Here is a 53,124-nt window from a genome sequence, read left to right on the forward strand (position 1 = left end):
GAATATTAATAAAGAGATCTGGAGAAAATGATAAAGTCATCTTTATTAATATAAAAACTCTTAATAATAGAAAAAGAATCTCAAAAAATTAATATGTACTATCTTTCCTCTGGAAACAGAGGAAAGATACCTTTTAATCTCTTCAGATAGGATATAGAAAATGTTTATCGCAAAAAATATATTTGTATATTTACTATCAATGTTAGCTTTATGCTTACTAATTATTTTCTTTAATTATGTAGGAATGAACGAGACGCTTAATCTCTTAATTTCTTCAGCACTTTTCGGAATGTTTATTACGTGGTACTACAAAGGTAGTGGACTGTGTATAGCCCTTTTTAGTTTTTTTTACTGGGCAATGTTTGTGATTAGTCAAAGTTTAGAAGTGATATGGATGCTTTCGGTTTCAATGATTGTATATTTAGTCATGACTAAAATTGTACCTAAACTCAAGCACATCCATATCGGTATAGCTTCAAATAGCTAGAATGGATTTACTCCCCGATTAACCATTCCAACTTTCTTAACCGTATTAATTTTAGTTTGCTCTGCAATTAATAGTTCATTTAAGAAAAATTTGAGATTTTGTTGATTCAGCAAAATCGGGTTAAAGGTATTCTCTCCCATGCCAAGAAAGAAAGCCTCAATATTTGTATTGCGTTGCACATATTTCATTGACCAACGTTGAAAAGAGTTTTCTTCAATAGAATATGTGCACAACCATTTAATATTGTAATGCCTTTGATCTTTCTGAATCTTCTCAAATAGCTTTTCAACAATCTCTTTTTCGCCTTCTAAACATTGAAAAAATGCATTATCGGCATAATACAGCACCCCACATATCTCGTTTAAATCGTTAAAGTCACGAGCTTCAGTCAGGATATCACGCAAATCTTGTAGCAAATCTTCATTATTTTCATTTCGTTGGCTGGCATAACACAGTCGAACGTTCATAAGACTTCCGTGAAATCTAAAATTTCATAATTAATGGAATTTTCAACTTAACACACCTTTATTAGAAATACTTTATATTTCATTATTATAAAAAAATCGCAACCTTACTGATTTCAATAAAAAAACCCGAAACTAGTTCGGGCCTTTGCATTTTAAATCGTATTATTTAACACGTTCAATTTGTAAAACTTCTATGTCAGTTGGTTTCATACGATGAGTATCAACCTCACCGACAATGCGAACTTTATCGCCTGCTTTTAATTCCCAACCCTTTGCTAAATCATCATCTACCTCAATGATGATTGAACCAGTTTTATCTTTAAACTCATAATGGTCGCCAGCAATATGTTTAACAATCGTACCTGTTAGAGTGACACCAGTTTCATCAGCCAAAGTTTTTGCTTTTGAAACAGTGACTACATTTTTTGCAGCTTGATTCAGTATCGCCGGATCAGTTCTTGCAAATGCTGCACTACTAGTTAATAAAACAAGTCCAGTGAGTGTGGTAAATAATATTTTTTTCATGAATGTTCTCCTCGTTATTTTATCTATAGCTATCTAAACAATTTATGAAAACTATGAGTTTTAGCTTTTGTGATTTTTTGTGTCATCGTGTCAGATGTACAATATTCTTGTTGGGGAGTATTTTTACATTGACTCATTTTTTAATCGTTATAATGAAAAAAAACCACATCGGGTGATGTGGCAAAAAGGTATAACTCAATGAATACTGAAACAAATGTATACCAGAGGATATGAGTTTAGAATATAAATCAATTATTAAAATAAACTTAAGAAAGTAATATTAATTAAAGATTTTCTAAAAATTTTGATAAACCTTCAGGTGCTCTTCCTTCTAGTCGACTACTGGTGGTTACTCGAACTAAATTGCTCCATGTAATATTGCAGCACTGCCTTATCAGTTTTTGAATGAGCGAAACATCTTCATGGCAAGGAACAGGTTCAAAACCGCCTACTTGCATATAAGCAGCAGCACTAAAGCTTAAATTTGCCCCATGAATATGATGATGATCCATACAGTCTTGATAATGAGACAAATACTTTTTTTGTTTCATAACCGATAAACGACTCAGGTCATCTAAAGTCACAATACCGCAAATTGCATCGGTAGGTTGATGCAAAATTTGGCAACGTAACCAGTCTGGGCTAACCACACTATCGGCATCGGTACAGGCCAGCCAAGTTGCGCCGTTTTGAATAAGTTGGCGGATACCTAAGTCCCGTGCCTTTCCGACACATGCATAATTACATTCAATCCAGCTTACTCCGTAGCGCTGTACAATTGAGCGCGACTGATCCGTACAACTATCAAGTATGACCATGACCTCGACTTGTTCATCCGGTACTTTTTCAATCGCCTCCTGAATTGATTGCAAACAGGCCGGCAAATGTTGCTCTTCATTATGCGCTGGAACTACAACACCTATTTTCATCGTAATTGTTCTCGCTGAGCTATTGATGAAGGATTAACCGTCCAAACATCGACCATAAAGTCTGGATCGTTCAGACTTAAATAGTGATGAAATGGAAAAGATTGTTGAAAGCTTTGGTGGACTTGCTCGGCATTCAATTCAAAATCCTGAATATCATGTCGCCAATGGCAACACAAAATTTCCCCTTCCGGGTTTAAGGCCTGCTTTAACTGTTCAATAAACTCCCCTAACTCATCGAATGTGAGGTAGTACGCCACCTCGCTAATTACAATCAGGTCAAATTTTTGTTCATACAATTCTTCAGGTATTTTTCTATTTTCAACAGTTACATGTTCAAATGCTTCTAACCGTTGGGATGCGAGCTGAACGGCTTGCTTCGACACATCAATACATAACAGATGAGCCGCACGCTGAGCCAGATAAACACTTAAATGTCCATTTGAACAGCCAATTTCTAAAACTTTTTCGTAGTGTGGTCGTGTTAATAATGCAAGGCAGATTTGTCTTTTACGGGCTTCGTACCAGTGATAATCATAGCCCCATGGATCATTATTACTACGATACAACTCCTCAAAATACATACGAGAATGAGTCACTCAGATATACCTCATAAGGCATTAAAAGACGGCTAATTGCACTTGAAGACAAAACGGCGGAATTGCCAGTGCTTTCATCGGCTTCAAGTTGTGTTTTAAATTGCATAACCGCACGATGTTTTTTAATTAATTGGTTTTCCGTTAAGGCATAAGCTTTTGCTTTGGACCAATCAATACGTGGGTCTAAAGGCTCTGCCCAATGCCATGCCCAAATCAATACATGTAGACAGAGTAATTGATGATCTTTTGCAAAGGCCTGTACCGTTTTTCCGACAGCTTCATGGTCAGGATGTCCATCAAGTGCATAGCTACAAATTAAAATATCTTCAGGCTGAACGATTCTGCTGAGCGCTTGATTCAACTGATGAGTCTGCAAATGAATCTGACCATCCATAAGATTTAAAGCAATTCGTTCAGAAAAATCTGATACGCCTAGACTGTCCAAAGCAGCTAAAGTTTCTTGTGGCCGTAAATCGTTTAATTGGTCTGGGCTGTATTTTGTTGAGTGCGGATGGCTTTGTGTTCCATTACTGACAGCCACAATAACAAGGTGACAATTTTCTTTGACTAGCTGCTGCATTAAACCGCCACAACCCAGCACTTCGTCATCGGGATGCGGCGCAACGATCACCACTCTTTTAGATTGAAATAACTGTAAATTCAGCCCGTCTAAAGGATGATTTTTAAATGCCTCTAGCCACCTGAACTTCGATGTCCCTTCACCTGAAATCACACGGTCTTCGACCAAGGGATGCGTTAAAGTTCCCATAAGCTTTTCTCCGGCAAACAGAGCTCTGCAATAGACTCATAGTCAAAAGCTGCATGGCTCTGTCGAATAAAGACAGGCAAATCAGCAATGAGCTGAGAAAATATAGCTTCTTCACAATAAGGCCGTGCACCTAAAGCTTTGCCAACGAGTTGAATAACACTCTGGCAGCATTGTTCTGTTTGGGCACGTAATATACGGATTTCACGCTCATGGCTGAGCATAGGCTCATCATCAATAAGCATGGCAACATATTGAAGAAATTGTTTAGTCACACAGAGCTGTTGAGCCAACTCCCCTAAATACATTTTTTTAAATGCGTTTGGATTAAGTTTGCAGCTTTCATGTAGAAAGCCAACTAAGCGTACCACCGCACCATACCAACAGGCCGCGACACCGGCTGCACCATGCCAAAATCCGGGACGTTCCAAATACCGATTTGGCTGACCTATAACCGTAACGGGAGTATTGTCAAAATGTACTTGGGCTGTTTGGGTTCCTTGCATGCCGACTGCTTGCCAGTGACTTAGGTCAACATGAACCGAAGGATGAGCCAATTCAACAATACAAAGCTGTGCTTGGCCTTGTTTGTCCTTATAGCTCATTAAGGCTTTTTGAATAAACTCAGCACCTGAGCACCAAGTTTTTATACCACTACAATGATTGTTCTCTACTTGTATGGGTGCTGGTCCACCCTCTGCTGCCCATACGGCCCAAGTCTGATCATCTATTTCGTGTTGATAGCCAAGCTCATTTAAAATACTTAAGGCATCACAATGTGATTCAAATAATTTAGCTAGACTTAAATCATACCCTGCCACTTGAGCAAACATTTGCCACCGCTGATAGGTTTGACCTGAAGCTGGATAGGGTAAATTTTTAGCTAATCTTACCAATTCGCGAAGCAAATCTTGGCGTAGCTGACTTTTGTTTTCAGCCTGAGCATGCTCGAATTCACTCAACATACTCAAGACAGTCATATTTATAGATATTTTAATATTCATTACAAATAATTATTCAAAAGTATTCACTTAAACATATCGAAATAATTCTGTTTAATTAAAGATATAAAATGTAATGAAAAGATATTTTCTATAACTTTATTAAATGAATATTTCTTTTTATTTCATTGTTATTTAAATATATCGCTTAAGTGAAATTATAAAATATTCATGTAAGGTTTATTAAAAAACTAAGATTTCTGCTGTTTTATCCAGTAATTTAGTTTCTACCGTTTTTCTATTTCCAAAGAAGAGGTCAAAAATGAGTACTTTAAATATTAATGATATTAAAAAACATGCAGACGTTATTGCTTCTTGTGGTACTAAAGTAGGGACTGTCGATCATCTAGAAGGTGAAAATCAGTTGAAACTCACTCGTGATGAAAACGATCAACATCACCTTATTCCTACTTCTTGGATTGGGGAGGTAAAAGATGATCAAGTCATTTTAAATAAAAACTCAAAAGAAGTTCAAGAAAACTGGCAAGCCATTTAAACTTCTTTGCACAGTGAGTTTCTAACTGTGCAGCTTATTTAAAAATATAAACAACAATTAAAATAAAACAATTAGAATTAAAAAAGTAAAAAGCTCCTTTTCATTAAGGAGCTTTTTATTTATAGCATTAAATTTTTTATTTAATATTTTTATAAGTTACTATGATTTATCGCAACCGAACGGGTTGCTTTACGCTTTCGGGTCACAAATAATCCGCAACCCACCACAGCTAAAGTCACACCTAATGATAAAGTGGTTTCATAACTATAGGCTGGCGAGAAGAACATATAAGCCAATACACTTAAAATAATGATAATCACAAACCAAGTGAGCCATGGAAATAGCCACATTTTAAATGGAATTTCCGCTCCAGCTGCCTCGAGCTTATGTCTTAGACGCAATTGTGAAAATGCAATAACCAAGTACACCAGCAAAGCAATGGAACCTGTACTTGAGAGCAATAAGCTAAATACTTTTCCAGGGAATACGTAGTTAATGACACAGCACACTAAACCGATAAAAGTTGAAGAAAACACCGCAATAGCAGGTACACCCGCATAATTCACTTTCGTCACTGCCTGTGGTGCTTCATTGCGTGTTCCTAAGCGAAATAACATACGAGAAGACGTATAAATTGCGGCATTCATACAGCTCGCCACGGCGATAAACACAACGGTATCAATAATAAGTTTAGTGCCCGGTACGTTTAAGCTCATTAAAACGTATTGGAATGTCCCGTACTTTTGTAAGTCCGGTGAACGCCAATCGACAAGTGAAACAGCAATAAACATTGAGACCACAAAGAAAAGAATAATACGGTACAACACCAAATTGGTGGCACGTCTAATTTTCTGTTTAGGGTTAGATGACTCTGCTGCGGCAATCGAGACAATTTCCACCCCAAAGAATGAAAATGCCGTAATTAAAATGGCAGATAAAATGCCTCCCATACCGTGCGGCATAAAACCAGCGTTGTTGTATAAATTGGCAACGCCACTGACATTTTTAGCTAAAGGCCAAACACCTGAAATTGCCAAAATACCAATAATGATAAACCCAATAATGGCAACCACTTTGACTAAGGAAAACCAGAACTCAAACTCACCAAAACTTTTGGTACTAAAAAAGTTGGCTAAGCTTAAGAACACAATAAAGCAAAACGCATAGATAGAAACTGAAACGCTCGGAAACCACGAATGTAAAATTTCAGCACCTGCGATGGCTTCTACCGGAATCGCAAGCACCCAAAACCACCAATATAACCAACCAATAGTGAAGCCTGCCCACGGGCCAATGGCTTTACGGGCATAGGTAGAAAATGAACCGGTGTCCGGCTCTAAAACGGCCATTTCACCTAACATGCGCATCACCAGAAATACCATAATGCTGGTAATCAGGTATGCAAGAATGACCGCGGGGCCTGCTTTGGCAATTGCAGAAGATGAACCGACAAATAAACCTGCGCCAATAACACCGCCAATACTAATCATTGTGATATGGCGATTTGAGAGTCCTTCGCCTAATTTTTTTGTTCTATCATTATTCATATTTCATTCCTTAAAAATATATCCATAAAAACAATCTATTACATGCTTAAAATCCTACAGTCATGAAAAAAGGGAAAACTGCTGTTTTCCCTGATAATAAAAATTAATTTAAAGTCGGCATTGAGAACTGTTTTGCTTCACGGACTTGAGCCGATGGCCAGCGCTGTGTAATGGTCTTACGGCGTGTGTAGAAACGGACACCATCTGGACCATACGCATGTAAATCACCAAATAACGAACGTTTCCAGCCACCAAAGCTGTGGTAAGCCACAGGTACTGGTAAAGGCACGTTAATACCGACCATACCGACTTGAATGTGACTGCTAAAATAGCGAGCAGCTTCCCCATCACGGGTATAGATACAAGTACCATTGCCATATTCGTGGTCATTAATGAGTTGCATCGCTTCTTGCATGCTATTCACACGCATAACTTGCAACACAGGACCAAAAATTTCTTGCTGGTAACTGGTCATGTTTGGTGTGACTTGATCAATTAAAGTTGGCCCAACAAAGAAACCTTTTTCATAACCTGCCGGTTTTGCATCACGGCCATCTACCACAATTTTTGCGCCTTGCTGCTCTGCGCTTTGAATATAAGCCTGCACTTTGTCTTTATGCGCTTGGGTAATAAGTGGTCCAAAGTCGTTGCTTGCATCTGCATAGTGGCCGAACTTCAATTTTTTCATTTCTTGAGTCAGCTTATCAATTACGACATCGGCAACTTCATCGCCAATAGCAACCGCAACCGAAAGTGCCATACAACGTTCGCCCGAAGAGCCAAAAGCTGCGCCTAACAATGAAGTCACCACGTTATCAATATCGGCATCCGGCATAATAATCGCGTGGTTTTTTGCACCGCCTAATGCTTGGCAACGTTTACCTGTTGAAGTTGCGGTACGGTAAATATATTCAGCAATTGGTGTTGAACCTACAAAGCTGACTGCCTGAATACGCGGATGGTGCAATAAGGCATCTACCGCTTCTTTGTCACCATTCACCACATTAAATACGCCGTCAGGTAAACCCGCTTGTTTTAATAGTTCTGCAAGGTATAAAACCACAGAAGGTGCTTTTTCAGACGGCTTTAAAATAAAGCAATTACCGCAGACTAGTGCCATTGGGAACATCCATAAAGCAACCATGGCCGGGAAGTTAAACGGTGTAATGCCAGCCACAACACCTAACGGTTGGAACTCGCTCCATGAGTCGATATCTGGACCGACATTTTTTGAAAATTCCCCTTTTAAAAGCTCTGGTGCGCCACAAGCATATTCAACATTTTCAATACCACGTTGCAATTCACCTTGAGCATCATGAGAAATTTTACCGTGCTCTTGTCCAATCAAAGCGCAAATCTTTTCGGCATTTTGCTCTAATAATTGTTTGAACTTGAACATAACACGTGCACGTTTAATAACTGGTGTATCACGCCATGCAGGAAATGCTTGCTCGGCGACCTGAACTGCTTCATTTACCGTTTGTGCATCTGCAATTTCGACTTCTTTACTAATTTCACCCGTCGCAGGATTGTAAACTGGCTGTTTTCTTGCCGTTTTAGATACAATTCTTCCTTGAATGAAATGCCCTAGCACTTTTTTGGCTTGTTCACTATGCGTACTATTTTCAGTTGAAACTTCGTCATAGCTAAAATCTTCTAGGCCATTTGTCATTATTGTTACTCCTTACTACAATTAGTTTTCAGATCAAACTGTATTTTTCATTTAGTTTTTTTAAGAGCATCTATTACCGTTATAGATGCCCATGAAAAGTCTCTAAGCCTTATTTCACTTGATAAAGCGCGTCGCCCACGGCATTCATTAAGCGATCAATATCTGCCTCAGTGCTGTTAAACATTGGACCGAACTGAAGCGTGTCGCCTCCAAAGCGAACATAGAATCCTTCTTTCCAAAGTTTCATACCAAGCTCAAAACCTCGAATGGTGACATCACCATCACGCGGAGCTAACTGCAACGCACCAATCAAGCCACAGTTGCGAATATCTAAAATGTGCGGTGCGCCTTTTAAACCATGCAGCATTTTTTCAAAACTTGGAGCCAACGCCGCCGATTGAGCTAACAAGTTTTTCTTTTCTAAAACTTCAAGCGCAGCTAAAGCGGCAGCGCAAGCAACTGGATGTGCCGAATAGGTATAGCCGTGAGTAAATTCAATGGCGTGTTCTGGTAAGTCTTGCTGCATAAATGCAGAGTAAATTTCATGGCTTGCCACCACACCACCTAAAGGAATGGCACCATTGGTGACTTGCTTCGCAAAGTTCAAAATATCTGGTGTTACCCCAAAATATTCGGCCCCCGTCCACGTACCTAGGCGACCAAAACCTGTAATCACCTCATCAAAAATTAACAAGATGTCATTCTGGTCACAGATCTCTCTTAAACGTTGTAAATAGCCTGTTGGCGGCACAATACAACCTGCTGAACCAGAAATAGGCTCTACAATGACGGCTGCAATATTTGAAGCATCGTGTAGCTCAATTAACTTAAGCATTTCATTGGCAAGTTCTACCCCGCCTGTTTCTGCACAGCCTTTGGTAAAAGTTAAATTTGGCTGCAAGGTATGCGGTAAATGGTCTACATCCATAAGCTGACCAAACATTTTACGGTTGCCGCCAATACCACCTAAGCTTGTCCCCGCAACGTTTACCCCATGATAGCCACGAGCACGACCAATCAATTTGGTTTTACTTGGTTTACCTTTAATACGCCAATACGCACGTGCCATTTTGATAGACGTATCTGCCGACTCTGAACCTGAGTTGGTAAAGAAAACGTGTTGTAGTTTTTCAGGCATATGCTGAACAATTTTATCTGCAAGCTTAAAAGACAATGGATGACCAAACTGAAAAGCTGGCGAGTAGTCGAGCTGACCTAATTGAGCACTCACCGCTTGTTGAATTTCGGGTAAGGTATGGCCTGCACCACACGTCCATAGGCCTGAAAGTGAGTCATAAATTTCACGGCCCGAATCATCAATTAGGTACGATCCTTTGGCACCCACAATCATGCGTGGGTCTTTAGCAAAGTTTCGGTTTGCAGAGAAAGGCATCCAATGTGCCTGATAATTTATGTGCATATTATTATTAGTTTGAACCGCATCCAAAGTATGCTCAGAGTCGCTAAATTTATCCGTATCAAACATAACCATTCCTGTTTATTTTCAAATTATGGTTTGAGTGTACATAGCGAGATAAGTTTGATAAATTCAAATTATCTTGAGTTTAGATTTAAAAAAACAAAACTAAATGAAACCTAAAAAATTAAATCAAGTCACTGATTTTGATATAAAACTTCTCAAAATATTTAAAACAGTTTGCGACTGTCATAGCTTTACATCTGCCGAAAGTATTTTAGGTATTAGCCGCTCTGCAATTAGTTTGCATATGAGTGATTTAGAAAATCGTTTGGGCATTCGACTATGTCAGCGAGGCCGTGCTGGGTTCGCCCTGACCGATGAAGGACGGGAAATTTTAGAATATATTGAAGTACTCACAGCAGCGATTGAAGACTTCCGCTCTAAAGTCAACCAAATGCATAACCGCCTTAAGGGTGAGTTTAATATCGGCATTATTAACAACCTTGTGACTATGCCTAGAGGCTATATCACCAACACCTTGACTCAACTTGCCGAAGAGCATGCCGAAGTTATTATTAATATTAGTATGAGTACTTTGTCAGATATTGAATGCCGCGTGCTCGATAACCGTTTGCATGCAGGCGTTATTCCCCTTGTGACACCTTTGTCTGGTTTAGACTATTTCGACTTATATAGTGAAAGTTCGTTTTTATACTGCGGCAAAAACCATCCTTTATTTAACCAATGCAGTAGCATCAATTTAAATGAATTAAAAAAATGGCAAGCTATTCTTCCTAATTATGCGATTACCTCGGAAGCAGCAAAGTTACATCAGCTTTTAGACTGTAAAGCGACGGCAAGTGACCGCGAAGGTATTGCCTTTCTGATTTTAACTGGCAAATTTTTAGGTTTTTTACCTGACCACTATGCAAAAAAATGGGTTGAAGACGGTGTGATGCAACCTGTTTTAAAAGAGAAGATGCATTACAGTACCCCTATATGCTTAATTACTCATAAGGGTAAAAACCACAATAATATTTTAAAAACCTTTATGGATATGCTTGAGAAACGCATAAGCAATGATTAAAAATAGTTATATATAGATAGAAAGATATAGATAATTTTACAAATAATGAATCTTTTTATTTAAAAAAACTTTACAATAGATATTAATAAAACAATTTTTATAGTAGTTTTTTTAGATAAAAATGACTATCCAGTATATTTAAATCAATTTAATATTTAACAAATATAATTTAACAGTCTGTTTTTAATAAATAAAAAATATATAATCGCACCGCAAAGTAAACATAAATACTTAAGGTTTATTCATGAAAAAAATTTCAACTTTAGCAGTTTCTATTTCATTTATTATGTTAACGGGGTGCGGTGGAGGCAGTTCAAGCTCTAATAATACTGAAAATGTATCATCGCAAGCTCAAGGGCAATCTACTCAAAATGTAAATAGTCTAAAGTGTGATAGAGGTATTCTCTTAAATTCTACGCTTTCAACCAATACAATTTTTGATGAGCCGTTATACTCTCTTACATACAATTATAAACAAGTCTCAACAGCTAATAGCTACACTACAGTAAAACAATTGTATGCAGATGAATTTCAAAGAAATGGGCAGATGATATATTCATCTCCTAAAGCAATTTATAATGTAACTGCTGACGAAATTGAAAGTAGTTCGGCTGAAGATGTTGTACAAACTTACGACCTTAACTCTTTTGGTCTTTTCACTAAAAAGACTTATCAGAAGCAAAATAATGGTTGGCCTGAGGGCTATATTGTTGCATCACAAGGCTCACAAATTACGACTGCTCAATTTAATGATACTTGTAGTTTAAATTCAGATAATGTTAGTTTCGATTATGAGAAAATTGATGTTTCCGGTAAAAAAATAACTGATATTTTCCCACCTGATACAGCGAATGCAACAACTAAAGATACAGACTATATCAATAATCAATTTTCTCGTATTCTTAAAGATAATCAAACAGCCTTTGCAAACTTAGTAAATAGTAACGCAACTTTCCCAAGCGGTTCTTTTGTTTATGTACCGAAGTCTGTTGTTTATAACAATACCGAATTTTATTTATTTGATAGCTCACTCACTGATTTCAAAACCCTAGCTGAATGGCAACAAAAATATTATCAAAACTTTAATTATAAATTTGATACTGTTGCTGGTTATAAGGTGACTTATTTTGTAGATAGTGCAGGTAACCCAATTTATGACAATGGTAAGGATCCAGCCATTGAAATGAATGGCAAAATCTATGATGGTGAATGGCAAGTTAAAGGTAATGTTATCTCTGAAACCTATGGTGTACCACCAACTACATGGAACACCAACTACCAATCAAAAAGTGACTTTGCTTTATTCAATAAAACAAGTTATGACTTTCTTGCTACCCAAATCCAAACTTACTATAAGTAAAATTTAAAACCTGTATATCCCAAAGTACCTTACCCATGTACTTTGGGATATTTATCTAAACCAGTCCAACCTTTAATAAAAAATAATCTAACGTCTTATCTGTTTCACCAATACTGCTTTGATCCACAAGTGGGATAATTGCACCCTCAATCACATATAAAAAGAGTCTGGCCTCATTAAATGATGCATCGGCTTTTAATGTTCTAAGTACGCTATAGATTTCATTGGTCAGCCATGTTCTGTACCTTACCGCGGTTTGATAGGCGTTTGGATAGCTATTTTTAATTTCAAAAACGGCCTTAAATAATAAGTAATATGGCCCTTCTATATCACTATGTAAAAAATAAAGTTTCTTGAGTTTATCTATTGCGGCTGTGTCATGGTCATACTCCACCAGTGCAGTCACTTGGTCTTGAAGTCGTTCTTTTTGCACGATTAGACAGATATCAATGAAGCGCTGTTTAGAGTGAAAATAGTTATAAAACGTCATTTTTGTGACTTCGGTTTCCCTCACAATCTTGTCGACGCCAACTGTGTGAAACCCACCGTGCTGGAACAGATGAATCCCTTTTTTTACAACTTCAAAAGCACGTGTTGGGAGCGTTAAATTTGGCATAGTTTTACCGTTATAAAATAATTTTTTGTTGTATATAAATGAGATATAAAAATCTGTGCCCTTTCTGGGAGAAAAAAAGACACAGCAAAACCCATAAAGGCTGTGCTTGGCACATCTCGAGTTTTATAGTTGCTAAGTTTTTGGTCGTGATGATTTAAAGCTTGATAAACCTAATGGCGATCAAACTCGTTAACAAACTAAGTTGTGTTGTTATAGCTTTTGGCAAAGGTTGCCAAGAAATAATGGATGTGCAAAGCCAACTCCTTTTTATTGGGAGTTCTGCCAGACATATTAAATTATGGTGGCAGAACGGAAGAGGGTTGACAGACTGGTCAAACGAGCCAGCACACCCGTAGGTGTCCCCCTCCCGTTCCACCGCAGAGGGGGCGAGAGTGGCTAAACACTAAAAGTATAAAACCTTTAATGCTCGTTTGATTCAGCCTGTCAAAGCCGGCTGGCAATGTGGCCAGCAGGCAAAGGATAGTGCTCAACCCTATTGCAGTCAAGCACACAAAATGACATTTGTTTTAAAATAGATCATTAAAAAGTAAGGATAAATAATTAAAATTTATTGTTAATTTGGGGTTGAAAATTAAAGTAAATATTTGAGCTTATACACTTTTACGTTTATAAGAAAAATAAGAACATCCGGCACACGACGCCATAATGATTGTTATCCCAATGATCTGAAAATGATTTAATCGTTCATCTAAAATCAGCCATCCGGCTAAAGCACTTACCGCGGGTGATGCGCTCACTAATATTCCAAAAACTCGCGGATGCAATTTTTTCATAGCAACCATATCTAATATAAATGGAATAGCACTCGCGAGCATCGACATGAGTAAACAGGTAAGAAGAATCTTATAACTATCAAAAATATGGATAAAGTGAGTTGCACCTAAAGGCGTTGCAAACAAAGCCGCGAGAAACATTCCTGTTGCAACCGAGCTGCCACCACCTTGTGCAACTTTAGAGCCATAAATAATATACAGTCCCCAACCCACGGCAGCCACAAGCGCATACGTCATACCAATAAAGCTAAAGTTATGGTTTGAATTACCCATAGGTAAAAAAAGCAAACCAATAAGAGATAATGCTCCCCAAAAATAATCTAATTTATTTTTAGACATTAAAATAGCAACCGTAAGTGGTCCCAACACCTCAATAGAAATAGCGATCCCAACAGACATATAAGAAAATGCTTTATAAATTAAAGTATTCATTAAAGTGAGGATGGCCCCATAAATAATGAGATTTTTCCAATTGGTCTGTTTGTTCCAGTCTCTCCAAGGTTTAAACACAACCCATAAAAAACATGCTGACAAAGCAAGTCGAGTTAAGGTCACTCCTTCTGCACTAAGAATTGGGAAAAGGACTTTTCCTATTGATGCGCCTATTTGCACAGAAACTAAAGATAAAAATGCGGCTGCAAATGCTATGCCTTGTCTGGAGTTTGTCTCAATCATCATATTTACCGCTCTGGGAATGATTGAAATTTTAGTTCTATATAACCAATATATTTCTTCTATTTCCCTCAATAAAACGATTAAATAACTCTATATTTGAAGCTTAATGAGAGATTTACTCATGTCAGAAATTTCTTTAGATAATTTTGACTACGCAATCTTAAGAATACTGCAAAAAGACAATAAAACTTCTCATCGAGAAATTTCTGAAAAAATTGGACTATCCGCTGCGTCTGTTCAACGGCGCATATCGCGTATGGAAGAAAAGGAAATTATTTTAAGAAATTGCGCCATTTTAAATCCGCTTAAATTTGGTGAAAAAATCACTTCTATTATTGAAGTGCGACTGAGCGAAGACCGTTCTGTCGTTATGGACAGAGCAAAACTGTACTTTGCTTCCGTTGAAGAAATTCAGCAGTGCTATTTTGTGAATGGCGGAGTGTCTTTTATCATTATCATGCTGAGCAACAACTTATCTCATTTTGAAAGTTTGGTTAGAAAACATTTCGCTGATAATGAAGACGTCAAAACCTATAGAACACTTATTGTTTTAGATCGCGTAAAAGTAAACTTTGAGTTAAATATTTAAACTTTTCAATCTAAGCTTTAAGATCTTACAGCAGTTAGGGTTTTACCCATCTAAACAAATAAAAAGAATAACGACTAAGACGATGTCATAAAAAATCCCGCAGTGTATGGCGGGATTTTTTGTAGTGCGTTGAATTACATATGACCACGTCCGTGGCTATGCATATCAGACCCATGATCACCATGTGCTTTATTATGATAGTACCCCTTACCATGATGAGTGCCATGATAAGCATATGCTTTACCATGATGGCTGCCGTGATAAGCATGACCATAACCATGATGTGAGCCGTGATAACCATGGCCTTTTGCAAAGGTCGGAGCAGAAAGCGCGATGACCAATGCGGCAAAAATATACTTAATGTACTTCATACAAAATTCCTTTTTATTGTAGTACTGGAATTTAAAGTAATACATAAATGTACAGCTAGAAACAAGTGAAAATCTGTACAGGAGTGTAAGGTAGGCTAAGCAAAACTGATCTACTTCATACGCCGTATAAGCAACATAAAATAGATCATTGAAAATAATAAAAATTTAAAACTTAAGTCACTAAAGATATGTTCAACTCAATCAGTAGAACTTTGCCTCACCGACAGGACGGGTTTTAAATCGTCTGTGAAACCACATGTACTGTGTTGGCGCGATTCGAATTTGGTTTTCAATAATTTTATTGACGCGTTCAGCATCATTCACTTCACATTCACTTGGAAAATTTTCAAGTTTAGGTTCAATCAGTACATTGTATTGAGGGTCTCGAATATCCCCACTTCTATAAAAATATAATGGGATTGCGACAGCATTTGAAATGTCCATGAGTCTTCGGTGGGCCGTTACTGTTGCGGCTTGTATTCCAAAGAATGATGCCATGACACCTTGCTTTAAACCAAAGTCCTGATCAGGGCTATACCAGATTGCATGACCATTTTTCAGTTTCGCAATTAAGCTACGCATATTGTCTTTCGCAATTTGGTTTTTATAAACCCGAGCACGACTACGATGAATGAGAAAATCCATAAAAGGATTATTTTGGGGTCTATACACCACATCCATATCGAAAAATAAGGTACAAGCAGCGCCGCCAGCATCTAATAACGTGCTATGTGTGCCTAACAACAAAACACCCCTATCCCGATTCTGTTCCAGATGTTCTAAACCTTTTATATGAACCCTTTTTTTAAACCATGCAGGACAATACCAAGCATTTAAAGCTTCAAATATACCAATCATTGTATCTGTAAAAACTGACTTGGCTTTGGTTTCAATTTGCTCAGGTGTTTTTTCAGGGAAACAAGCTTCTAAATTTCGTAAAGTTGTTTTTCTTCTGGAAGCTAATAGTGTCCAAGCAATTTTTGAGAAAAGTTTTGCTAAACGCCACTGGAGTGCCCAAGGCAAGTACGCAAGAAACATAAGAGTAAAAGCTGTAAACCAGATACCCCAATACTTTAATGATAGAAAGGAAAATTGAAACTGCCCAGATTGATACTGCGGTTCAGATCTCGTCATACTGTAAATATCTAGAGGTATAGGAAATCATGCTAACACACACCGAATCTACACGCGTTTGCAAAGTGTGTCTTAATATTAGACTTATTTTCTTTAGAAGATTTAGATTTCCTGAACATTACCTCTCATATTTATTTCATTATTATATTTTAAATAACAATTACTTATAAAAATTTAACTACTTTAATGATTAAATAAATTATATACAAAAATTAAAATGCTAGTCCTCTCATCACTTGCAGAAACTCTGAATACTCATCTTCACTTTCAAAAGTAAACTCTACTTCTGAACCATCTGTAAACCGAACTAGAACAGATCTCAAATCGGCACTGGTTGTAAATTTAACAACTTGTTCAAGGTTGTAGTGAGTAGATCCTACTTGGTAATACTTATATTCTCTTGCCATAACAACGTTCTACTCAAAAAGTATAAGATTTCATCACTATAGAACAAATAAAGAAAATTTCTAAAGATTTTGTTCACTAGAAACCATTCAAAGCTAAAGGTCACTCTTATTCTTTAACTTAATAAAAAAACCGCTATGAGGCGGCCTTTTATTGATGAGGCATTCAACAATTACTTTTTCAAAGTTTTGGTAAATGCTTCCGAATTAAAATATTCGGTAATTTCCCCACCTTCATTTAAAACTTTTTCCTTTGGAATGCTTAAAAAATCTAGTTCTGATTTTAGGCTAATAAATTCAGGAATATATTTCTTAATAGGTGGTGGAGGTTTAGGCCCTCCTTCTGTAATTTTTTCAATAAATCCAGCTAGCCATAAAATATATTCGTCTTCCATACTATGGTGTGGAATAAGGCTAACATCTATTTTTACTTTGCATTCACTTAATGGTTTTGTTAAAGCTTCTTCAAAATCAATGTAGTTATACTTTAATTTGAATATGCTCCCAGATATCTCTTTACGTATAAAAATCATTAAATTATTAAGATTTTCAATAGTGTCATCTGAAAAAAGCTCAACTTCTTTAACTTTCCTATACACACTTTCTGCAATAGCTAAGTATTGTGGCATTAAGGTTTTGTCCTTATCTTTATCTTTGAAGCGGTATTAGGTGGTCTCTCAAAGTAAGTATGATTCAAGTTATATTTATTCTTGTAAGTTTAAGTAATATTAAGTAAGTATTGTTTATATTGTGTTAATTTATAACTGTTAAACAGCTATTTTTAAGTTTTATTTAATTTCAAGAGAGAAAGAGCGCTATATCAAACTTCATTGCGTTATCTTTCCAACAAATAAAATCAAATCTCTTTCATCAACTATGTTTCCTATCAAAAGCTATTTTGCTTATTTATTAAAATGCGACAACTGTTTGATAAAGTCATTTAAAGGCATTGGACAGCCCCATAAAAAGCCCTGAAATTCGGTACAGCCATTACCTTTAAAAGCACTAAATTGTTCAGCCGTTTCTATTCCTTCTACCAGCACGCGAAGGTTTAAATCTAGACCAATTTTAATAATACCCGTGACCAGTTTATTACTGCGTTTATCATCCAAAGCTGCCTCTACAAAGCTACGATCAATTTTGATTTGGCTAATGGGCATTTTCTGTAAATAGCTTAAAGATGAATAACCTGTACCAAAGTCATCAAGTGAAAGCTGAATGCCATGTCTAGACAAGAAATTCATTTTTTCAATCATGCTTGCACAGTTATTTAAGGCAATATTTTCAGTAATTTCTAAAATGAGTCGAGATGGAGTAATGCCATATTTTTCAACCATAGCAATTATAGTTTGCTCAAAAAGTGGTTGCATGAAATGGTCAGCACTAATATTGACGGAAAGCGTAAGATCTTTAGTTTCCTCTTTTTTGCTCCAGTCTTGTAAAACTTTGCAGGCTTGAACTAATACCCACTCGCCTATCTCTGGCATTAATCCAAAACTTTCTGCTGCAGGAATAAAATCTTGCGTAGGAATATATCCTAAAGTTGGGTGATGCCATCGTAACAAGGCTTCTGCGCCAATTAATTGTTCAGAGGAATTGATTTGCGGTTGATAAAAAAGCTCAAATTGTTCTTTGGTGAGGGCTAAACGTAGGTCATGCACCATGCTATTTTCTATTTGTATCTCTAATTGCATAGTATAAATTGATATACAAATCATGAGAGTAGCCACACAAGTTGCAATCCACCCACCATGATTACGGATATCATCTGACAAAGGTACTGCACTATTAAGTGTAAAAGAGGTACCACTAAAAAATATAAAACACCCAATCGATAATAAAATTAAAATGATTTGTAAAAAGCTTGGATCACGGCGGTAATTTAAATATCCCAGTATTGCGCCGGCAGGCAAAAATAAATGCGCCACTTGAGGCCGATGAGGGGTAGCAATATCGAAAAAAAGGCAAAAAACGACTGGGAAAATCAGTAGGACCGCTTGTGATAAAAGTATGCCCGCCGAAATGCGGTTTTTATAAATGAGAAAAAGGCTAAACATGGAAACTAGTGTGAAACCAATATCCATACAAACAATCAGCCACATGTGTGCAAATGCGAAATAAATAGTCCAAAACAAACAAAAAATAATACAAATAAAGATATTTGCTTTGGCTGCAATTGTAAGCTGCTGGTCTTTTACGTTACGGTAATTTTTCTTGCGTTTTTTAAAGTAAGATGAAGCTATCATAAATAAATCAACCGTAAAATATTTCTTCAAAGACCCCCAGCTTGGTCATTGATACTCCATCTCAATATTTACCAATAAAACGTAATATTTTATTCCTTTCTTATTTGTACTATTCATTTTGAGATTTGGTGTTCTTCAACAGCGTTGCTACAGTTCAGTGGTTTAACTGAACGATACTGCGTTTCGAACACTTTTTAATTTTAAAGTATCAAGACTTAACGATACATGCGTCTGCGGCTCAGGTACAGCCCCTAACTAGTGAAAAATTAGGCGAATTCTAAAGAATTTTCTGTATCGTAATCTTATACACCCGTGAGTGTATAAGATTAGCCGTTCAATAGTCATGAAAATAGCTGAAACGCGCTGGTCACCTTGCAACGCATGAATGTGTATTAGAGATAAATCACAACCAAAACTGCGAAAACGCCATATAAAGCACTTACTGCAACTAATGATCGATCATCGACCGTACCACGGCGGAATAAATTCCATAAAAACACAATCGCCAGTGCAGTAATAATGCCAGATGCTAGTAGCAATGTATCAAAGCGCCACGGTGTGAAAAATATACCCAAAGCACTTGGTATGGTGGCCTGAATCATCATGGCACCAGAAATGTTCGCTAAAGCCAAACGCTCTTTACCTTGGCGTACCCAAATCAGCGCATTCATAATTTCAGGTAATTCGGTCGCAACCGGACTCAGTAATAAAGCAACCAAATGTGGTGGCCAACTTAGCGCTGTACCAATTGCTTCAAGCTGAGCCACAAAAGTGTGCGACGCGATACTAATGACAACTAAAGCGACCAATACCTGTAAGCCAGCCCACCCCAGTGACGGTTCGGCTGCGTTGGGACGGAACTTGAGAGGTTCGAGTTCTTCTTCATCGGCAGATGTATCTGCTTCCTTAATCTCACGCCAAACATAAGCTGCATAAGCCGCTAAAAATAGAATACCTAACCAAGGCTTAATGGCAAACGCGACTAAACCAAGTGCTACTTTTAAAACAAAGATGGCAAGGAAAGAGACTTGATCTCGGCTTAAGCGACCATAATCAACTTGTACTTTATGCGAAGTTCGAGCTAACTTTTTACGATGAAGAATTAATACCAGACCTACAACGGCGTAACCCAAGGTTGCTAGCACCAATGGACCACCCATTGCAGCTCCAACACCAAGGTCTTTTTGTTCTGGGGTATTACCAAACACAACGGCCATAAAGGTCACCGCACTTTCAGGTAGCGCTGTACCAAAAGCTGCGAGTACTGAACCTACTGCGGTTGCACCAAGATTAAGACGTTTACCAAACCATTCAATTCCATTGACGAAATATTCACAGGCTAGGTAAATTGCCGCGGCGGACAAAAAGAATAAGATGAACGTGAGGAGCATAGGAATAGTTCCAGCCGGGCGAAATAAGAAACCATTGGCACGACAACGCTCCTCGCCCGACTAGCAAAGTACGTTGCGGCCAAAGGTCTCGCCTAGCTCTTACTGTATATACAGTGGCTGAACACGCCATGAGATACTCATCTCAAGTTTGTTGACGTGGTCTTCCTAGCGGGTACTAGGAATGGCTACTCCCCAATGACAATGCTGAGGATTTTACCAGTGATTTCATCCGAACTCTACAGAGATAGTCAGACAAAATGATCAAGAGCTCTAAAAATTCACAGTCTGTTTTAAAGCTCTCTTTATTGACTAGATAAAATGTATTTCTACACTGGCATGTACAATTTCTTCATGGATAGACAAAGCTTTTTTAACTGAATCAGGTGTTAAATCTGTTCGGTCTGTTTCTAAAGCCAAAATGCATGAAAATTTTCCTTTACCGACTTTCCATACATGTAAATCTGTAATTTTTACTTGGGACAATTGCTCAATTACTTCTTGTATTTCAGCTACAACTGGATGTGACATTTCAGCATCTAATAAGGTTTTTCCTGTGTCACGCAAAAGCCCCCATGACCACTGTGCAACAACTATCGCCCCTACAATACCTAATAAAGCATCTAAAAAATTCCATCCAAAATATTTACCCGCTATAAGTGCGGCTATGGCTAATACAGACGTTACGGCATCGGCAACCACATGTAGAAACGCAGCTTTATGATTTAAATCGTGATGGTGATCATGATGATGGTGGTGACTATGCTCATGGTCATGATGGTGGTGGTGATGTTCATGATTATCATGTAATAACCACGCACAGATTAAGTTGACTGCCAAACCTACAACAGCAATAGAAATCGCTTCATTATAATGAATATCAACAGGATGGAGTAACCGTTCGATAGATTGAAACCCCATCAAAAGTGCAACGACCATTAATAATATTGCACTGCTATACCCACCCAAAATTTCGATTTTCCAAGTTCCGAAACTAAAGCGTTTGTCATAGGCATAACGACGAGCCATTTTATAAGCCACATAAGCTAACCCTAGAGCAACCATGTGTGAACTCATGTGCCAGCCATCAGCTAAAAGAGCCATGGAGTTAAAGACCCAGCCACCCACAATTTCAAAGACCATCATCACGGCAGTTAAAATCGTTGCAATCAAAATTTTCTTTTGAGCCAGCGGGTTTCCTTCATCGAACTGATGAGAGTGGTAGCGTTCTAAATTACTGTTAATTTCCATATTTATGGTCTTTTGATGATACTCCCCCATAGTATATATTTTTTTGGAAGGAAATATATTGTCTCTCTATTGAGCTAAGGAAAATTTTAATAAGTATTTGACCTTCAAGACTCATGTACCAGAATGCCTAAATGTAATTTCAAGAAAATGGATAATGAGCCAGAGGCCAATTTTTTTTAATCGTCACTATTTTAATGGACTGGAAAAAGTGATTTTAGAATTATCTCGTAGACAACCGTTTAACCAGTTTCTTTTGCAGAATAACAACCAAAATTGGGAACCCTGCTGCTGAAATTGCGGATATCGCCAGTAACTTATTTACACTTTGTGGTGCCATGTCATGGTCTGGTAATAGAAAAGCGGATAGGAAAAATGCGACGGTTGTCATCAGATACATGATTGATGTTTGTAATGAAGAGAATCCAGCTCGTTGCCGATCATTAGGAAACTGAATCGTAACCACTGAAGATGACACCAAACGACTGTAAGATGCGCCGAGAAATAAACTAATAAATAACGCTGCATGCTCATAGCCTAGCACTGGTATAAGCAAACTTAGTATAAAGACAATAGTTGAACCTGTAGCCAGTACCAAAGCAGAAAAACGGGAGGTTAACGCCCCTGTAATTTTTGTAGATAAATAACCCATCACGCCCCCGCAAAAAAATAGCCAAGGCAGTAGGTCTTGCGAAGCGCCCAATTGTTGAATCATTAAGGGTGCCAAAATAGGAATGACCAGCATAGGACTAAACTGTACGAGCGCATTAGCAGAAGCGAACAGTAGAGTATCCACATCTAAAGGCGGCGCACGAAGCGTATCTAAAGAGACTTGGTCTTTGGGTATAAACGATACAATTAATGGCAACGCCAACACACATAATGCACTTATGAGCCATAAAGCCACATGCCAACCATAGTGAGTGCATAGAAATAATATGGTGGGCATTCCGACAATACTTACTATTGAAAATGACGCGATCACCGTCGCCAACATTTTTCCCCGTAAATTAGGCGGTGCGTTGTTTATTAATATACTTATACCCACACCCATTGTTGTACCGCCAACCAGCCCCGCACAAAATCGTAGTGCAAGTAGAAAACTAAAATTGGATGTGCAGGTAGTCAAAAGTGTTAGGAGGCCTAATAGCACCATATTGATAATTAAAAAACGTTTTTTATTGAAATGATCAATCCAGTAAAAAGCAATAATTCCCGAAAGGACGGCGCCAAGCGTATACATCCCTGAAACATAACCTGAGAATGATACTGGCACTGCAAAATCTGTTGCCATAAAAACAAAAACAGGATTAAACACCATATATTCCAGTGCATTCGCGAACTGGACGATAGCAATTACAGTGGCTATCCGCATGAGAGCTTTATGATTAAACGTCTGTGTGGCTAGGGACATCGCAGTAACCTATAGATAAAAGATGTCCAAGTTTAACTACTATCAATAGTGTTTATTATATGGTAGAAATAGCACTTATTATTATCAAATATGGGATAATTGATGCGTCCTGCTCTGGATTTTAATACCCTGAAAGTATTCATTGCTGTGGTTGAAAGAGAAAGTTTTGTGGGCGCATCGAAACTGCTTGAAATGCCGACATCAAACGTGAGTCGCTGTATTTCTCAGTTAGAAGAAAAACTCGATCTTCAGCTCATTGAGCGTAGTACTCGACATATGAAACTCACTCAGGCGGGACAACTACTCTATACCAGAGCAAAGCCATTACTAGAAGCGCTTGAGCAAACTGAGACAGAATTAACGTTGCGACAAATGCAACTTAAAGGTCCATTACGGATCTGTATTCCCAATGAAATAGGCCCTGCATTGCTAGGTTCTGTTATTGCAGAATTTGCCTGTCAGTATCCCGAACTAGAAATAAGCTGTGTCACAAATTTGTCGGGTTTTGAATCTCTGCGAGATGATCTGGATTTAGCTATTATTATTAGCCGCGGTCAAATGGATAACAGTGACTATATCGCTCGTCATCTGGTGACTATCCCTTGCACCATTGTTGCAGCTCCTTCTCTCATTCAACGTTATGGTACACCTACTCATATTCAACAATTTGAAGAATTACCCTGTATTACAACAGTAAGTGCACTCAAAGGTACTCCTTGGCAATTTGTTAATAAAAAGGGTGAGTTCGAGACCATCAAGGTTAAAGGGCATTATCGGGTAAACAGCGGAGAGATGGCAGGCCAAGCTGCTGTAGCAGGTATCGGTTTTGCAATTTTATCGAAACACGCTTGCCAACCTTATATTAGTGATGGTCGCCTCATCGAGATTGAGTTTGAACAAGCAGTAGCGCCACTGCAATTGTTTGCACTTTATTCAGATCGCCGCTATTTGCCTGCTAAAACAAGAGCGCTTATAGATTTCATACAGCAGAAATTGGGGCACGCATCCTTATAAAATCTATCATTTCATACGCATTCTGAAATCGACATATTTAACTATGTCAGTTTTATCAGGACTGCCAATCGTCACCCTTTCTTCTACTCAAACTGCTCAGATCGCTTTCTTTTGCTGCTTATTTCCTCGCTCATTTTAGGAATCCTTTTTGCCAATCAGTCGCAATTTGTTAAGATGGCAACCGTGAGAAATTAAGTTAAGCTCACACACTGTTGACTCAATTTTGACATAAAAAAAGTACACGAAAAGGTATACTTTTTTCTTAGATTAAGTCCAATTCACACAGAAGTTGGTAGAATTGGCTAGATGACCAAACGTAAAATATTATTGATTTTTTAAGGGTTTATTACGCATGAATAGCGCTGAAATCATGGCCGATCTCTCTAACCACACTCCAATGATGCAGCAATATCTCAAGGTCAAAAAAGATTATCAACATGCGTTGCTGTTTTATCGTATGGGCGACTTTTATGAACTTTTCTTTGAAGACGCTCATTTAGCAGCCAAACTTTTAGGAATTACCCTAACCCATCGTGGTAAAGCAAACGGTAACCCAATTCCAATGGCGGGTGTTCCTTACCATTCAGCCGAAGGTTATTTAGCACGTTTGGTAAAAGCAGGCCGCACTGTAGCCATTTGCGAACAAGTCGGTGAAGTCACTGGTAAAGGCCCTGTTGAGCGTAAAGTTGTTCGTATTCTGACCCCTGGTACATTAACCGACGACGCACTACTCACAAGCTATCAATCCTCTAACCTTGTTGCGCTATGCATCCATCAAAATCAAATTGGTTTTGCGTTACTCGACTTAAGCGCGGGTATTTTTAAAGTTCAACAACAAGACTACAAACCTGAACAACTTCCAATTGAACTGGCACGCCTCATGCCAAGTGAAATTTTGATTGATGAAGATCTGGTTGATCCGAACATTATCGAACAAATTAAAAAGCATTTAGATTGCCCTGTAACTAAGCGCCCAAATGTAGACTTCAACTTAAATAACGCACAAAAAACCTTATGTGATCAGTTCTCTGTATCAACACTTTCTGGTTTCGGACTCGATCCATTACCTTTAGCTAAAGCTGCTGCTGCAGCACTTATTCACTATGCCAAAGAAACTCAGAAAACGGCGTTACCGCATATTCGTTCTATTCTTTTGGAACAAAGCACAGACTTTATTGCGCTCGACCCAATCACGCGCCGTAATTTAGAAATTATTGAACCGTTGTTTGAACATGGCACATCATTATTCCAACTGGTGAACGACTGCCAAACTGCAATGGGTGGCCGTTTACTCAGCCGTACACTCATGCAACCTGTTCGTGATACGGCGTTGCTCGATGCCCGCTTAGATGCAATTGAACAACTCATTCAAGGCTACCATGAAACTCCTGTTCGTTTAGTTCTTAAAGAAATTGGCGATATTGAACGTGTGCTTAGCCGTGTTGCTTTGGGTAGTGCGCGACCACGCGATTTGGTTCAGCTTCGTCATGCTTGCGCGCAAATTCCATTTTTAAGAAATGCTTTAGCCCCTGTTATTCAATCAAAAAAGTCTAAATTGCTAGGACAACTTGATCAGGAATTAGGTGACTTTAAATCGTTGCACCAACATTTAATGGCAGCCATTGTCGAAAATCCGCCTGTATTACTTCGTGATGGCAATGTAATTGCAGAGGGTTATGATGCTGAACTCGATGAATTGCGCCAAATTCGTGATCATGCAGGCCAATTCCTCATTGATTTAGAAATAAAAGAGCGTGAACGTACGGGCATTAATACCTTAAAAATCGGCTATAACCGTGTGAGCGGCTACTACATTGAGCTTACGCGTGCTCAAGCTGAGCAAGCCCCTGCCGACTATATTCGCCGTCAAACATTAAAAAATGCAGAGCGTTACATTACGCCTGAGCTAAAAAGCTTTGAAGATAAAGTTTTATCAAGTGAATCTCGTGCATTAGCGCGTGAAAAAGCATTATTTGAAGCTTTACTTGAAAACCTTCGTGAAAATATTGCTCACCTACAAATGATGAGCTCAGCAATTGCACACATTGATGTAATTGCAAACTTTGCTCATCAAGCACGTTTAAACAATTGGGCTCGTCCTGAATTTACCCCAGAAACTGGTATTAAAATTCAAGGTGGCCGTCACCCTGTAGTTGAAGCATTAAGTAAAGCACCATTTACACCAAATGATACGTTCCTTGATGTGCAGCACCGTATGGCTATTATTACTGGTCCAAACATGGGCGGTAAATCTACCTTTATGCGTCAAACTGCATTAATCAGTTTACTGGCTTACTGCGGTAGTTATGTTCCTGCACGAGCTGCCAAACTCGGCCCGATTGACCGTATTTTTACGCGTATTGGTTCAGCCGATGATTTGTCGACAGGTAAATCAACATTTATGGTTGAGATGACTGAAACTTCACAAATCTTGCACCATGCAACCAATCAGTCTTTGGTGTTAATGGATGAAGTTGGCCGTGGTACCAGTACCTACGATGGACTTTCTTTAGCATGGGCTTGTGTCGTTGATTTAACTAAACGTGTTAAATGTCTATGTCTATTTGCCACACACTATTTCGAATTGACTGAGTTAGGTAGTGAAGCAGGTATTGATAACTATCATGTGACTGCACAAGAACTTAACGGCAACCTGATTTTATTGCATAAAGTTCAACAAGGACCTGCAAGTCAAAGTCACGGTTTACAAGTTGCGAAATTAGCTGGTATTCCTGCCAATGTCATTAAAGAAGCTCAAAAACGTTTACGCATTTTAGAGAAGCAACAACAGCAACACTTACAAACTAGTGTTCAAGATGACTTGTTTGCAACTTTAGATTCGGACGCGAAATCAAATACTCAAGTCATAGAGAAAGTGATTGAAATCGAAGTATCGTCACCTGCCCTAGACTTACTTAAGCAAATTGAAGTCGATAACTTGACGCCTCGCCAAGCACTTGAACAACTTTATGAGCTAAAAGCTGCGCTTAAATCATAATTATTGATTGAGCAAACATGTCTATGGGCATGTTTGCTCTTACTTGAAGGAGAATAAAATTTCTATTTTCTTAAGGCCACTACAATACACAGAGATCGATTTAATTTGGCAACAAATTAGCCGACGTGAACTGATTACCCAACTCTACATACAAAAACAAGATCAACTCGAATTAACAGATTGTTTTTATGATGTTAAGCATTGGGATGCATATCATTTAGAAAATGATCCACCAAAATTAAAAGAACTCTATGAACAAGGTGCTTCATTTGTAGGTGCTTTTAATGCGACTGAACAGCTCGTGGGCATTAGTGTCGTATCGAATCAACACATTGCTGATTATCCCGATGCAAAATTACTGCAATATTTTTATGTCGATGCCGATCAACAAGGTCAAGGTATTGGTGCAAAGCTCATGCAAGCGGCAAAAGAATCGGCCAAGCAACTAGGCGCTCTTCAACTTTATATTTCAGCTACGCCAAGTAAACGTACAGTCGACTTTTATATGAAGCATGGTGCGACAGTATTAAAACACCCAGATCGGCAATTATGGGAGTTAGAACCAGAGGACATTCATTTGCTTTGTATGCTTTAAGGTTCATTATTTAGCAATTTTTTAGTTATCAATGTGCCGTAAAAGAAATTTCAAAGGTGAAAGTTGTATTTAAGGTATCTAATCAAATAGATACCTTGATCCAAATGACATTTAAAGTCATCAGAAAAAATTTATTCAAGTTGTTGTTTTTAAAAACATATTATTATTTTAATTTTACAATTTGGCTGATCTTAAGCCCAGAACATTGTTTTAAATATCAAAGTTTTAACTTATCTTCATATGTATAAATAAACAATATCAATAAAAGCAATTGTTTGTTTACCCCTTTTTTGCCTAAAATAAGCTATTCGAAATGAAACCATATTTTTTAGGTAGCTGTCGCCATGACCTTTGTTGTCACTGAAAATTGTATTAAATGTAAATACCAAGATTGCGTAGAAGTTTGTCCTGTAGACTGTTTTTACGAAGGTCCGAATTTCCTAGTGATTAATCCGGATGAATGTATTGACTGCGCATTGTGTGAACCAGAATGCCCTGCAAATGCAATTTTCTCTGAAGATGAGTTACCGGAAGGTCAAGAAGTATTTATTGAATTAAATGCTGAACTTTCTCAAAAATGGCCTAACATTACTCAAATTGGTGACCAACCTGCTGACCGTGAAGAATGGAACGGCAAACCAGATAAGCTACAGTATCTAGAAAAATAATTTCAAAAAAGATCAGCAACCGCTGATCTTTTTTATACCCTATTCAAACATTTCATTGCAAATTCCTCGTAATTTGTGCACTGTTTTGCATTAAAATAGGCGCAATATTTATTAAGCTTTTGATTTTTCTTATGCGGAAGTTTTTGCAGAGTCTGCTGCCCCTATGCATAATCCCTGCGATTATGGTGGGTTGTGCCAGCTCTCCCCAACACACAACAACAGGCAAAACCTCTCCAAGTGGTAAACGCATCTTTATTCCTCAAGAACGCGTTATTATCGAACGTCCTATTCCGCCTAAAGTTGAGCCTGCTTCCTATCGCTCTTGGTTAAATGCTGGCGATCATTATGAACGCGTCCGCGAGTATGAAAAATTTCTAGCACGTCATGACGTAGCAGGCATCGTACCAAGTTTTGAATTATTAAGATCAGCTCGTGATTGGCAAAAATGTGGCAGTTCAGAATATGCTGTACCAAACCGCGAACTTTGGAATAATTCTTTATCAACCTTACGTGTCTTTAAATATTTAATTGCTGCCAAAGTTTTAACCGACTTTGAAGTGACTTCGGTTTATCGTGACTTACCTTTAAACCAATGTGCTGGTGGTGCAAGTTCTTCTAAACATTTGTTTAACTCTGCCATCGATTTCCGTATTGGACCAGAAGTTCCACAGCCACAAGACTATGCGTTTATTGAAAACACCAAGTTTAAATTGTGTCAGTTCTGGGCCCAACATGGTCAAAGTTTAAACTTAGGTATTGGTTTATATAGTTCAGGACAAATCCATATTGATACTCAAGGCTATCGTACTTGGGGACCTGACTTAACCCGCAATACTTCAATGTGTAATTTCTAAAATTAAAATCCCTTTATGCATTCAAGTATAAGGGGATTTTTTATTCCTCTCTTTAAAATGTTCTCATAAAGAAACACTCTTAAATTAACCGCTAATTTGTTCATTCCCTAATCAACCAAAATTTCTTAATCCGAAGATTTTTGCACTCTAGTCATAAACGTTTAAAATACGCCTATCAACATACAGGTAAATTTGACTATGCAGCAGTTGTGGACAGACATTGACGAATATATCGACTCACATTTAATTCCCGAAGATCCCCGACTCGACTTTGCATTAAAAAATACCGACGATCACGGCTTTTCAAATCATCTTGCAGTTGCCCCAAACCAAGGGATGTTCTTGCAAATGCTCATTCAGATGAATAAGTGCAAGCGTGTCTTAGAAATTGGAACCTTTGCTGCTTACAGTACGATTTGGTTAGGACGTGCACTCCCTGAAGATGGCTATTTACTTACCATTGAAGGCCGTGATACTCACGCAGAAATGGCTCAAAAAAATATCGACCATGCCAATCTTCCTGTAAAAGTTGAGCTAAAAGCAGGCCGCGCTGCAGATATACTTTCTGCAATTGACCCACAGTCAATTGAACCTTTTGATTTTATTTTCATTGATGCCGATAAACAGGGCTATCCGGAATATCTAGAACTCAGCCTTAAGTTCTCAAAATCAGGCACGATTATTGTGCTAGACAATGTCATTCGTGCTGGTGATATTTTGAATCCTGAAAACAAAAAACCAAGTATTGAAGGTATCCGTGAAACCTTTAAAGCCTTAGAAAACCACCCGCAAATTCTGTCTTGCACAGCTTTACAAACGGTTGGCTCAAAAGGTCATGACGGCTTCGCGATTGCAATTGTGAAATAATGATCAAAAAATCATCTTTTTTATTTTATTATTTATAATCAAACAATTACTTTTATTACCCTTGCTTTTCCATATAGTTATCCACAAGATTTGCGGATAACTATATGCTGATCTCATCATTTAGCCACAAGTAAAGGTACAGTCGCGTTCCGGAAGATGGTCGTTGCAATACTTCCCAAGAAGAACTGATGAATTTTGCTATGGCTAAATGCACCGAGCACAATAATTTGAATGCCGTGCTCTTGTTGGTATTCAAGAATATTTTGGGCTACATCACCATATCGGTAAACAGTCACTACATCTAGGCCTGCTTCTTTCAGGTAATGCTCTGGCTCATTCAATATTTCAGGATGGTCGCCCACATATACTAAATGGCACTGTAAAGTCCGTAAGAGATCACTTTGTGCAATACGGCGCATCATTTTTTGACACGTAGGAGAATATTCATAGGCGAATATAAAACGAGTCGGTACTTTGAAGTTTTCGCCAATGGTCAAAACTGTGCAATTCGCGCCACGAATAAAGTTCTCGACATTACTACCAATAGGTTTATGTTTTTCGGCAGCTCTTTCGCCTACCCTGCCCAAAATAACAATATCGTTTTCATGTAAGAGATTAAAACTTTGCTCTAGAAAATCCCCTTTTTCCTGAATTTTTGAGCAGGTGATACCGTGTTTTTCTTTAATTAAGTCAGAGATATGTCTGAGTAAATTATTGCTGTAATCTAAAGCGAGTTCACTTTGTTTTTGCTCTAATTCAGCTAACTCTTTAAGCAACATTGCATTGCTTTCAAAGCCGATTACACCGCTAATTTCACCTAAGTGATAACTTGCTGGGTAATAATCTAGAATTTGTAATAACACAAGCTCTCGTCCAGTCGCTTTCGCAACCCAAGCCGCTGCATCTGCAATAGCATTAATACAAGGTGATGAGTCAATACACGCAATCACACGGTTCATTTTTGCCTCTCTTCTTCAGGTCTATTTGCCTTGGAGATTTTTCTATAACTTAGCTTTAACTTAACATAGATAAAAATCTGTATGTTAAGGTTTATGTATTAAAATCCGCTTTTTTGTTTATAGATCAAACATTTTATTACACTCTTAAGACTGTATTATTCTCTTAAACGGATAAATTTTGCTGGGTTTCCCCCCACAATATGGTAGGGTTCGACATCCTTTGTGACCATACTATTCATACCAATAACGGCGTGTTTGCCAATTTTAATACCGTCTTTAATTCCAACATGCGCCCCCAGCCAAACATCTTTTTCAATTTCGATTCCCTGAGATCGAACAGGTTGTTGGTAAAGTGGGCGGTCTAGTTGCATACCATGATCAAATGCATAGAGATGACAATAAGCAGCTATACGCACTTGATCATGTAGTTTGATACCAGCTCGCCCCCCCTCTAAAATACAATGATGGTTAATTGCAACTTCGTCACCAATCTCAAGCGGTCCATGCAAACTACAGTCGGCCGCAACAAAGCAATTATCACCAATCGTAATTTTACGACCCGGCTCAGCAAAAATATGGGCTAACGGTGAAATAAAACAGTTCTCCCCAATCTCAACTGTTTCCATATCCATTAAATAAGCCTGATATTCTTTTTGCCATTCTTCTGCCCAAGCGCGATGTTTAGGCTTTAGCGTCCAATATAGCCATGGCATATAATTTAAACGGTGCTTATGTTGCTCACGGTATTTAAGTAAGGAGTCAGTCATCAGTTAATTCCTCCTCAACTTTTAATTCTTCACGGCCACGAGTGACATCACGAAGTTTCAAGGCAAGTGGTTCAATTTGGTGGACTTGCAGTCTCGCTTCAATATCTACACCTGTTGCGGTATAAGTTTCCTGATATTCTATTTGCTGCTGCGAAAGCTCATATTGAAAAATCGCCCATTCATTAAAATGACAAGAAAAGTGGATGGTTTTCTTTGCAATGAGTTCAATTCGCTCAGCTAATAATAATGATTGCCCAGCACAACCGCCATAAGCCCGTACTAAACCACCTGTTCCCAGTTTTATACCGCCATACCAGCGGTTCACCATAACGATGATATTCGTTAAGTCATTACCTTCAATCGTAGCCAAGATTGGACGTCCTGCTGTACCAGATGGCTCACCATCATCATTAAAGCGAACGTTATGTCCAATTTTCCAAGCCCAACATTGATGGGTGGTCGATATATCTTTATTGAGCTCTAAAAATTCTTTCACTTGCTGTTCATTTTCTACTGGCGCAGCAATCGCCTGAAATCTACTTTTTTTAATTTCTTCTTCAAATGTAACCGGTGCTGCAATCGTAAAAGCCATAAATTAAATAAAGCATAATAAAAATCAAATTATAGCGTGAATTTAGTAGAAGCAAACCTATAAAAAAAGCCCCGAATTTCGGGGCCTCTTCTATTATCTTTCTCGTAATGCTTCTTTCGCTTTATTAAACGGTTTAAGCAAGTAATCGAGTACAGTTTTCTCACCAGTACGAATATCTACCGTTGCCACCATACCCGGTGTAATACCAAAAGCTTTACCTTGTTTATTGTAGAGCTTGTCTGTATCAGTTCGGATATAAACGCGATAGTAGAATTGATCTTGTTTAACTTCATCACGAATCGTGTCTGGAGAAATAACGGTAACTTTACCTTTTAAACCGCCATAAATTGAATAGTCATAAGCTGTAATCTTCACTAAAGCTTCTTGACCAGGACGAATGAACGCAATGTCACGTGGCAAAATACGTGCTTCAATGAGTAACTGTTCATCAATTGGAACAATCGTCATTAACTTACCATTTTGCGGAACGACACCACCATGGGTTGTCACTGTAATTTCTTTTACAACGCCGCGCACAGGTGCTCTAAATACAGCACGCTCTAAACTATCATTACGCCCCATCACGACTTGTTGTTGAGTTTGGCTATCAGTATTTGCTTTAGATAACTCTTCACGAGCCTTCACGTAGTATTGGTTACGTGCATCGTTCATTTTATTGCGTAAATCATTTGCTTCACGACGTAAGCGTAAGACCTCAACTTCACTGGCAGCGCCTTTAGCAACCAAAGGTTCAGTCATGGCGAGTTCTTGTTGAACCAGCTCTAATGCTTGCTTTAAACCTGAAAGTGTTTGCTGTAAATCAGCTCTACGAGATTCATATAATGCTGTTTCTTCATGCACGAGCTTTGGATCTTTCGCGACAATTTCAGGAAAAACTAACGGCGTACCATTTACTTCTGCACGTAAACGCGCTGCGGTTGCCTGAGCTGCAATCAATAAAGATCTCGACTCACCTACATTTGACGCAAAACGGGTTGGGTCCAATTGAGCAAGGATTTCGCCTTTTTGAACAATGTCACCTTCTTGTACATTCAGCTTAGTTAAAATCCCACCCTCTAAAGACTGGATGACCTGTTCTTTAGACGATGGAATAACTTTACCCGTACCTGTAGATACTTCTTCTAACTGGAAAAACCATGCCCAAATAAACAAACTAACGAGCCCAATACCTACAATCCAAATCACTAAACTGGCACGTGGTAATGGTGGTTCACTATAAGATACATTCATTGAACGCGTGAGTTCTTGTTGTTGTTCGCTCATGAATTATCCCCCTTGGCTTACTTGTTTTTGTTGGGCTGTTGATTGATTAAGTACTTGATCTCTTGGCCCATCCATCACGATCTTGCCCTCATTCACGACAATAATACGGTCGACCAGTTCTAAAACAGCGCGGCGGTGTGTTGCCACAATCAATGTACGATGCGCCAACCATCCTTTAAGATGATCAATCAGTTGCTTCTCGGCAACATCATCAATGGCTGCTGTTGGTTCATCGAGCAATAGAATATTCGGTTGACGAATTAATAAACGTGCAAGTAATAAAGCTTGTTTTTGACCACCAGAGAAACCGACACCACCTTCTAAAATTAAGTGATCTAGCCCTTCTTTCTTCTCTTGAATGAAAGGTAATGCACCAGTCACCACTAAAGCACGAAGAATATCTTCATCGGTTGCAAGCGGTGCACCTAAGGTCAGGTTTTCACGGATTGTTCCGTAGAATAAATGGGCATTTTGGTTTAGTAGCCCCATATCACGACGTACATCAGATGGGTCAATTAAAGAAAGATCTAAACCATCTAAATGCACAGCACCTTGGGTTGGAGATTGCATGCCAGATAAAAGCTGAAGCAAGGTTGACTTTCCAGCACCATTACGGCCTAAAACTGCAATTTTTTCACCAGCACGAATTTGCAAATGACGAATTGCAAGACTTGGTTTTGGGTCGTCATCACCATATTGGAACATCACATTTTTTAATTCGTAATTACCGTTTAAAACAGCTTTATGAACTAAATGAGCACGATCAGCCTGATCAATTGGACGTTGCATGAGCTCATCGAGACTTTGTTTCGCAACTTTTGCTTGCTGTAAACGACCTAAAACCCCTGTAATTTGGGCAATTGGTGCCAACATACGTGACGAAAGAATTGAACACGCAACGAGCGCGCCCGTGGTCATTTCCCCTTCCATTACCGCAAAACAGCCAACTAACACCACAATAGCGTAAGTTAAACCCTGAACCATTTGGGTCCAAGCCATTAAGGTACCCACAATTTTACGCTGCTTCATACCAATGTCGGCTGAAACTTCATTCATGTGGTTCCACTGGTTTTGGAAGCGTGATTCAGCGCGTAATAGCTTGATGTCTTCAATACCCTGCACCGCTTCTACAAGAATTGCGTTACGGATTGAAGATTCTCTCATCCCTTCTTGAGCAAGCTGGGCCAATTTCTTTTGCACCAGAATACCCGGTAAGATCATAAGAGGTACAACAAGCAGCATGACCCAGAATATTTTTCCACCAATAATCGCAAAGATGATCAGGAACAAGAAAAAGAATGGAAAATCTGCAATTGCACTAATAGTGGTCGAAGTCACCAGTTCACGAACACCTTCGAGTTCACGAATCTGGGAAATAAAACTACCTGTAGATTTCGAGCGATCTTTATTTTTAATGCGCAAAGCATGGCCAAATACACGGTCTGAGACACGTAAGTCAGCACGTTTACCAATAATATCGGATAAATATACCCTCGAAACACGCAAGGTAAACTCAAACAGAGCCGCGATCAGTACACCACCTGCCAGTACCCATAAAGTCGGAATCGACTGAGATGGCACAACACGGTCATAGACTTGCATCGAGAAAATAATGGTTGCCAGTGCCAAAATATTGGCAATTAAAGAGGCAAACATAATATCGATATAACGCTTCCAGTCTCTTAAAACGATGGACCAGAACCAGTTTGCTTCGTACGGCTTGATATATTCATCAATACGCGCATCTGGAATAGACGTTTCTGGACGCAAAATATAGACGTTTTTCAGCGTCGTTTTTAAAACGTCTAATGATAAATTTTGAGAAAGGCCCTGATCTCCACTGAACTGGATACTGACATTGCCTTGTGTATCTGCTTTATCGATTACACCAACTTGCCCATCATTAAACTCCACCATAACTGGCAAACGCCATGGGTTTAACAAGTCTAAAGAAAATGGAGCCTTACGAAGATTTAAACCGACCTGACGTGTCATTAACTGTAAGACATCATCTAGATTCTGGTTTTGGTTCCAATCAAGTTGTAAACGAATTCTTTCTTCTGACGGTTCTATTCGATAGTGTTTGGCAATAGTTAAGACCGCCTGTAACCAAGGCTGGTAATTTATTTTTGTCATCATGGTTGTACTTCGAACCCCTGAATTGAAATATTATTTAAGCCATAGGCTTGGCGGGAACGTCCTGTTGCTGCAATGTACTGAACAATGCTGTTATAAATGTCATAACGTGCTGATTCGAGTTCTGAGTTTGCACTATGAATGGCTTGTTCAGCATTTAATAAATCGACCAGTGAGCGAGTACCGAGCTTATATTGTTCTTGGTACAGTTCACGTGTACGAACCGTCGTTGCTTGGCGACTCGCCAAAACCTGCATTTGACGTTGTTTATTTTCAATTTGTTCACGACTTGTTCTAATTTGATCTAACACATCTAAATAAACAGAATTGACTTTAGATTTAGCCGCTTCTTCTGCATAACTTGCCATTTTTACTTGTGAAGCGGTTGCACCACCTTGGTAAAACTGACTTGTTGCTTCAAGCATAACTGAACTATATAAACCATCATCCTTGTCATTATTTGGATTTTTACCGTTAAGCGCCTGACTGACTGAGCCTTTCACGGCTAAGGTCGGATAACGTGTTAAACGGGTTTGTTCTTTTTGTGCTTTAGCAACCTCAACACTTGCCTGCGCGGCGATCATTTTAGGAATAGTATTGAACTCAGGCTCACCATAAAGATCAGATTGCTTGACTAGATCTTCGGAAATAATCCATCCAGTACGAGTAACATCTGCACCGAGTAGCGTTCTTAAATGCTGTTGATACTGGCGTAACAATGATTGCTGAGCAATCAAGGTAGACTGCGCTGCTTGTAAGTATGACTGCGCCTGAATTGGGTCTGCCTGACTCGCGACACCAGCGTTTGCACGCAGGTTAGCAATGTCTTGAATGCGTTGAATACCGGCAATTTGCTGCTCAGCAATTTTATTAAGCTGAAGATAACGCTGAATATTGACAATAGTTTGTGCAACATCCAAAGCTAGAGTATCAACACTGACCAAAACATTGGCTTGTTCAACTTGAACCTTAGCTTGCTCAACATCAACACCTGATTTGACTTTACCAAAGTCATAAAGCATTTGAGTGGCACTTAAAGTAAGTAGCTGCCTACCACGTTCTCCACTGCTTAAATCACCAGTTGAAATCCCGCCTGCTAGCTGGGGATAGTAACCGGCTTTAGCAACGTCAACTCCTGAATTTTGACCCGCTAAAGTTGCAATAGATTGTGAAATATCTGGACTACGTTGAATGGCAATTTTTACCGCATCTTGCAATGTCATCGTTCGAGATGGCAAGTTGGAAAAAGATGAAGCCGACTTATCATTAAGTTGAACAGTTGGAAATTCCTGCACAATAGAACGATCTAGCTTGAAATTACTAAGCTCGTGCATCTTGGCAACTTTGAAATCATCACTACTTTTAGGGACAAAAAGTTGTGACAAGTTTTCTTTCAGGGTGTGGTATTGCTCACTTGGTTTAGCAGCATATATCACAACAGGTACATGTAGTGTACTTAGAAGCATCAGCCCTTTCAGGAAAGCCTGCTTTCTACATTTCCCTTCTACTCTTCTTTGGTTATATCCAATCATGCTTATCTTGTTGATCTTGTTTGTTATCGTTTAAAAGCCTCTCCATTCTACATAGTTTTTCAACGAAAACAGCATAATTGGTCGAATAAATCACACATTATTTTTTTATTAAATGAGTGGTATATGTAGTTGTTTTTATTTATAAAACATCAAAAAACAAAAAAGAGGCCTTGACCTCTTTTTAACCAATTAGATTAATGACTTTAATTAAACTGTAAAATCATCACCTAAATAGACTTTACGTACTTGTTCGTTGTCTAAAATTTCTTGTGGTGTGCCTTCAGCAATCACTGAGCCTTCACTTACGATATAAGCACGCTCACAGATCGCTAAAGTTTCACGAACGTTGTGATCGGTAATGAGTACACCAATGCCACGGTCTTTTAGAGTCTGGATAATATCTTTAATATCGCCCACTGAAATTGGGTCGACACCAGCAAACGGTTCATCCAAGAGCATAAATTTAGGGTCTGCTGCCAAAGCACGCGCAATTTCCGCACGGCGGCGTTCACCACCCGACACACTCATTCCTAATGAGTCTTTAATATGGCTAATTTTAAAGTCATTGAGCAACTCATGAAGACGTTGTTGACGTTGCTGCTTATTCAAATCTTTACGCGTCTCTAAGATCGACATAATATTTTCAGCAATCGTCAATTTTCTAAAGATAGAAGCTTCTTGAGGTAAATAACCAATACCTTTACGCGCGCGTTCATGCATCGCTAGGTCTGACATATCCAAGTCATCCAGATGAATCTCGCCCTTATCCATACGCACGAGTCCAACGACCATATAGAAACTGGTCGTTTTTCCGGCACCGTTAGGACCAAGCAAACCAACAATCTGTCCACTTTGCATACTAAAAGAGACGTCTTTGACAACCCAACGCTTACTATAGTTTTTGGCTAAGTGTTTAATACACAAAGTTTGCGGTTGTTGAAGAGCTTGCTGCATTAGTCACGCGCTCCTGGGAAACTTTTCGAACTTGAAGGTGGAATAATAATTTGTACGCGGTTTGAAGTAGAACCTTGAGCTTCAACATCGCCTTTATTCATACTATATTTCAGAGAGTTACCACGAATACTTGAACCATCTTGATATAAATATGCGCCACCAGACAAAGTAATAATGCCTGTGTCTGCATTATAGACAATCGTTTGCCCTTCACCACGTGCAACGCCTTTATTGGCATTGATTTGCTGTTGGAACTTAGCTGGACGACCTTTTGCGGTAATCACTTGAATTTCACGTTTCGAGTTTAGATTCGCAACAATTGAGTCAGCTTGAAGCTTCATCGTACCTTGCTCAATCACAACATTACCCGTGTAAGTCGTCAAACCAGTTTTATCATTATAAGTTGCACGGTCTGCGACCAATGAAATTTGTTGATTACGGTCAGACGGCAAAGCAAAAGTCGAAGCAGATGATAAAGCAACGAATGTAATTACCGCAGCTTGTTTTAGGAAAGCTGAAGAACGTTTTAAATTAAGACTTTGGTGCATACTTTCCTCGAATATTAAAAAATTCGTACTGACCGTTATTCAAATTGCCTTTTAATCCTTTACTCACAAACTCGCCTTGCGGAGATTGAACAATCACTTGATGATTTGTTTCAATATCTCGAGTCTTTGGATAACCAGTTAATTCATCGGTTTGGAACTCAATTGTTCCTTGAGGTGCGATCTTGGTCGCGACCACATCGCCCGATAAAACAACCTTTTGATTATCATCATAGCCATAAGCTTGTTTAGCAAAGAATGTTGCATCAACTTTACCTAATTTATACATAGAGGCATTAAGTTGATCCAACTTTGACGTTTTTTGTTGCATATCCTGCTCAAGCTGACGAACTTCAGCACGAATATACAAATTGCCTTTGTCATCAGTTTGAGTCAAATGGACGCCCTGCGCCGAATAAGTCATATTCTTCGCCGAACCAATGTCCAGTTTTTTTGCCTTGCCACTATAGTAGTAGTAACCACCACTCACAGCAGCAACGACTACAGCAACAATATATAAAACTCTGGTATCCATGAGCAGGAATAGCCTACCTTTTTAAGTAATCTTGTTATTAATGCGGTACTGCAAGATATTTTTCAAGAAGTTCTTGGTAAATGCCTTTTGCGATCAGCAACATATCACAGACTTCACGAACAGCTCCACGACCACCCATGGCTTGGGTCACCAAGTGCGCACGGCGGCGTACTTCTTCATGTCCATTTGGAACCGTAACACTCATTCCGGCAATCGCAAAGGCTGAAAGATCTGGCCAATCATCGCCCATATATAAGCAATCTGAAGGCAAAATATTAAACTGTGCACAAGCTTCGCGAAGTGCTGAGCCTTTATCTTCACGACCTTGAAAAACTAAATCAACACCTAAGTCAGACATGCGTTTATCGACGATATTACTTTTTCGGCCTGTTATGATGATGACTTTCATACCCGCTTGTTGCGCAAGTTTCATACCCAAACCATCACGAATATCGAATGATTTAATTTCATCGCCCGTGTTGGTTAACGTCACAAAGCCATCACTTAAAATACCATCAACATCCAGAACCAATGCCTGCAAATGACGTGCTTGTTCTAACAATGCATACGATGCCATGGATTAATTCACCCCTGCCTGAATAAGATCATGCATACTAATTACACCAATCACCTTATTTTGGTCGTCGACCACCACAAACTGACTGATTTTTTTCTGGTTAAGTTGTTGTAACGCTTCTACAGCACGTGCTTCTTGAGAAATAGTTGACGGTTTTTTTGTCATTACTTCAGACACAGTTAAATTCACATCAAACCCTTGCTGTTTATCGATGAGACGACGTAAGTCCCCATCTGTAAAAATACCCAGCAAGTGGTCTTGTTCATCAACAATTGTCGTTAAACCTAAACGCTTATTTGAAATCTCATAAAGCACTTGATTCATTGGAGTCTCAGGTGAAACTTTTGGTAACTCTTCACCTGTATGCATTAAATGTTTTACATGTAGAAGTAAACGCTTACCTAATGCACCTGCCGGATGCGAACGCGCAAAGTCATCAGCAGTAAAACCACGTGCTTCAAGTAAGGCTACCGCTAAAGCATCGCCTAGAACCAAAGTCGCTGTCGTACTTGAAGTTGGTGCCAAGCCTAAAGGACAAGCCTCATCTGACTCACCTAAGGTTAAAGCGATATCAGCATTTTGCGGCATTGGGCCTTTATCATCACGGCTAATGGTAATCATCGGTACGCCAAGATGTTTAATCAGCGGCATCAGCATCATGATTTCATCGCTTTTTCCTGAGTTGGAAATTGCAATAAGTACATCACCGCGAACTAGCATGCCTAAATCGCCATGGCCTGCTTCACCAGGATGCATAAAGAAAGATGGCGTACCCGTAGAGGCAAATGTTGCCGCCATTTTTCGACCAATATGCCCAGATTTACCCATACCTGTAATCACAACACGACCTTTACACTGCAACAGTACTTCGCAAGCACGGTTAAAACGGTCATCAATTTGTGTTGCTAATACATCTATGGCTTGTTGCTCAATACGCAATGTAGCTAATGCACTGCTTTGGAAATCTGTAGGATTAGGCATACGAGTTTGACTCAAAATAATTGATCTGATCTCTCAATTGAGATCGGTGATTTTAATCAAAAGATTTGGGGGCATTCTAGCATAACTCAATCAGTTACACGTTTTTAAATGTATAAGATTTCACAAGCTTATAAAATTAATGCATAAAACTTTTTTAAAAATGATGCATCAGTTATGATGTAACACTATTTTTGTTGAGTGTTTGAAAACCCTTATGCAACCGTTTGTTTTATATAACTCTGAGCAACGAAAAAAAGTTGAATTTGTACCTCGCAAAGAAGGTCACATCGATATGTACGTCTGCGGTATGACCGTTTACGACTACTGTCATATCGGGCATGCTCGAGTTATGGTTGCATTTGACTACATTATCCGTTTCTTGCGTAGTCAAGGCTGGAAAGTTCGCTACATTCGCAACATTACCGACATTGACGACAAAATCATCAAACGCGCGAATGAAAATGGTGAAATGATTCAACAACTCACCACTCGTTTCATCGACGCTATGAATGAAGATGCAGCAAATTTAGGCTGTTTAGCTCCTGATGAAGCACCTAAAGCGACTGAATATATTGATCAGATGCAAAATATGATTGGTAATCTGGTTAATAACGGTTCTGCTTACCCTGCTTCAAACGGTGATGTTTATTTTGAAGTCACCAAATTTGAAAAGTATGGTCGCCTCTCTGGCCGTAAGCTTGATGATATGCAAGCTGGCGCAAGTGAGCGTGTTGATGTAGAAGTTGAAAAGAAACATCCTTTTGACTTTGTGCTTTGGAAACATGCAAAAGAAAATGAACCGTCTTGGGCATCCCCTTGGGGTAATGGTCGTCCAGGTTGGCACATTGAATGTTCTGCAATGTCGACTTGCTGCTTAGGCAATCACTTTGACATTCATGGTGGCGGTTCAGATTTAATGTTCCCTCACCATGAAAATGAAATCGCGCAAAGTGAGGCCTCAACTGGTGAACAATATGTAAACTACTGGATGCATGTTGGCTTTATTAACGTTGATGGCGAAAAGATGTCTAAGTCTTTAGGCAACTTCTTTACGATTCGTGACGTGATGGAGAAGTTCCATCCTGAAGTGATCCGCTACTTTATTGTGTCTTCACATTATCGTAGTCCTGTGAATTTCTCTGATGTAGCGCTTAAAGAAGCAAAAACTTCTTTAACTCGTTTCTATCATTCATTTAAAGCTTATCAACAAGTGTATGGTCAAACGACAACTGAAACGCTTGATCAAAGTTTTATTGAACGCTTTAACAATGCAATGTGTGATGACTTCAACACTGCTGAAGCAATGGCGGTATTGTTTGAACTCAACAAAGAGTTAAACCGTGCTGTAAAAGAAGAGCAAGCTGACCATGCGACTGTGCTTTATTCGACATTACGTCACCTCACCAATATTTTAGGTTTGGTACAACACAATGTAGATGATTTCTTAAAATCAGATATTGGACAAGAAGCGCTTGCTTTGTCTGATGCTGAAATTGAAGATTTTATTCAACAACGTGTTGATGCGAAAAAAGCTAAAGACTTTGCGAAAGCAGATGCTATTCGTCAATCTTTACTCGACCAAGGCGTAGTTCTTGAAGACACTCGTCAAGGTACAGTTTGGCGTCGTGCTGATTAAACGCTCAATTAGATCACAAGAGTGTTGACACTTTAATGAAACACTCTATAATGTGCTCACATTGCGGGAATAGCTCAGTTGGTAGAGCATAACCTTGCCAAGGTTGGGGTCGCGAGTTCGAGTCTCGTTTCCCGCTCCAAGATTTAAAAACCACTTAATTCGAAAGGATTAGGTGGTTTTTTTATTGTCTGGTAGTTATTTGCTTTGATTAATTAGACTATTCAACTAACCTATACTTTAAGTATTAAAAAACCCGCTAAAAGGCAGGTTTAAAATTAAATATTTAAAACACCGTAATTTTTAAAACCTATTTTAAAGATCTAAACTTTTAAGCTCATTAAGACGTTCTTTAGTTTTATCAGCTTCACAACTTAAAATAATTAAATGTGAACCTGCTCCCATTGCTTGAGATCCATAATACCCCATCAAACCAGAACATTGCTTTGTACGATAATCAAGCCAAGCCTTTTGGGAATTTTCCAAACTGGCTTTCCCTTCACTATCCAAGTTTGAAGCTAATTTATTGTATATCTTATTCATTTTAGCTTTATCAGTTTTTAACTGTTTTTCAAAGCATTCAATATCAGAATAAACATTGCCAGTTTTACATTCTGCGTGAGCAACCCCACAAAATAACACTAACAATGTAAGCATTAATTTCTTCATTTATATAATACCTTTCACATTTCTAACTATTTGAATCATTAGGTTTTTAATTATGACATGAAACAACTTTTATTCGTACCAGAGGTTTTAATTATTTAGCTACGTCATTTCAGTTACTGCAGCATGGTTAATTGATCGCTATAACCTGTCTCGTAAATTGATTATTGATGAGCTTCGTCCATTCAATAAAGGGACTGATGGCAAGCATCTTTACGATTCAAATGAAGTTATTCCTATCCTTGAAAATTTAAATAGGCAAAGACAGCAGAGGCAGTCGAGACGGAAGAATTAAGTTTCATGTATATACTTGTCTTCATTTCCTTTAAAAATAAATGAAGGAATAAAAAATGTATTTATAGTTTTAAATATTAATTATATTTACAATTTAAGTTATTATTGTATAGAATTCGCTTAATAAGCAAAGGTTTACAATTAATAAACTCATTCAAAAAATATACTTTTGTATATATAATTTCAGGATCTAAATTTCATGACCGCAGAAATCGTAATTATAAATCAACATGGGGTTGCTATGGCAGCCGATAGTGCCGTAACTATTGGCAACCAAAAAATTATTAATAGTGCTATTAAATTATTTTCACTATCTAGAACTGAGCCAGTAGGTATTATGATTTATGGTTCAGCAAACTTACTCACAATTCCTTGGGAAACTTTGATTAAGCTTTATAGAAAAAACAATACTTCTCAATTAAATAATTTAAAAAATTATGGTGAAGGTTTTATTGATTATTTAAATTCACAACTTCACTTATATAGTGATGAACAACAGAATCATTGGGCTGAATCCAGAATTAGAGATATTTATAATTATATTATTGAGCAAATAAGACGTGAATTAACGGAGCTACAAACTAAAGGAGCTTCAATTGATGATTCAGTAATTAATACGCATACGGAATCTATTATTTTAGAATATTTAGGGGTATTACAAGATAATATTCAAATTTTTCAAGGCGAAATTGACCAAGCAGTAATTGACAGAATCAATACTATTTCTGCCCCTTTAATTGAAATGATATTTCCTTTTACTTCCTCTAAACCTTCAATTAGAGATTCTTTAGCACGTGTGGCTCAATTATCAATTTTTAATTGTTCTCCTATAAATTCCTCAGGGATAGTGATTGCTGGATTTGGAGAACTAGATATTTTCCCTTCTGTTATTACTTATGAAATTTACGGTGTATTTAATAATCAACTTTTATACAGAATTAGAGAAGATAAAACAATAATTAATGAAAACTCACGTTACATGAGATCTGATATTATTCCATATGCTCAAGAAGATGTTGTGAGATCTTTTCTAGATGGGATTCATCCTGAATTATATAAATATGCTATGGATTTTACTGAAAAAACAATACAGCAAACTTTGGCCGACCCTTTACTTGAATTTAAAAATCCTATTGATATCAAAGTTTTATCCAAAGCATGTGCTGATTCTTTAAAACAAGAAATTGAACGTTATATGACTAGTAATCTTCTTTCACCTATGTTAGATATGATAACAGCTTTACCGAAAGATGAACTTGCTGGAATGGCTGAGGCATTAGTCAATATGACCGCATTCAGAAGAAAAATGGCTTTTTCCAGTATGGAGACCGTAGGAGGACCAGTCGATGTAGCAGTTATATCCAAAGGTGATGGATTAGTGTGGGTGAAAAGAAAGCACTATTTCCCTGGTGAACTGAATACACACTTCTTCGAAAATTATTTTAAATAGAGGTAATAAAAATGGAAAAAATATATCAATCAAATAAAAACTTAAAGACAAATGCTAATCATCATTGCGTAACTCTTGAAGATTATAGACAAACTAAGGATTCAAGAAATATGGCCGATACACAAGCAGGAGTATACTCAAAATTAATTATCCAAAAAATTAATCAATCTAGTTGTCAAAAACATTAAATTCTAGAAAAAAGGAAGTCTCTTATAAAGGGCTTCCTTTTTTCACATATAATAATTGTAAAAAATTATTCGACACCATTTCGGCACCATTAAAATATAACCTATTGTTATTTAATATTTATTATAACCTTGCCAAGGTTGGGGTCGCGAGTTCGAGTCTCGTTTCCCGCTCCAAAATTCAAAAACCACTTAATTCGAAAGAATTAGGTGGTTTTTTATTATCTATTGGTTGGCTTTGACTACTCAAAACAATCAAAATTCGCATTAAAAAACGCTTTATATTTCCATTGCAGTACCATGAAATTTGGAGTGTTATTATGCAAGCCGGTTAAGCGCGGAGACACGTGGCGCATCACTGTCCGTTATTTAGGCAAACGTTATACAGCTACTCGAGATACTGCGAGTGAGTGTGAACAATGGGCCGCTAAAAAATTATTAGAATTACAATCTTAACAGGCTAATCCTGAGTCTGAAAAAATCCATATCTCCTTCTATGCCCTTTTTGAACAGTACTATCAAGAAGAAGGCAGAAAAATGAAGAGTGCCCGCTTAATTGTTCAAATACTTAAATGCCTAAAGAAGAAAGAATAATGAAAATATAATTAATATTTTATGATTAAACCCATCATTAAGTTTTTATTGATATTGAAATTAAAAATTAGCTTAAAAGTATATTATCGCAAGTCTCCCCCCATTGAGGAGACTTCTAAGTATTAAATGAATTAAGGATGAATTTTTTTCAATCCATCTTCTACAGCAAATTTAGCTTCCTCCCACTGTAAACGTGAACTGCCTTTAACTTGTTCCCATTTAGTTTTCAATTTAGATTCAACCTCGGAAAAATTAATTTCTGCATTATTATCTACACGATTTTCATAACCTAAACGATAAGCCACCCGATAATCACGATCATATTCTAGATTCTTGTCTTCAGTATAATATGGCATTTTTTTATAGTTTTCTCGCCAATAATTATCTTCTTCTTGCCAAGAATTACTATCATCTTTTTGATTATTTGTTTGAGCTATATCATTACCTGCTATTCCCCCTACTACACCACCAATAATCCCTCCAACAACAGCACCTGGAGGCCCCCCAACAACACCGAATGCAGCACCTATAGCCGCTCCTCCCAAGGTTCCTGCACTTACAGCTGCCAAATCTTCTCCCCCTTCATTCATATCAGGTACATGATTGTCATTGGTCGGTGGTGAGTTTAAATCTGGACGAGCATTATCATTTGTGGATGAAGTATCTTGTATTGGTTTGCTATTTAATACATTACTATTGGAAGATGGCTCTTTTTGAGTCGTATGATTACCATCTGTATTTGATTGTTTTGTATTTACCATTTTCTTACTCCCTATATTTTAAAATCTAGTGTCTTTCAAAAGAGCTAGAATATTAAAAGAACTTTTGAAATATGCTTGACAATTATTATTATAATTCACCTTTAGGTTAGTTATGTTTCATAAATACCCCTATTAAGTAAGAAGATGTTATTAATTAAAGAAATTATTTCTCATTAATAAAAATTCTTATTCAAATAGTCTTCACAATTATATAATCCTTTACTCCATAATCATTATATTTCACTAGATTAAACATTACCCATAATATTCTATTTTACACTACCCTGCAGGAAATTATGATTTTATGTATATGCAATTTAAAAAACCTAGTTAATTAATACTAGGCTTTTTAAATGCATTTTTAAAAGATAATAATTATATATTATTTCATATTTTTAAATATATCTTCAGCTGCTTTTAGGTGTTTCGCAACAGCATCACGTGTTTGTACGAGCATATTTTTTAATTCAGAACTTTTCGTGTTTGGTATTAACTGCTTATCAATTATCGTCAAAACTTTACGGTGAACTTTAACTTGACTCATCATATAATTTTTATCAGTATCTGATGTTATTTGATTAAGCTTACTAACAATTTTATCACTATCATTTTGCAATGATTTACTAAGATTACTGGTTTGTGAAATCAACTGTAACCGACTTGCCAACGCTTGTGCATTTTTTTCATTGGCTGAATGTTCTTTAATCATCATTTCAGCATATTTCTTAGCTTCATCTATTTTTAGTTTTGGTAATGCAGTTTTTGCCTGCTTAATTTCACCATTATTAGCTGTACTTAATATCTGGAAAATTTGACTATCAGTCAAATTTTCATGGTTTTCATTTAATATTTTAGAGTGATTCTTCCCATCATTTATAGTTTGTTGATTCGCTGCCATAATATCAAATGCACTGAAGCTTAAAACACTACTAATTGCGATACAGCTAATAATTTTCTTCGTTAAAATAGCTTTCATACCAATATCCTTTAACTTAATTCATGAGTATTTCTACCTATGGGTAGCTCTTTCACATTTCCAATCTATATCCCTACTTATAAATTCAAGGTTGGGGTTATTTATTATTTCAATCAACCATATTTATACCGCTCGTTGAATATTCTTCGCAGAGGGTAAATAGCTTATTTAAAGTAGATGATATAAATTTAATAATGAATCATGCACCTGTATCCAATCTTATTAATGTAAATATAAAATATATATAATTTTAAAAAACATTAACTTAAAAACAATTTTTATTTTTATTTTTACGAAAATAACAATAAAGCTCGTTACATTAACTTATAGATACTAAAGCTAAAATTAAATATATTTAAAGAAAATTTAAACCAATTTAACTTATTCGCCCATTTATAAAAAAGCGTTCTCCTAAAGACTTTAATTCACACACTGCACACAAACAGTGACATGCACTTTTGTAGATATCGTATGAGCTGTGCAACCTGAAAACAGGATACACAGAACTGTAATCAATGAAGCCAATCTAGTTCGCTTGCAATTGAAGACTTTCATGTTAGCCGATCCGGTTAGTAATCCAGCCATAAAAGAATTGTTCCTGCGTGGGATTTCGCTCACAAATTTTGATGTAACGTTGGTCTTGCATGATATTAAGAACCCGAACTAATACCTTCTCTCCTTCTTTACAGCGCTTAGCCAGTGTTAGCGAAAAGGCTTACTATCCTTAATTCCATCTACTCTCATGCTGAGTTATCTACTCCTTCATTTATTATTGACTCTCCACGACAACAAGATATTGATTCTGATAATTATCATAATATGCTTAATATTTTAATTAGTAATACACCTGACGATGTACAGTTAATTATTGCGGCAGTGCAAAATAACTTTATTGAGCATTAAAGGAAACTTTGAAGAAATTAACCTCGAATCAACACTTTTAACTGTAGAAGAGTATGAACTTGCTAATTTCTTAATCTTATATAGTTAAATAATTTGACCTTAACTTATACACAACAAAAAGCCCTCTGAAATTCCGAGGGCTTTTTATAACTAAGAGATAAGTAAGAAATAAAGTTCTATCTTCCAACCTAAGCTAGCCATTTCCCCCTAACACTCACATATTTTTAGCTAATTCTTTTGCCAAACATTGTTCATGCCAAGCGGTTTGAAAATTCTCGACAGCTTTTGACTTAATGAGAGGGTCTTCAAATAACTTTGAAGAATATGCAGATTTGATAAGCTATTGATAAAGTTGTTTGGCTTGTTGCTCTTCAAGATAATCTGCTATACCTCACCTTCTTTATTGACTCAATTTCATATATACTGCGCTTAGTATGAGATGAGCCTTATATAGTTCATTGCTAGATCAATGAATGACTAAGCCCTTAGCTTTCGAGCAAGGGCTTTTTTACGTCAAAAATAAAGTGTTAACAAGATTTCATTTAACCTTTTGCACTCAAATAAAAAAAAGACCACATCACCCAACAGAATAATGTGGTCTTTTTTAAGAATTAAATTAATGTGCTGTCTCTGCTGCTCTAGGTTTAAAGACCATTAAACAAACCACAATAAAAGCAAATAAAACAAAAGACGCCGTAAATCTACTTAGCTCTAATCCACCATGTGCAATAGGTTTATCGAGAAAATCACCTAAAACTGCCCCGAGTGGTCGAGTAAGAACAAAGGCCAACCAGAATAATAATGTTCTTGAGATTTTGGTATAAAAATAACAGATCGCTAATACCAACAATAAAGTACCAAAAATTAAAGCAGCGCTCGTATACCCTAACCCTTGAGTATCAGCCGTCCAATCGCCTAATGCTGTCCCTAATGTTTGAGAGAACATAATGGTTAGCCAATAGAAGACTTCACTTTTAGCAGATTGAATACTTTTTACCGAAATTGTGCCACAGCTTAAATACCAGACAAACAGAGAGAGGCCTAATAAAATAAGTAATATTAAACTTCCCCCTGCATAGCCCACGCCTAAAGTCCGATCCACAAAATCAGCAATTGTGGTTCCCAATGTAGTCGTAGCAATAATGGTCGCCCAATAAAAAAATGAATTATATTGCTTGGCTTTAATTTGCAGACCAACAAAAACTGCAAATATCACTGCGAAAATTGCTGTACTAATTACATATCCCAAATTAAGGGACATAGAGAGCGCATCACCAGCAGTCTCCCCTAAGGTTGTAGCAGCAATTTTAATGATCCAGAACAGTAATGTGACTTCTGGAACTTTACTTAAACTTTTAGATAAACTTTCATGATTTATCATTGTATGTTCTCCAAACATACTTAACGATTAGCCGATATCTAAAAGCCCCAGCCTTAAGCTTAAATTAAGAGTAAAAATAAACTACAAAGTTTCTCTATAATGCATACTTTTAGTTGTTAAATGACAAGGTTAGTCTTTAATTTGTTATAGATATTTTGTTATGTAGAATCTTTTCATCATGATGTCATAAACGTTAAATCCGTTTTGCAATACTAAAGCTTGGAACTTATTTTTATAACATCTAACCTCATCTATGTTTTCGCCAGCAGTAGATTTATTTTTATTGTATTAACTAAACAAAAAAACCTACTTCATGAGTAGGTTCGATTTACATGTATAGCTCAGCCTACAGAACTTTTCGTTAAACATTTTTCATGCCAAGTGGTTTGAAAGTCTTCAACAGCTTTTGTCTTGGTTAAAGGGTCTTCAAACAATTTTGAGGAATATGCTGTATCAATGAGTTGTTGGTAAAGCTGCTTTGCCTCTGCTTCTTCAAGATGGCTAGCAATCTCTTGTAGTTCAGTCACTGGCACATCATGTTGTCTTGCATCCATAACTCCCTTTGCCGCATTTTCCACAAGATGACAATAATGCATTTGCATAGTTTCAGATGCTGCATAACATGGAAGAGTAACAGCGCTCATAAAGAGGAATATAAATTTCATAGTCTCACCTTAATTTCACGCGCAAGGGTAACAAGCTCTCCTTTAAAAATTAAGTTGCAAAAGGTTAATTTTGGTCTCTACCAAGCTACAGCCCAAGTATTTTAAAGGTTCGCTCATCGAGTTCCCTCAACTCATCCAGAGTGTAAAGCCGCCCCTTTGGATCAAAGAATTTATCAAAATCAAATTGTCCTTCTTTATATAATTTATAGCGTTTGGGACCTAACCATTCTTTTTGAAAAAAATTATCGGTCAATTTGAAAAACTCTTTGAAGGAAATATTTGCATCTATTTGACCCATTAATTGAGCCCGCTCATCTTTAGGAATGTCTCGCACTCTCCTTTCATCCATAATAAAAGATCGATTCCCAATAAGCCTGCCGTCCTTACTTACCGGTACCAGAATACTCCGGCAATTGGGATGCAAAGGTGGAACCCTTTTCGCTGGGTCATTCAATTTCCAAATTGAACCATCAATTGCAGCACAAGTTTTAGATGTCCTTCCATCTAGAACACTCACAAATCTGACATATTCAAAATTAAATTTTTTAAAGTTATATAAATAAACCTGATTTGAAATATGGCTCCGTAGGGTTCTGACAATACGTTCAATATCAATTTTGGTACCGTTGAGCAATCCATCTTCATACTTAAGACGTTTCGTACCAGTAATACGTCTAATAATTTGCTGAGGTGTCATGCCTGTATTCATTCCATCTCGAATAGCATATTCAATTCTTTGACGGGCATTCTCACTAATTTGAGCTAAGGATTCATCAACTAAGGCACCACCAGCCAATGGAACTCGTTTTATCAATTTATAGAGGTGCTCTCCCTCTAAATCTTTAATGACTTTACCAAATAGCTTAGCCATATAATTTGACTCATAAACAGCCAAACTAGTTGCCGAATGAGCAAACATTTCTGGTAGAACATCGCTCATTGAATTAAACCAATCAGAAATAACAAGTTGGATATTTTTAAGGTGACGAGTTGTGTATTCGCCACCTGCAAGAGCAGCCCTTTCAGTCTGGTTAAGCTCTTTTATTAAATCAGCCAAACGATCAAGCATAACGAGTGTTTCATCGTTAAAAAATCTAAAAAGCTCATTTACCGATCTTGAGGATGCTCGATAAAGATAGGCTTGATGTTGTGTAAAGATATCAAAAAGCGATTTTTCCGTAATATTCTTCATGAAAGTTACCTCTAAAAGGTGCACTTTTTGTTCTTTTTATATCGCTAATTTATAGAAACTTATTTAAGGTTTTAGGGAACTAAAAATTTATAGCGCTAATTAAACTGATAGTTTTGTTTTATGAATTTCTTCTGCACGCTAATATTTCCAATAAAATTAGCCAGCCATAAAATAAATTCATCTCGATACTCAAAGCGTGGAAGTAGACTTACGTCAACTTTTATCTCTCTTTCAGAAAGAGGCTTACTTAGACATTCTTCAAAATCAATTTTGCTATATTTTAACTTTAAATTGATTTGTTCAGCTTCTTTTCTAATTTCCGCCATAACCCTATTGAGATTTGTCACAGGGTTATCCGTAATCTGATACTTTTCATAAATATTTGCGTAAACATTTTCAGCAATATCTAAATATTTAATGAGTTCAGCATTCTCATTCATCTCGTCATCTTCCTATTTTTTTGAAAATTATGTACGAGTAAATGTTTCTATACGTAATTTAAGCGTATTTTTATGTGAAAAATATTTTAATAAAAATAACAATATAATCTTTAACTTACTATTTTTTAAATCATTATTATTTCTTTATAGAACATTTCCATATTTTCTGACATTTTTAATTTAGATAATTAAGATTTCTAAAGCAAAAAAACCGCCCCAGAAGGCGGTAGCTGAATTTGATCAGCGAGATATAGAAGTATGGTGGATGAATACTTCTATATTTTATGAGGATATTTTATTGTTTTTAATATAGTCCTCAGATTTAAAGTAATTAATGATCATCTCTGCATTTTCTTCTTTAGCTGGTTCAGCAGCAACAGGAATCTCGGCTTTATCAATTCTAAAGCCTTTCGGAATATAGTTTGAAATTGGAGGCAACTTTTCTTTACCTCCAATTGTCATTCGCTCAATGAAACCAGCAAGCCATAAAATAAACTCACCTTCATTTTGAAACTTTGGCATCAGACTTAAATCAATATGAACTGACTTTTCTTTATTAAATTGATTTAAGCATTCTTCAAAATTTATAAAATTGTACTTCAGTTTGAACTCAGTACCTTTAATTGCTTTACGAATTAAGCTAATTAAACAGTTTAAATTTTGAATGGTGTCTTCTGTAAATAAATTGTCTTTTTTAATTTCCTTGTATACTTTATCTGCTATAACTAAATACTTTGGCATTTCTTCCTCCTCAATATTCTTATAAACAATTGAAAATAAAAAAATTCATAGTTTGATTATGAAGAATTAATTGTAATGGAGTGAAAACAAATTTGATTTCAATGTAAAAATTATCTGTATTATGTAAAATGGCACCAAAATGAACCACAAAAA

Annotated in this window: 53 protein-coding genes, 1 tRNA gene, 2 pseudogenes and 1 riboswitch; of the genes and pseudogenes, 17 read left to right on the forward strand and 39 right to left on the reverse strand. The window is 37.4% G+C overall.

All coding sequences use genetic code 11. The annotated features are described in order from the left end of the window. Positions 1-160: 160 nt before the first annotated feature. Entirely contained in the window at positions 161-487 is a 327-nt protein-coding gene (locus ACH8JV_RS14615; protein ID WP_263614116.1) for a hypothetical protein, read from the forward strand. Here ACH8JV_RS14615 and ACH8JV_RS14620 read toward each other — a convergent pair. The 6 genes from ACH8JV_RS14620 to ACH8JV_RS14645 all read right to left on the reverse strand — a co-directional run bounded on the left by ACH8JV_RS14620 (position 484) and on the right by ACH8JV_RS14645 (position 4,735). Then, positions 484-954, reverse strand: coding sequence for an AnBLUF65 family BLUF photoreceptors (locus ACH8JV_RS14620; protein WP_263614117.1), 471 nt, complete (start codon positions 952-954; stop codon positions 484-486). The genes ACH8JV_RS14615 and ACH8JV_RS14620 overlap by 4 nt on opposite strands. Positions 955-1,116: 162 nt before the next feature. Beyond that, positions 1,117-1,479, reverse strand: coding sequence for a NirD/YgiW/YdeI family stress tolerance protein (locus tag ACH8JV_RS14625; RefSeq protein WP_396522070.1), 363 nt, complete (start codon positions 1,477-1,479; stop codon positions 1,117-1,119). 284 nt (positions 1,480-1,763) lie between these two features. Continuing rightward, the gene (locus ACH8JV_RS14630; RefSeq protein WP_396522072.1) at positions 1,764-2,408 is read right to left on the reverse strand and encodes a glycosyltransferase; all 645 of its coding nucleotides are present in this window, start codon (positions 2,406-2,408) and stop codon (positions 1,764-1,766) included. After that, positions 2,405-3,004, reverse strand: a complete 600-nt coding sequence (locus ACH8JV_RS14635) for a class I SAM-dependent methyltransferase (protein ID WP_396522074.1) — start codon at positions 3,002-3,004, stop codon at positions 2,405-2,407. The genes ACH8JV_RS14630 and ACH8JV_RS14635 overlap by 4 nt, the downstream gene beginning before the upstream one ends. Next, complete coding sequence (locus ACH8JV_RS14640; RefSeq protein WP_396522076.1) at positions 2,979-3,773, reverse strand: PIG-L deacetylase family protein; 795 nt, start codon at positions 3,771-3,773, stop codon at positions 2,979-2,981. Before ACH8JV_RS14640 ends, ACH8JV_RS14635 begins: the two co-directional genes overlap by 26 nt. Next, the gene (locus tag ACH8JV_RS14645; RefSeq protein ID WP_396522078.1) at positions 3,761-4,735 is read right to left on the reverse strand and encodes an acyl-CoA dehydrogenase; all 975 of its coding nucleotides are present in this window, start codon (positions 4,733-4,735) and stop codon (positions 3,761-3,763) included. Before ACH8JV_RS14645 ends, ACH8JV_RS14640 begins: the two co-directional genes overlap by 13 nt. A gap of 298 nt (positions 4,736-5,033) precedes the next feature. On the opposite strand from ACH8JV_RS14645, the gene ACH8JV_RS14650 reads away from it, so the two are divergent. Beyond that, positions 5,034-5,267, forward strand: a complete 234-nt coding sequence (locus ACH8JV_RS14650) for a DUF2171 domain-containing protein (protein ID WP_024439164.1) — start codon at positions 5,034-5,036, stop codon at positions 5,265-5,267. Positions 5,268-5,416: 149 nt separating this feature from the next. On the opposite strand, the gene ACH8JV_RS14655 is transcribed toward ACH8JV_RS14650, so the two are convergent. The 3 genes from ACH8JV_RS14655 to ACH8JV_RS14665 form a co-directional block, all read right to left on the reverse strand. Further along, positions 5,417-6,814, reverse strand: coding sequence for an amino acid permease (locus ACH8JV_RS14655; RefSeq protein WP_396522080.1), 1,398 nt, complete (start codon positions 6,812-6,814; stop codon positions 5,417-5,419). Between the two features lie 103 nt (positions 6,815-6,917). Beyond that, positions 6,918-8,486 (reverse strand): CoA-acylating methylmalonate-semialdehyde dehydrogenase, encoded by a 1,569-nt coding sequence (locus ACH8JV_RS14660; RefSeq protein WP_272241206.1) that lies wholly within the window; start codon positions 8,484-8,486, stop codon positions 6,918-6,920. 109 nt (positions 8,487-8,595) lie between these two features. After that, a complete protein-coding gene (locus ACH8JV_RS14665) occupies positions 8,596-9,978 on the reverse strand; it encodes an aspartate aminotransferase family protein (protein WP_396522083.1) in 1,383 nt (460 codons plus the stop codon). A gap of 97 nt (positions 9,979-10,075) precedes the next feature. On the opposite strand from ACH8JV_RS14665, the gene ACH8JV_RS14670 reads away from it, so the two are divergent. Both ACH8JV_RS14670 and ACH8JV_RS14675 read left to right on the forward strand, forming a co-directional pair. After that, on the forward strand, positions 10,076-10,993 hold the full coding sequence (locus ACH8JV_RS14670; RefSeq protein ID WP_396522085.1) for a LysR family transcriptional regulator: 918 nt from the start codon (positions 10,076-10,078) through the stop codon (positions 10,991-10,993). A gap of 244 nt (positions 10,994-11,237) precedes the next feature. After that, on the forward strand, positions 11,238-12,353 hold the full coding sequence (locus ACH8JV_RS14675) for a hypothetical protein (RefSeq protein WP_396522087.1): 1,116 nt from the start codon (positions 11,238-11,240) through the stop codon (positions 12,351-12,353). Positions 12,354-12,408: 55 nt separating this feature from the next. Here the strand turns inward: ACH8JV_RS14675 and ACH8JV_RS14680 are convergent, their stop codons facing one another. Further along, positions 12,409-12,969 (reverse strand): TetR/AcrR family transcriptional regulator, encoded by a 561-nt coding sequence (locus ACH8JV_RS14680; RefSeq protein WP_396522089.1) that lies wholly within the window; start codon positions 12,967-12,969, stop codon positions 12,409-12,411. A gap of 611 nt (positions 12,970-13,580) precedes the next feature. After that, entirely contained in the window at positions 13,581-14,441 is an 861-nt protein-coding gene (locus ACH8JV_RS14685) for an EamA family transporter (protein WP_396522091.1), read from the reverse strand. Positions 14,442-14,559: 118 nt separating this feature from the next. On the opposite strand from ACH8JV_RS14685, the gene ACH8JV_RS14690 reads away from it, so the two are divergent. Then, entirely contained in the window at positions 14,560-15,027 is a 468-nt protein-coding gene (locus tag ACH8JV_RS14690) for an Lrp/AsnC family transcriptional regulator (protein WP_022574763.1), read from the forward strand. Between the two features lie 134 nt (positions 15,028-15,161). On the opposite strand, the gene ACH8JV_RS14695 is transcribed toward ACH8JV_RS14690, so the two are convergent. The 8 genes from ACH8JV_RS14695 to ACH8JV_RS14730 form a co-directional block, all read right to left on the reverse strand. Beyond that, entirely contained in the window at positions 15,162-15,398 is a 237-nt protein-coding gene (locus tag ACH8JV_RS14695) for a hypothetical protein (RefSeq protein ID WP_311087948.1), read from the reverse strand. Between the two features lie 201 nt (positions 15,399-15,599). Further along, positions 15,600-16,532 carry a lauroyl acyltransferase gene (locus tag ACH8JV_RS14700; RefSeq protein WP_396522093.1) on the reverse strand — a complete coding sequence of 311 codons (933 nt, stop codon included), beginning with the start codon at positions 16,530-16,532 and terminating at the stop codon, positions 15,600-15,602. A gap of 212 nt (positions 16,533-16,744) precedes the next feature. Further along, positions 16,745-16,939: a hypothetical protein gene (locus ACH8JV_RS14705; RefSeq protein ID WP_139887838.1), complete on the reverse strand. Its 195-nt coding sequence runs from the start codon at positions 16,937-16,939 to the stop codon at positions 16,745-16,747. A gap of 170 nt (positions 16,940-17,109) precedes the next feature. Further along, entirely contained in the window at positions 17,110-17,565 is a 456-nt protein-coding gene (locus ACH8JV_RS14710; RefSeq protein WP_396464207.1) for a hypothetical protein, read from the reverse strand. 273 nt (positions 17,566-17,838) lie between these two features. Beyond that, positions 17,839-19,212: a putative bifunctional diguanylate cyclase/phosphodiesterase gene (locus tag ACH8JV_RS14715; protein WP_396522095.1), complete on the reverse strand. Its 1,374-nt coding sequence runs from the start codon at positions 19,210-19,212 to the stop codon at positions 17,839-17,841. A 362-nt stretch (positions 19,213-19,574) separates the two neighbouring features. Then, positions 19,575-20,573: a sodium:calcium antiporter gene (locus tag ACH8JV_RS14720; RefSeq protein WP_396522097.1), complete on the reverse strand. Its 999-nt coding sequence runs from the start codon at positions 20,571-20,573 to the stop codon at positions 19,575-19,577. Between the two features lie 10 nt (positions 20,574-20,583). Then, positions 20,584-20,783: riboswitch (yybP-ykoY riboswitch) on the reverse strand. A 99-nt stretch (positions 20,784-20,882) separates the two neighbouring features. Further along, entirely contained in the window at positions 20,883-21,821 is a 939-nt protein-coding gene (gene dmeF, locus ACH8JV_RS14725) for a CDF family Co(II)/Ni(II) efflux transporter DmeF (protein ID WP_396522099.1), read from the reverse strand. A gap of 220 nt (positions 21,822-22,041) precedes the next feature. Continuing rightward, the gene (locus ACH8JV_RS14730; RefSeq protein WP_396522101.1) at positions 22,042-23,232 is read right to left on the reverse strand and encodes an MFS transporter; all 1,191 of its coding nucleotides are present in this window, start codon (positions 23,230-23,232) and stop codon (positions 22,042-22,044) included. A gap of 102 nt (positions 23,233-23,334) precedes the next feature. On the opposite strand from ACH8JV_RS14730, the gene ACH8JV_RS14735 reads away from it, so the two are divergent. The 6 genes from ACH8JV_RS14735 to ACH8JV_RS14760 all read left to right on the forward strand — a co-directional run bounded on the left by ACH8JV_RS14735 (position 23,335) and on the right by ACH8JV_RS14760 (position 30,228). Next, positions 23,335-24,246, forward strand: coding sequence for a LysR family transcriptional regulator (locus tag ACH8JV_RS14735; protein ID WP_396522103.1), 912 nt, complete (start codon positions 23,335-23,337; stop codon positions 24,244-24,246). Positions 24,247-24,598: 352 nt separating this feature from the next. Then, positions 24,599-27,244, forward strand: a complete 2,646-nt coding sequence (gene mutS / locus ACH8JV_RS14740; protein WP_311071797.1) for a DNA mismatch repair protein MutS — start codon at positions 24,599-24,601, stop codon at positions 27,242-27,244. Positions 27,245-27,308: 64 nt separating this feature from the next. Beyond that, complete coding sequence (locus ACH8JV_RS14745; RefSeq protein WP_396522129.1) at positions 27,309-27,839, forward strand: GNAT family N-acetyltransferase; 531 nt, start codon at positions 27,309-27,311, stop codon at positions 27,837-27,839. 344 nt (positions 27,840-28,183) lie between these two features. Beyond that, positions 28,184-28,507, forward strand: coding sequence for a ferredoxin FdxA (fdxA, locus tag ACH8JV_RS14750; RefSeq protein ID WP_002051033.1), 324 nt, complete (start codon positions 28,184-28,186; stop codon positions 28,505-28,507). Between the two features lie 131 nt (positions 28,508-28,638). Continuing rightward, positions 28,639-29,361: a D-Ala-D-Ala carboxypeptidase family metallohydrolase gene (locus ACH8JV_RS14755; protein ID WP_263613339.1), complete on the forward strand. Its 723-nt coding sequence runs from the start codon at positions 28,639-28,641 to the stop codon at positions 29,359-29,361. A 198-nt stretch (positions 29,362-29,559) separates the two neighbouring features. Continuing rightward, positions 29,560-30,228, forward strand: coding sequence for an O-methyltransferase (locus ACH8JV_RS14760; RefSeq protein ID WP_396522106.1), 669 nt, complete (start codon positions 29,560-29,562; stop codon positions 30,226-30,228). 116 nt (positions 30,229-30,344) lie between these two features. Here ACH8JV_RS14760 and ACH8JV_RS14765 read toward each other — a convergent pair whose 3' ends face one another. The 11 genes from ACH8JV_RS14765 to ACH8JV_RS14815 all read right to left on the reverse strand — a co-directional run bounded on the left by ACH8JV_RS14765 (position 30,345) and on the right by ACH8JV_RS14815 (position 41,090). After that, entirely contained in the window at positions 30,345-31,187 is an 843-nt protein-coding gene (locus ACH8JV_RS14765) for a universal stress protein (RefSeq protein ID WP_263613338.1), read from the reverse strand. Between the two features lie 155 nt (positions 31,188-31,342). Then, on the reverse strand, positions 31,343-31,954 hold the full coding sequence (locus ACH8JV_RS14770; RefSeq protein WP_396522108.1) for a DapH/DapD/GlmU-related protein: 612 nt from the start codon (positions 31,952-31,954) through the stop codon (positions 31,343-31,345). Continuing rightward, a complete protein-coding gene (locus ACH8JV_RS14775; protein ID WP_263613336.1) occupies positions 31,947-32,546 on the reverse strand; it encodes a YigZ family protein in 600 nt (199 codons plus the stop codon). Before ACH8JV_RS14775 ends, ACH8JV_RS14770 begins: the two co-directional genes overlap by 8 nt. 93 nt (positions 32,547-32,639) lie before the next feature. Further along, positions 32,640-33,830 carry an HlyD family efflux transporter periplasmic adaptor subunit gene (locus tag ACH8JV_RS14780; protein ID WP_263613335.1) on the reverse strand — a complete coding sequence of 397 codons (1,191 nt, stop codon included), beginning with the start codon at positions 33,828-33,830 and terminating at the stop codon, positions 32,640-32,642. Positions 33,831-33,833: 3 nt separating this feature from the next. Further along, on the reverse strand, positions 33,834-35,969 hold the full coding sequence (locus tag ACH8JV_RS14785) for a type I secretion system permease/ATPase (RefSeq protein WP_263613334.1): 2,136 nt from the start codon (positions 35,967-35,969) through the stop codon (positions 33,834-33,836). Then, a complete protein-coding gene (locus ACH8JV_RS14790; protein ID WP_263613333.1) occupies positions 35,966-37,432 on the reverse strand; it encodes a TolC family protein in 1,467 nt (488 codons plus the stop codon). Before ACH8JV_RS14790 ends, ACH8JV_RS14785 begins: the two co-directional genes overlap by 4 nt. 273 nt (positions 37,433-37,705) lie before the next feature. Next, on the reverse strand, positions 37,706-38,452 hold the full coding sequence (gene lptB / locus ACH8JV_RS14795) for an LPS export ABC transporter ATP-binding protein (protein ID WP_002051056.1): 747 nt from the start codon (positions 38,450-38,452) through the stop codon (positions 37,706-37,708). Then, the gene (lptA, locus tag ACH8JV_RS14800) at positions 38,452-39,000 is read right to left on the reverse strand and encodes a lipopolysaccharide transport periplasmic protein LptA (RefSeq protein ID WP_343569285.1); all 549 of its coding nucleotides are present in this window, start codon (positions 38,998-39,000) and stop codon (positions 38,452-38,454) included. The genes lptB and lptA overlap by 1 nt, the downstream gene beginning before the upstream one ends. Beyond that, on the reverse strand, positions 38,984-39,532 hold the full coding sequence (gene lptC, locus ACH8JV_RS14805) for an LPS export ABC transporter periplasmic protein LptC (protein ID WP_263613331.1): 549 nt from the start codon (positions 39,530-39,532) through the stop codon (positions 38,984-38,986). The genes lptA and lptC overlap by 17 nt, the downstream gene beginning before the upstream one ends. Positions 39,533-39,569: 37 nt before the next feature. After that, positions 39,570-40,109, reverse strand: coding sequence for an HAD family hydrolase (locus ACH8JV_RS14810; protein ID WP_004709751.1), 540 nt, complete (start codon positions 40,107-40,109; stop codon positions 39,570-39,572). A gap of 3 nt (positions 40,110-40,112) precedes the next feature. Continuing rightward, positions 40,113-41,090: an SIS domain-containing protein gene (locus ACH8JV_RS14815; RefSeq protein ID WP_396522110.1), complete on the reverse strand. Its 978-nt coding sequence runs from the start codon at positions 41,088-41,090 to the stop codon at positions 40,113-40,115. A 214-nt stretch (positions 41,091-41,304) separates the two neighbouring features. Here ACH8JV_RS14815 and cysS point away from each other — a divergent pair, with 214 nt between their 5' ends. Both cysS and ACH8JV_RS14825 read left to right on the forward strand, forming a co-directional pair. After that, positions 41,305-42,726, forward strand: a complete 1,422-nt coding sequence (cysS, locus tag ACH8JV_RS14820) for a cysteine--tRNA ligase (RefSeq protein ID WP_396522112.1) — start codon at positions 41,305-41,307, stop codon at positions 42,724-42,726. A 63-nt stretch (positions 42,727-42,789) separates the two neighbouring features. Next, positions 42,790-42,865, forward strand: a tRNA-Gly gene (locus ACH8JV_RS14825). A gap of 173 nt (positions 42,866-43,038) precedes the next feature. On the opposite strand, the gene ACH8JV_RS14830 is transcribed toward ACH8JV_RS14825, so the two are convergent. Beyond that, positions 43,039-43,392, reverse strand: a complete 354-nt coding sequence (locus ACH8JV_RS14830) for a lysozyme inhibitor LprI family protein (protein ID WP_000735767.1) — start codon at positions 43,390-43,392, stop codon at positions 43,039-43,041. A gap of 112 nt (positions 43,393-43,504) precedes the next feature. Between ACH8JV_RS14830 and ACH8JV_RS14835 the strand changes: the two are divergent. The 4 genes and pseudogenes from ACH8JV_RS14835 to ACH8JV_RS14850 form a co-directional block, all read left to right on the forward strand. Continuing rightward, positions 43,505-43,684: pseudogene (locus ACH8JV_RS14835) on the forward strand (hypothetical protein); the annotation flags it as partial. Positions 43,685-43,882: 198 nt separating this feature from the next. Further along, complete coding sequence (locus ACH8JV_RS14840) at positions 43,883-45,133, forward strand: hypothetical protein (RefSeq protein WP_396522114.1); 1,251 nt, start codon at positions 43,883-43,885, stop codon at positions 45,131-45,133. An 11-nt stretch (positions 45,134-45,144) separates the two neighbouring features. Next, on the forward strand, positions 45,145-45,321 hold the full coding sequence (locus ACH8JV_RS14845) for a hypothetical protein (protein WP_396522116.1): 177 nt from the start codon (positions 45,145-45,147) through the stop codon (positions 45,319-45,321). A gap of 297 nt (positions 45,322-45,618) precedes the next feature. After that, positions 45,619-45,774, forward strand: a complete 156-nt coding sequence (locus tag ACH8JV_RS14850) for an integrase (protein ID WP_396522118.1) — start codon at positions 45,619-45,621, stop codon at positions 45,772-45,774. A 269-nt stretch (positions 45,775-46,043) separates the two neighbouring features. On the opposite strand, the gene ACH8JV_RS14855 is transcribed toward ACH8JV_RS14850, so the two are convergent. The 8 genes and pseudogenes from ACH8JV_RS14855 to ACH8JV_RS14890 all read right to left on the reverse strand — a co-directional run bounded on the left by ACH8JV_RS14855 (position 46,044) and on the right by ACH8JV_RS14890 (position 52,971). Next, a complete protein-coding gene (locus ACH8JV_RS14855) occupies positions 46,044-46,673 on the reverse strand; it encodes a hypothetical protein (RefSeq protein WP_396464298.1) in 630 nt (209 codons plus the stop codon). Positions 46,674-47,055: 382 nt separating this feature from the next. Continuing rightward, on the reverse strand, positions 47,056-47,649 hold the full coding sequence (locus tag ACH8JV_RS14860; protein ID WP_396522120.1) for a DUF4142 domain-containing protein: 594 nt from the start codon (positions 47,647-47,649) through the stop codon (positions 47,056-47,058). Positions 47,650-48,205: 556 nt separating this feature from the next. Further along, positions 48,206-48,349 (reverse strand): annotated as a pseudogene (locus ACH8JV_RS14865) (putative peptidoglycan-binding domain-containing protein); the annotation flags it as partial. 819 nt (positions 48,350-49,168) lie between these two features. Further along, complete coding sequence (locus ACH8JV_RS14870) at positions 49,169-49,933, reverse strand: hypothetical protein (protein ID WP_289738387.1); 765 nt, start codon at positions 49,931-49,933, stop codon at positions 49,169-49,171. A gap of 341 nt (positions 49,934-50,274) precedes the next feature. Continuing rightward, entirely contained in the window at positions 50,275-50,598 is a 324-nt protein-coding gene (locus ACH8JV_RS14875; protein WP_396522122.1) for a hypothetical protein, read from the reverse strand. 85 nt (positions 50,599-50,683) lie between these two features. After that, positions 50,684-51,790: a minor capsid protein gene (locus tag ACH8JV_RS14880; protein WP_396522124.1), complete on the reverse strand. Its 1,107-nt coding sequence runs from the start codon at positions 51,788-51,790 to the stop codon at positions 50,684-50,686. Positions 51,791-51,885: 95 nt separating this feature from the next. Then, on the reverse strand, positions 51,886-52,230 hold the full coding sequence (locus tag ACH8JV_RS14885; RefSeq protein ID WP_032012057.1) for a hypothetical protein: 345 nt from the start codon (positions 52,228-52,230) through the stop codon (positions 51,886-51,888). 282 nt (positions 52,231-52,512) lie between these two features. Continuing rightward, positions 52,513-52,971, reverse strand: a complete 459-nt coding sequence (locus ACH8JV_RS14890; RefSeq protein ID WP_396522127.1) for a hypothetical protein — start codon at positions 52,969-52,971, stop codon at positions 52,513-52,515. Between the last annotated feature and the right edge of the window lie 153 nt (positions 52,972-53,124).

The sequence above is a fragment of the Acinetobacter sp. ABJ_C5_2 genome (assembly GCF_044538485.1).
Taxonomy (GTDB): domain Bacteria; phylum Pseudomonadota; class Gammaproteobacteria; order Pseudomonadales; family Moraxellaceae; genus Acinetobacter; species Acinetobacter nosocomialis_A.

Excerpts from the sequence above, each read along its gene's own strand:
- ACH8JV_RS14880 (WP_396522124.1), bottom strand. The coding sequence starts at position 51,790 with ATGAAGAATATTACGGAAAAATCGCTTTTTGATATCTTTACACAACAT.
- ACH8JV_RS14700 (WP_396522093.1), bottom strand. The coding sequence starts at position 16,532 with ATGACGAGATCTGAACCGCAGTATCAATCTGGGCAGTTTCAATTTTCC.
- ACH8JV_RS14790 (WP_263613333.1), bottom strand. The coding sequence starts at position 37,432 with ATGCTTCTAAGTACACTACATGTACCTGTTGTGATATATGCTGCTAAA.
- ACH8JV_RS14780 (WP_263613335.1), bottom strand. The coding sequence starts at position 33,830 with ATGAGCGAACAACAACAAGAACTCACGCGTTCAATGAATGTATCTTAT.
- ACH8JV_RS14640 (WP_396522076.1), bottom strand. The coding sequence starts at position 3,773 with ATGGGAACTTTAACGCATCCCTTGGTCGAAGACCGTGTGATTTCAGGT.
- ACH8JV_RS14775 (WP_263613336.1), bottom strand. The coding sequence starts at position 32,546 with ATGGCTTTTACGATTGCAGCACCGGTTACATTTGAAGAAGAAATTAAA.
- ACH8JV_RS14730 (WP_396522101.1), bottom strand. The coding sequence starts at position 23,232 with ATGTCCCTAGCCACACAGACGTTTAATCATAAAGCTCTCATGCGGATA.
- mutS (WP_311071797.1), top strand. The coding sequence starts at position 24,599 with ATGAATAGCGCTGAAATCATGGCCGATCTCTCTAACCACACTCCAATG.
- ACH8JV_RS14630 (WP_396522072.1), bottom strand. The coding sequence starts at position 2,408 with ATGAAAATAGGTGTTGTAGTTCCAGCGCATAATGAAGAGCAACATTTG.
- ACH8JV_RS14680 (WP_396522089.1), bottom strand. The coding sequence starts at position 12,969 with ATGCCAAATTTAACGCTCCCAACACGTGCTTTTGAAGTTGTAAAAAAA.
- ACH8JV_RS14810 (WP_004709751.1), bottom strand. The coding sequence starts at position 40,109 with ATGGCATCGTATGCATTGTTAGAACAAGCACGTCATTTGCAGGCATTG.
- ACH8JV_RS14660 (WP_272241206.1), bottom strand. The coding sequence starts at position 8,486 with ATGACAAATGGCCTAGAAGATTTTAGCTATGACGAAGTTTCAACTGAA.
- ACH8JV_RS14855 (WP_396464298.1), bottom strand. The coding sequence starts at position 46,673 with ATGGTAAATACAAAACAATCAAATACAGATGGTAATCATACGACTCAA.
- ACH8JV_RS14890 (WP_396522127.1), bottom strand. The coding sequence starts at position 52,971 with ATGCCAAAGTATTTAGTTATAGCAGATAAAGTATACAAGGAAATTAAA.
- ACH8JV_RS14830 (WP_000735767.1), bottom strand. The coding sequence starts at position 43,392 with ATGAAGAAATTAATGCTTACATTGTTAGTGTTATTTTGTGGGGTTGCT.
- ACH8JV_RS14705 (WP_139887838.1), bottom strand. The coding sequence starts at position 16,939 with ATGGCAAGAGAATATAAGTATTACCAAGTAGGATCTACTCACTACAAC.
- lptC (WP_263613331.1), bottom strand. The coding sequence starts at position 39,532 with ATGGATACCAGAGTTTTATATATTGTTGCTGTAGTCGTTGCTGCTGTG.
- ACH8JV_RS14645 (WP_396522078.1), bottom strand. The coding sequence starts at position 4,735 with ATGTTGAGTGAATTCGAGCATGCTCAGGCTGAAAACAAAAGTCAGCTA.
- ACH8JV_RS14685 (WP_396522091.1), bottom strand. The coding sequence starts at position 14,441 with ATGATGATTGAGACAAACTCCAGACAAGGCATAGCATTTGCAGCCGCA.
- ACH8JV_RS14655 (WP_396522080.1), bottom strand. The coding sequence starts at position 6,814 with ATGAATAATGATAGAACAAAAAAATTAGGCGAAGGACTCTCAAATCGC.
- ACH8JV_RS14785 (WP_263613334.1), bottom strand. The coding sequence starts at position 35,969 with ATGATGACAAAAATAAATTACCAGCCTTGGTTACAGGCGGTCTTAACT.
- ACH8JV_RS14620 (WP_263614117.1), bottom strand. The coding sequence starts at position 954 with ATGAACGTTCGACTGTGTTATGCCAGCCAACGAAATGAAAATAATGAA.
- ACH8JV_RS14755 (WP_263613339.1), top strand. The coding sequence starts at position 28,639 with ATGCGGAAGTTTTTGCAGAGTCTGCTGCCCCTATGCATAATCCCTGCG.
- ACH8JV_RS14690 (WP_022574763.1), top strand. The coding sequence starts at position 14,560 with ATGTCAGAAATTTCTTTAGATAATTTTGACTACGCAATCTTAAGAATA.
- ACH8JV_RS14875 (WP_396522122.1), bottom strand. The coding sequence starts at position 50,598 with ATGAAATTTATATTCCTCTTTATGAGCGCTGTTACTCTTCCATGTTAT.
- ACH8JV_RS14625 (WP_396522070.1), bottom strand. The coding sequence starts at position 1,479 with ATGAAAAAAATATTATTTACCACACTCACTGGACTTGTTTTATTAACT.
- ACH8JV_RS14720 (WP_396522097.1), bottom strand. The coding sequence starts at position 20,573 with ATGCTCCTCACGTTCATCTTATTCTTTTTGTCCGCCGCGGCAATTTAC.
- ACH8JV_RS14675 (WP_396522087.1), top strand. The coding sequence starts at position 11,238 with ATGAAAAAAATTTCAACTTTAGCAGTTTCTATTTCATTTATTATGTTA.
- ACH8JV_RS14695 (WP_311087948.1), bottom strand. The coding sequence starts at position 15,398 with ATGAAGTACATTAAGTATATTTTTGCCGCATTGGTCATCGCGCTTTCT.
- ACH8JV_RS14885 (WP_032012057.1), bottom strand. The coding sequence starts at position 52,230 with ATGAATGAGAATGCTGAACTCATTAAATATTTAGATATTGCTGAAAAT.
- ACH8JV_RS14615 (WP_263614116.1), top strand. The coding sequence starts at position 161 with ATGTTTATCGCAAAAAATATATTTGTATATTTACTATCAATGTTAGCT.
- lptA (WP_343569285.1), bottom strand. The coding sequence starts at position 39,000 with ATGCACCAAAGTCTTAATTTAAAACGTTCTTCAGCTTTCCTAAAACAA.
- ACH8JV_RS14850 (WP_396522118.1), top strand. The coding sequence starts at position 45,619 with ATGAAATTTGGAGTGTTATTATGCAAGCCGGTTAAGCGCGGAGACACG.
- fdxA (WP_002051033.1), top strand. The coding sequence starts at position 28,184 with ATGACCTTTGTTGTCACTGAAAATTGTATTAAATGTAAATACCAAGAT.
- cysS (WP_396522112.1), top strand. The coding sequence starts at position 41,305 with ATGCAACCGTTTGTTTTATATAACTCTGAGCAACGAAAAAAAGTTGAA.
- lptB (WP_002051056.1), bottom strand. The coding sequence starts at position 38,452 with ATGCAGCAAGCTCTTCAACAACCGCAAACTTTGTGTATTAAACACTTA.
- ACH8JV_RS14670 (WP_396522085.1), top strand. The coding sequence starts at position 10,076 with ATGAAACCTAAAAAATTAAATCAAGTCACTGATTTTGATATAAAACTT.
- ACH8JV_RS14840 (WP_396522114.1), top strand. The coding sequence starts at position 43,883 with ATGACCGCAGAAATCGTAATTATAAATCAACATGGGGTTGCTATGGCA.
- ACH8JV_RS14650 (WP_024439164.1), top strand. The coding sequence starts at position 5,034 with ATGAGTACTTTAAATATTAATGATATTAAAAAACATGCAGACGTTATT.
- ACH8JV_RS14765 (WP_263613338.1), bottom strand. The coding sequence starts at position 31,187 with ATGAACCGTGTGATTGCGTGTATTGACTCATCACCTTGTATTAATGCT.
- ACH8JV_RS14760 (WP_396522106.1), top strand. The coding sequence starts at position 29,560 with ATGCAGCAGTTGTGGACAGACATTGACGAATATATCGACTCACATTTA.
- ACH8JV_RS14665 (WP_396522083.1), bottom strand. The coding sequence starts at position 9,978 with ATGGTTATGTTTGATACGGATAAATTTAGCGACTCTGAGCATACTTTG.
- ACH8JV_RS14815 (WP_396522110.1), bottom strand. The coding sequence starts at position 41,090 with ATGCCTAATCCTACAGATTTCCAAAGCAGTGCATTAGCTACATTGCGT.
- ACH8JV_RS14870 (WP_289738387.1), bottom strand. The coding sequence starts at position 49,933 with ATGATAAATCATGAAAGTTTATCTAAAAGTTTAAGTAAAGTTCCAGAA.
- ACH8JV_RS14860 (WP_396522120.1), bottom strand. The coding sequence starts at position 47,649 with ATGAAAGCTATTTTAACGAAGAAAATTATTAGCTGTATCGCAATTAGT.
- ACH8JV_RS14735 (WP_396522103.1), top strand. The coding sequence starts at position 23,335 with ATGCGTCCTGCTCTGGATTTTAATACCCTGAAAGTATTCATTGCTGTG.
- dmeF (WP_396522099.1), bottom strand. The coding sequence starts at position 21,821 with ATGGAAATTAACAGTAATTTAGAACGCTACCACTCTCATCAGTTCGAT.
- ACH8JV_RS14710 (WP_396464207.1), bottom strand. The coding sequence starts at position 17,565 with ATGCCACAATACTTAGCTATTGCAGAAAGTGTGTATAGGAAAGTTAAA.
- ACH8JV_RS14770 (WP_396522108.1), bottom strand. The coding sequence starts at position 31,954 with ATGACTGACTCCTTACTTAAATACCGTGAGCAACATAAGCACCGTTTA.
- ACH8JV_RS14845 (WP_396522116.1), top strand. The coding sequence starts at position 45,145 with ATGGAAAAAATATATCAATCAAATAAAAACTTAAAGACAAATGCTAAT.